The following is a 51,639-nucleotide window of genomic DNA, read 5'->3' as shown; positions in this document are numbered from 1 at the left end:
CGAGTCCTCGGCCACCGTCGCCGCTCGCGTGGCCCGCGCGCGTGAACGTCAACGGTCACGGTGGGCCGAGGCACCGTGGTCGACGAACGCCGGCGCCCCCGGCGACGTCCTCCGGAAGCTCTTCGGTTTCTCCGGGACGGAGACCGCGCCGCTCGACGGTGCACTCGACCGCGGGATTCTCACGATGCGCGGGTACGACCGGGTCCTCCGCGTGGCGACGACGATGGCGGATCTCGCCGGTCGGGACCGTCCGGACCGGTCGGACCTCCTCGGCGCGCTTCTCCTGCGCTCACGGGAGGGCGCATGAGCGGGGCCGCCGACGACGAGGTACAGCAGGGCGTGCACCGGGCCGATGCCCGACGCGGCACTCGGCAGGACGCGGAACGCCTCGCAGCCGCCGACCTCCTCCGCGCGGCCGAGCCCGGGGACCGACTGCTCGCCGCCTGCGTGCACGCGCACGGATTCGAGAGGACCCGTGCGCTGCTCGGCACCTCGGGTGCGGACACGGTGCGTACCGTGGCCACCGCGGCCGAAACGGCCGGAATGCGCGTGGAGACGGCAACCGTCGAGAAGGCGCTCGGGCGGTGGGGTCTGCGAGTCGGCGAACTCGACGCCTCACGGGACCTCCGGGTGATGGCACGCGTCGGTGCGCGCATTCTCGTCCCGGGTGACGAGGACTGGCCGCCGGGGGTGAACGACCTCGGGCTCGACGCCCCGCACGCGCTGTGGGTGAGGGGCCCGGGTTCGCTCGCCGCGCTCACCCGCGGGGCGGTCGCCGTCGTCGGTGCTCGTGCCGCCGGAGCGTACGGCCTCCACGTGACGAAGACCCTTGCGTACGACCTCGCCCGTGCCGGACGTACGGTCGTCTCCGGCGGTGCCTACGGGATCGATGCCGCCGCGCACGAGGCCGCGATCGCCGCCGCCGGGGGAGCGGTTCCCGCCGACGGGGTCGCCTGCGGTGGGACCGTGGCGTTCCTCGCGGGCGGGGTCGATCGCTTCTACCCGCGGGAGAACGCGGAGCTGCTGCGCACCGTTGCCCGGTCGTGGGCCGTCGCCTCGGAAGCTGCACCGGGCATGACGGCGATGCGACATCGTTTCCTCATGCGCAACAGGCTCATCGCCGCGGCCGCGGATGCGACGGTCGTCGTGCAGGCCGGGTGGCGGTCGGGCGCACTCAACACCGCGAACCGTGCGGCCGAACTCCTGCGTCCCGTCGCCGCGTTCCCCGGCCCCGTCACGAACGGGGAGAACGCCGGGTGTCACCGGCTCGTACGGGAGGGGGCGGCCACACTCGTGACGAGCACCGCGGAGGTCCTCGAACTCGTCGAACCCCTGCTCACCGAAGGTTCCGGTGGTCCGGTGCAGGGCGAACTCCGGATCACCGACGACATGGAACCGGAGGAGGTCAAGGTGTTCGGAGCGCTGCCCGTCCGCAGGGGTTCGGACGTGCATTCGGTCGCGGTCCGCGCCGGCCTCGACATCGGCACGACGATGTCCGCGCTCGCGGCACTCGAACTCTCCGGGCGGGCACAGCTCGTCCGTGGTGGCTGGGTGAAGAGGACGCCCCCGGAGGGCTGAGCGAGCGTACTCGCCGCGTGCCCGCCTCCCGGAACCGCAGTGGAAGCGGTCCTAGAGTGGAGGCATGGCTGATCCTGCGGTCCACTCGCTGCCTCCGGCGCATGCCGAGGTCCTCGACGCGTTCGTCGAGGACCTCCGTGTGCATCGGAACGCGTCGGAGCACACCGTCCGGAGCTATTCCTCCGACATCCGCAGTCTTCTCGCATTCCTCCGTGCACCGGACGGGGAGGTTCTCGCGCTCGAATCGGTCGAGCTCGGGAATCTGCGCGAATGGCTCGTCGCGGGTGCACGGGCCGGGCTCAGCACCCGGACACGCGCCCGGCGGATCGCCGCCGTGCGGGCCTTCTTCCGCTTCTGTGTACGTCACGGTCATCTGCAGGAGAACCCGGCCCTCCGGCTCACCGCTCCGCGCCATGCCTCCCGGCTCCCCGCCGTCCTTCAACAGCAACAGGCGCGGACGATGCTCGGCGATCACGATGCGGGTGCACGCACCGTCGACGACCACAGCGCCGGTGACAACGCCGCCGACCGTGACGCCGGCACCACCGCCCCGGAGCCGCCCGGTCCCCGCGCGCTCGCGCTCGCCCGTCGGGACCGCGCGATGATCGAGCTCCTCTACGCGACCGGGATCCGGGTGTCCGAGCTCGTCGGTCTCGACCTCGGGGACGTCGACCGGGAGAAGCGGCTCGTCACGGTGCTGGGCAAGGGCAACAAACAGCGTCGGGTGCCCTACGGCGCTCCGGCGGCCGAGGCCCTCGAACTCTGGGAGAGCGCGGGCCGCCGTGTGCTCGTGCAGGACCCGGGCCGTGCCGGAGCGGCGTTGTTCCTCGGGGCACGCGGTGGCCGGATCGACGCGCGGCGGGTGAGGGAGGTCGTGCAGACCGCGACCTCCGGCATCTCCGGTGCTCCGCAACTCTCCCCGCACGGGCTGCGGCACTCGGCGGCCACCCACATGGTGGAGAACGGTGCCGATCTGCGGCAGGTACAGGAACTCCTCGGCCACGCGACCCTGAGTTCGACGCAGATCTACACACACGTCTCCCTCGGCCGGCTCAGGGACAGCTACCGGCAGGCACACCCCCGCGCCTGAACGTCGAACCGTCCGGGGCGACGCCTCTTCCCCCTCACCCGGCGAACTCCCAGTGCCAGGGTTCGGGGAGGGACCCTCCGGCGCCGGCCCAGGACGGGTGGACCCAGCCGAAGGCGGGCCCGTTGGCCCGCATCCACTCGTGTTCGGCGGAACCGAAGGTGTTGATCCCGCCGCCGAGGTCCATCGCCAGGCCCCACCCGTGGTTCGACGTCCCGGGTGTCGCGGCGAAGCGTCCCTTGCGCTGTTTGAGGATCACCTGGGTGTCGTAGTCCCGGTAGGAGTCGGTGACGGAGATGGGGCGCCCGAAGTCGGCCTCGAACGCGGCCGCGAGTGCATCGAAGGCGCGCGCGGCATCGCACCGCAGGCTGTGGCCGGCTGCGCTCGTCACGGCGCACAGCGCGACCTGGGGGATCCGACCGTTCCGGTGCCCGCCCCATGCCCCCGCAGCCCCACCCGCCGAGGCGCCGGACGCCGGGAGCACGGGGGCGGCCGCGGGTGCCCGGTCCTCCGGCAGGAGGATGCTCGGGTCCATCGCGAAGAGCGGTGCCGGATCCTCGTACTGGCGGCCGGTCGACAGCGCCGATCGCACGCCGACGTGGAGGCAACCGGACGCACAGTGCGGCGGTACTCCGACGAGTCCGATCGGCATTCCGGGGAAGACCGGAGTTCCCGCCTCGAGCTTCGTGACGACCGGTTCGTAGGACACGATCCGGCTGCCCACCCGTAGGCTCACGACCGGCCGGCCCGCGACCATCCCCGCGAAGTGGACGGTTCCGAAGGCAGGTGCGCGCACGGGCTCGGCCGGAAGGGAGGCGACGTCGATGCCGCGGTGGCCGGATCCGTAGGCGTGCTCCGGCGGATCGTAGGCGCGGACGATCTCCATCCCGGGCACCGGAGTGATCCACGACCCCTGCGTCGTCGCCGCATGCGCGGGCGCGGACGAGGTGGGCCCGGGCAGTGCCCCGGAGGCGAGAACGCCGGTCATGAGCAGGACGAGGACAGCGGTGAGTGCGGTGGCACGGGCACGGAGGAGACGCGGGCCCGGCACGCGCGGGAATCGGATCAGCATGGATCCGAGCGTGGCCCGGCCGCTGACCGGGCGACAGCCCTGCGAGGAACCTGTGGATACCCGCACACGCGTCCACAGGAACGAGCACCGAGGTCGCCGCGTGCGTGACCCCTGCCACGGTCGACCGTTCCACGGGCGGCATCCCCGGTGCGGAGTTGGGCGAACTCGCGGGGTGGCCGTAGAATCATCACAGCGGAAGTGTGTCCACTTCCGACTACGCGTATCCGACTTCCCACGGTTCTCACCGGTGCGGATCCCACGCCTCGAGCACGCTCGCCCCTGTCCACAGGCGCAGGAGCGCGCAAGTCCGGGGCCCTCGGGGTTCGTGGAGGACCTGGCGGGTACCAGGAATCAACCGAACCGCTGCTTCCCGGGAACGGGAACGGCACGACCGCGCCTCTTCGCAGGCGCACCGGAAGGAGGGCGTCGGCATGGCCGTCGTCACCATTCGCCAGCTGCTCGACAACGGTGTCCACTTCGGTCACCAGACCCGTCGGTGGAACCCGAAGATGAAGCGCTTCATCTTCACCGAGCGCAACGGCATCTACATCATCGACCTGCAGAAGACCCTTGGCTACATCGACTCGGCCTACGAGTTCGTCAAGGAGACCGTCGCCCACGGCGGCAGCATCCTCTTCGTCGGCACGAAGAAGCAGGCCCAGGAAGCCATCCAGGAGCAGTCGACCCGCGTCGGCCAGCCGTTCGTCAACCAGCGTTGGCTCGGCGGTATGCTCACGAACTTCCAGACCATGTCCGGTCGTCTCCGTCGCCTCAAGGAGCTCGAGGAGATCGACTTCGACGACGTGGCCGGCTCCGGTCGCACGAAGAAGGAACTCCTCATCCTCCGTCGTGAGAAGGACAAGCTCGAGCGCACCCTCGGTGGTATCCGCGACATGGCTCGCACCCCCTCCGCCGTGTGGATCGTCGACACCAAGAAGGAGCACCTCGCGGTCGACGAGGCGAAGAAGCTGGGTATCCCGGTCATCGCCATCCTCGACACCAACTGCGATCCCGACGAGGTCGACTTCCCGATCCCGGGCAACGACGACTCGATCCGCTCCGTGAACCTCCTCACCCGGGTCATCGCCGACGCCGTCGCCGAGGGCCTCATCAAGCGCCACTCCGGTGACGAGGGTGAGAAGAACGTCTCCGCCGTCGAGCCCCTCGCCGAGTGGGAGCGCGAGCTCCTCGAGGGCAAGGACGAGGCTTCCGCCGCAGAGGCTGCAGCCACCGAGGCTCCTGCCGCCGAGGCAGCGGAGGCTCCGGCAGCCGACGAGGCTCCTGCCACCGAAGCCTGATCGATTCGTCGATCGAACGACAATCCACGTCTCAGAAGGAGATCGCATGGCAAACTTCACCACCGCTGACATCAAGGAGCTGCGCGAGCAGACCGGTGCGGGAATGATGGACGTCAAGAAGGCGCTCGACGAGGCCGAGGGCGACAAGGCCAAGGCCATTGAGTTCCTCCGCATCAAGGGGCTCAAGGGCGCCACGAAGCGTGAGGGCCGTTCGACCGAGGACGGCCTCGTGGCCGCCCACGTCGAGAACGGTGTCGGAACGCTCATCGAGTTCAACTCGGAGACCGACTTCGTGGCGAAGTCGGACAAGTTCGTGCAGCTCGCGAACGAGGTCCTCGACCTCGCGGTGAAGAACGGTGCCGCCGACGCCGAGACCCTGCTCAATGCAGAGGTCGACGGCAAGTCGGTCGCCCAGTTCATCACCGAGGGCGGTGCCGCACTCGGCGAGAAGGTGGCCCTGCGCCGCATCGGTCGCATCGAGGGCGCGAACATCGAGTCCTACATGCACCGCACGAACAAGGACCTACCCCCGCAGGTCGGCGTTCTCCTCGCGTACGAGGGTGACGACCAGGCCGTCGCGCACGATGTCGCCGTGCACATCGCCGCGATGTCGCCGAAGTACTTCACCCGCGAGGAGGTGCCCGCGGAACTGGTGGAGAAGGAGCGCGAGATCGCTCTCGAGACCGCCAAGAACGAGGGCAAGCCGGAGCGTGCGATCCCGAACATCGTCGAGGGCCGCGTGAACTCCTTCTTCAAGGACAATGTCCTCCTCGAGCAGGGCTTCGCGAAGGAACCGAAGACCCCTGTGTCGAAGGTCCTCGAGGCCGCCGGCCTCAAGGCGACCGGTTTCCTCCGCTTCCGCGTGGGCAACTGATCCCTTCCTGATCACCACTCCGGCGTGAGCCGGTGTCGGAGCGATCCACCCAGCGGGCATCGTGTCGAAAGGCACGGTGCCCGCTGTGTCGTTTCCCTCGTCGTGTTCTCCCTCGTCGCGTCCGTGGCGCCGGATAGACTGGGCGGCGGTCCGCGGCCGGGTCGCGCCCGGACCGAGTCGCACGGAAGCGAGGAAGAAGAGCGATGTCCGAAACCCCAGTCCATTCGTCGAGTCGGTCCAACCACCCCCTGCGAGGTGAGCGACGCAGGGTCCTCCTCAAGCTCTCGGGGGAGGTTTTCGGCGGCGGCAATGTCGGCGTCGACCCCGACGTCGTGTCGAATGTGGCGAAGGAGATCGCACCGGCCGTCGAGGACGTGGAGATCAGCATCGTCGTCGGTGGAGGCAACTTCTTCCGTGGTGCAGAACTCTCCTCGCGCGGAATGGACCGTACCCGTGCGGACTACATGGGCATGCTGGGCACCGTGATGAACTGCCTCGCGCTCCAGGACTTCCTCGAACAGCAGGGCGTCGACACCCGTGTGCAGAGCGCCATTCCGATGACCCAGGTCGCGGAGACCTACATTCCCCGCCGCGCCATGCGGCACATGGAGAAGAACCGCGTCGTCATCTTCGGCGCCGGCGCGGGCCTGCCCTTCTTCTCGACCGACACCGTGGCGGCCCAGCGCGCCCTCGAGATCCACGCGGACGAGGTCCTCATCGCGAAGAACGGCGTCGACGGTGTGTACTCGGCGGATCCGAAGAAGGACCCGACCGCGACGAAGTTCGACCACCTCACGTACAACGAGGCGCTCCAGAAGGGGCTCAAGGTCGTCGACGCGACCGCGTTCTCGCTGTGCATGGACAATGCGCTGCCCATGCGCGTGTTCGGGATGGAGGGCGCCGGCAACCTCCGTCAGGCGATCCTCGGCGCGGAGATCGGCACCCGCGTCACCGGCTGAAACACCCCGACCGGGCGGCAGTGCCACCGCCAATCGGCCTAGAATGAATCCGACCATCCCTGTAGGAACGGAAGCCACTGTGATCAAGGAAACCCTCGCCGAAGCCACCGAGAAGATGGACAAGGCAATCGAGTCCACGAAGGACCACTTCGCGAACGTCCGGACCGGCCGCGCGAACCCGTCCCTCTTCGCCAACATCATGGTCGACTACTACGGTTCGCCGACGCCGCTGCAGCAGCTCGCCTCGTTCCAGGTCCCGGAGGCCCGCACCCTGCTCGTGACGCCGTACGACCGCAGTGCCCTCAGCGCGATCGAAAGTGCCCTGCGCAACTCGGATCTCGGTGCGAACCCCGCGAACGACGGCAACATCATCCGCATCGTCCTCCCCGAACTCACGGAGGAACGCCGCAAGGAATACGTGAAGGTCGTCAAGAGCGACGCGGAGGACGGCAAGGTCTCCGTGCGCAACATCCGCCGCAAGGCGAAGGAGACCCTCGAGAAGATCCAGAAGGACGGCGAGGCCGGCGAGGACGAGGTCCGGGCCGCACTCACCGAGCTCGAGGGCGTCACGAAGAAGAAGGTCGAGGAGATCGACGCACTTCTCGCCGCCAAGGAGAAGGAACTCCTCGAGGTCTGAGCGCAGTGGACACGAAGGACGCCGAGGCAGCTCTTCCGCGCCGCCGGGACCTCCGGCGGCTCGAGGAGGAGGCGACCCGGACCGGGGACACCACGGAACTCGCGAAGGTGTCACCGCGCCGGGCCGCCCGCCTCGCGCGTGAGAGGGCGGCGGAGGCCGAGCGCATCTCGATGCCCCTGCCGATCGTCACCGAGGAGATGCTCGCGGCGTCCGGCCCGGAGCCGGTCCGGCGGGACAACGCGCCGTCCGCCCCCGCCGCACCACCCACGGAGGCAACCTTCTCCGCCACCGAGGTGCCCCGCGGTGGGAGCCCGGGCAGCGCCTCGGTGGACCGGAAGGGCGCGCAGGCCCCGCACCGTGCCTCCGCGGATGTTCCGACCTCGGAGTCGAGCCCCGCGAAGTCGCAGTCGACGGAGCCGTCCTCCGGCGGTGGGTCGAAGCGCCCGACGTCCCCTGCGAAGGACGTCGCCGGTGCCGTCGCGACGAAGGAACTCCTCGCGACCGGGCCGGCCATGGCCCTCGGCCACGGACTCGTGACCCCACTCCCGCTGCCCGCCGGGAAGGACTACGGCCGCGCAGGGCGCAACCTCCCGGCGGCGATCGGCGTCGGTGTGGTGCTCGGTGGTCTCGTCCTCGCGTCCCTCGTGTTCTATCCGCCGCTGTTCCTCCTCGTCGTGTTCGCCGGAGTGCTCGCCGCGATGTGGGAACTCGCGAACGCCCTGTCGCGTTCGGGTTCGCTCGTCGCCCGTATCCCGACGATGACGGCGGCCGGGTGCATGATCCTCGCGACGTACTTCGGTGGCCGTGAGGCCCTGTGGGTGGCGTTCACGATCGGGGCCGGAGCCGTGCTCGTCTTCACGCTGTTGGAGCAACGGGCGAATGCCGTCAAGGACGTGTGTCTGAGCCTCTTCGCGCTCACCTACGTCGGCCTCATGGCCTCGTTCCTCGTGTACCTGCTCACGCTCCCGCGGGGCAATCTCCTCATCATCCTCTTCATCGCCCTGTGCGTGGGCTCGGACATCGGCGGGTACTTCGCCGGCGTCCTCTGGGGCAAGCACCCGATCGCCCCGCGTATCTCTCCGAAGAAGTCCTGGGAGGGCTTCGCCGGATCCGCGTTCCTCTGCATCGCCGTCGGTCTCGGCTTCGCACTCCTCGCGTTCGACGCCCCGTGGTGGACGGGTGTCGTGCTCGGCCTCGTCATGCCGGCGTTCGCCACCCTCGGTGACTTCTCCGAGTCGATGATCAAGCGCGACCTCGGGCTCAAGGACATGGGCACGTTGTTGCCCGGTCACGGGGGAGTGATGGACCGCCTCGACTCGATCCTCCCGACCGCGCCTGTCGCACTCGTCCTCTTCTCGTTCCTCCCCGGGTACATGTCGCTCTGAATACGTCCGCACCGTGGTCGGACCACTCGATACGGTTCCGCGCTCGGTTCGCCCGAGTGGTAGAACAGAACGGTGACTCCACTCGAATCCCTTGCGTCCGTCGTACCGGCGGACATCATCATCTCCGACCGTGACGTCATGGAGCGGTACCTCCACGACGACGCCGAATGGGCTCCCTTCGAGGAAGCCCTCGCGGTGATCCGCCCCCGGGAGACCGCGCACGTCGTGGCCGCGGTCAACTGGTGCATCGAGAACCACGTCGCCGTCGTGCCGCGCGGTGCGGGTACCGGCCTCTCCGGCGGTGCGAACGCCCTGTCCGGGTGCCTCGTCATCAGCATGGATGCGATGAACCGGGTCCTCGAGGTCGATGTCGCCGAACGCACCGCGCGGGTGCAGCCCGGCGTCGTCAACAACGACCTCCGGGCTCACGTCGCCGAGGACGGTCTGTGGTACCCGCCCGACCCGGCCTCCGCGCCCTGGTCGACGATCGGCGGGAACGTCTCCACGAACGCCGGCGGCCTCTGCTGCGTCAAGTACGGCGTCACCGGGGAGTACGTCCTCAGCATCGAGATGGTCAACGGTGCGGGCAAGCTCGTCCGCGTCGGCAAGCGCACCGCGAAGGACGTCGCCGGTTACGACCTCCGCGGCCTCGTCGTCGGCTCCGAGGGCACACTCGGCGTCATCACCGAGGTCACCGTGAGGCTCCTGCCCCTGCCCCCGAAGCCCCGCGCGGTCGTCGGCTACTTCGACTCCCTCGTCGAGGCGGGACAGGGCGTCGCGAACGTCACCGCCGCCGGGATCATCCCTTCGGCCCTCGAACTCGTCGACTCGTACTGCCTCAGGGCCGTCGACGACTGGAAGAACATGGGGCTCTCGGCCGACGCCGAGGTGCTGCTCCTCGCGTCCTCCGACGTCCCCGGTGCCGCCGGGGAGGAGGAGTGTGCCGGCATCGTCAAGGCCTTCGAGGACGCCGGGGCGACCTTCGCAGCCGTGAGCGAGAGCGACGAGGAGGCCGAGGCCTTCTTCGCCGCCCGGCGCCTCGCCTACCCGGCCCTCGAGCGCCTCGGCCCGGTCCTCACCGAGGACGTGTGCGTGGCCCGGACGAAGGTCCCCGAGGTCCTCGGGAGGATCCAGGCGATCGCCGCGAAGCACGACACGATCATCGCGCAGATCGCCCACGCCGGGGACGGCAACCTCCATCCGCTCATCGTCACGCCCGTCGGCGACGAGGACGCGAAGGCCCGGGCCCAACTCGCGTTCGCGGAGATCATCGAGGCGGCCCTCGCCGCCGGTGGCACCGTGAGCGGTGAGCACGGCATCGGCCTGCTCAAGAAGCACGGTCTCCACGAGGAGCTCAGCGCGGATGTCATCGACATGCACACCGCGGTGAAGCGGGCGCTCGACCCGCATGGGATCATGAACCCCGGCAAGGTGTTCGATCCCTCGCACTGAGGGATCGGAGGGCACCGGGGCCCGAGGCGCCGCACCCGCGGCGACCTCGGGTTCAGTCCGGCAGTGCAGGTGCGGGCCGGTCGACATCACAGACCGGCCCGCAGCCGCTGTGAGAGAATGAAGCGCCATGGCTGAGCAGAATTCCCGCGCGCAGATGCCGCGCAGACAAGTCCGACCCGTCGTCGAACACGAGGACGGGACGACCTCGCGCACTCTCACCCGGGACGGCCGGCCCCTGCTGAACTTCAAGTCCCCGCGGGTGAAGCAGCCCCAGCAACACCTCGCCGACATGTCGATGGACGAACGCATCGAGGCGGTGAAGGAGATGGGCCTGCCGGCGTTCCGCGCCAAGCAACTCTCCACGCACTACTTCGTCCACAACGTCACCGACACCGCGCTCATGACGGACCTGCCGAAGGACCTGCGCCCGCAGATCCAGGAGAGGTTCTTCCCGACCCTCCTCACGGAGGTCCGTCGGATCAGCACCGAGAACGGCGACACCATCAAGTTCCTGTGGCGCCTCTTCGACGGTGCACTCGTCGAATCGGTCCTCATGCGGTACCACAACCGCATCACGCTCTGTATCTCCAGCCAGTGCGGCTGTGGCATGAACTGCCCCTTCTGCGCGACCGGCCAGCAGGGCCTCACCCGTAACATGTCGACGGCGGAGATCGTCGAACAGGTGGTACGGGCCAACCAGGTCATCGCCTCGGGCGATCTCGCCGTCGACTCCGGTGACGACGTCGACTTCCTCGGAGGCCGCGCCGCCGAGGTCGGCTCCGAGGCCGACGAGGAACAGGGCGACCCCGCTCCGGGCACCGCACCGAACGCCGCCCCGGCGGACAAGGTCCTCACCGGACGCCAGGAACGCGTGACGAACATCGTGTTCATGGGCATGGGGGAGCCACTCGCGAACTACAAGCGGGTCATGAACGCGGTCCGTCGTTTCACCGAACCGGCACCGCAGGGCATCGGGATGAGCCCGCGGCGCATCACCGTCTCCACCGTCGGCCTCGTCCCGGCGATCCGGAAGCTCGCCGCCGAGGACATTCCGGTGACCTTCGCGCTCAGCCTCCACGCCCCCGACGACGGCCTGCGCGACGAGATGATCCCGGTGAACACGCGCTGGAAGGCCGACGAGGCGATCGACGCCGCGTACGAGTACTACCTCACGACCGGCCGCCGGGTCTCCATCGAGTACGCCCTCATCAAGGACATGAACGACCACGCGTGGCGGGCGGACCTCCTCGCGAAGAAGCTCAACGCCCGCGGGCGCGGCTGGGTCCACGTCAACCCGATTCCCCTCAACCCCACCCCCGGTTCCGTGTGGACCGCCTCGGAACCCGAGGTGGCCGCGGAATTCGTCCGTCGACTCGTGGACGCAGGAGTACCCACGACCATCCGTGACACCCGCGGCAAGGAGATCGACGGTGCATGCGGCCAGTTGGCTGCGGCAGAATGAGGGATGCACCACACGGCACACGTATCCGGAACCAAGGAGTAGCACTGGTGGAGACGAACTTCCCCACGATGTCGGGCTGGAAGAACGGCTACGACCCGGCACAGGTCGACAGCTTCTTCAAGCGGGCCCGTGAGTCCTTCGAACGGGAGACCCCGCAGCCGGGTGACCTCGATGCCCGCGCGGTCCGCACCGTCGGTTTCGATCTCGTGCGCAAGGGCTACCACGTGGGAGTCGTCGACGCGGCGCTCGACCGTCTCGAGGACGCGTTCGCCAAGCGGGCCCGGGATCGCCTCGTGGCCGCATCCGGGCAGGAAGCCTGGGTGCAGGAACTCACCCGCGCCGCCGGTTCCCTCCGCGGCCGACTCGTCCGTGAGCCCGGCACCCGCTTCAACCACCCGGACGCCGGCATCATCGGGTACGACATCGCCGAGGTCGACGACCTCTGCGACCGGATCAATGCCTACTTCACCCAGGGTCACGCGATGAGCGTCGACGAGGTGCGTCGTGTCCTCTTCAGGACGAAGAAGGGCACGAAGGCGTACGACGAGGACCAGGTCGACGCGTTCCTCGACCGCGTCGTCGAGGTCATGGCCTCCGTCGACTGAGTGCCCGGGCGGACCTGCACACCATGAAGAGCACCATGAACCCGGTTTTCGATCTTCTCGACCTGCCCATCGTCCGTGGCCGGGCGGAGGACGAATTCCTCGCCGGCTCGACGGCGGTCTCCGCCGAACCCGTCTCGCTCTCCTACGAGGACACGCTCGACCGGGCGGCGAAGATCGCCGGCGTGTTGAAACTCCTCGGCATCGGACCCGGCACGCAGGTGTTGCTCTCGGACTCCGTTCCCGCAGCGTCCGGCCAGATCGTGCGCCTCGGTACCTTCCGGATCGGCGCGACCCTCGTCGAGGCACCCGAGACCTGCCGGATCCCCCTGCCCGCCGACGGCGCCCGGATCACGCTCTCGGGGGAGGCCGACCCCGAACGGGACGTCCACCGTGCGTTCTCGAAACCGGTCCGGCGTCTGCCCTCCCACCTCGAACAGCTCGTGCTCGAGTACATCGACGTCGACGGCAATCTCTCGTCGGCCCTCCTCGAACCCCTCGTCCGTGATGCGCGGATCGAACCCGGTGCCGCGGTCGACCTCGACCCGGATTCGGTCCTGTGGGACCGCGGGGACGGATGCCGCCTCACCGCCGCCGAGGTGCCTCGGGCCTTCCTGCGCTGAACGCCCCCGGGTGCGGGGTGCCGGGTGCCCGATGCGCCTCGGCGTTCTTTTCCACACGACGACGGACCCCCGTCGGCAGCGGTTGCTGCCGACGGGGGTCCGTCGGTGCGAGGTCACCGGGCGGAACCCGCTGACCTCGGTTCCCTCAGTTCGCGAAGGCGTTGATACCGGTCATCGCGCGGCCCAGGGTGAGCTGGTGGACCTCGTGGGTGCCCTCGTAGGTGAGGACGGTCTCGAGGTTGACCGCGTGACGCAGCGGCGAGTACTCGCTCGTGATACCGGAGCCGCCGAAGAGGGCGCGCAGGTCACGGCAGATGTTCATCGCGGTGTCGACGGTGACCATCTTGCCGAGCGAGATCTGCTCGGGCATGACGCCCTTCTCGTCCTTGATCTTCCCGATGTGCGCGGCGAGCAGGGTGATCGACGCGTACTGGCCGAAGGCCTTCGCGAGCTTCTGCTGCGAGATCTGGAAGGACGACAGCGGACGGTCGAACTGGATGCGGGTGCCCGTGTAGTCGAGGGCGGCCTCGAGGGCGTCGCGGGCGGCGCCGGTGACACCGAAGACGATGCCGAAGCGCGCCTCGGAGAGGCACGAGAGCGGCCCGCGCAGGCCCTTGGCCTTCGGGAGCATCGCGGAAGCGGGGAGGCGGACGTTGTCGAGGACGATCTCACCGGTGATGGAGGCGCGGAGGGAGATCTTGCGCTTGATGACGGGGGTCTCCACGCCCGGGGTGTTCGTCGGGACGACGAAGCCGCGGACGACGTTCTTGCCCTTGGCGTCGACCTCGTCGGTCTTGGCCCACACGACGGCGACGTCGGCCACGGGGGAGTTCGTGATCCACATCTTCGCGCCGTTGAGGATCCAGTCGTCCCCGTCCTTCTTCGCGTAGGTGCGCATGCCGGCGGGGTCGGATCCGACGTCGGGTTCGGTGAGACCGAAGCAGCCGATGGCCTTGCCCTGCGCCATGCGGGGGAGCCACTCCTCCTTCTGCTCCTCCGAACCCCAGTGGTGGATCGCGAACATCGCGAGGGAGCCCTGGACGGAGACGAGGGAGCGGAGGCCGGAGTCGATGGCCTCGAGCTCACGGCAGGCGAGGCCGTACTGGGTGGCGGTCGCGCCGCCGCAGCCGTAGCCCTCGAGGTGCATACCGAGCACGCCGAGTTCGCCGAGTCCCTCGGCGAGTTCGCGGGCGGGAATGGTGCCGTCGATGTACCAGTCACCGATCTTCTCGCGCACGTTCTCGTCGAGCCACTTGCGGACGATGCCGGCCCATTCGAGGTCTTCCTTCGCGAAGACGGAGTCGACACCGAGGATCTGATCGGGAGTGAGGACGGAGCTCATCTCTTCTGCTGCTTTCTGTGGACATCAGGGTGGGCGTGCACGGAACGACCAGGCAACGGTGGCAAGATCGTGGTCCGTGAACGATCGCTTGCTCATTGTAATGGGGGCCACAGGCTCCGTCGGCACCCAGACCCTCGACCTCGTGTACGACAACCCGGAGCGCTTCCGTGTGGTCGGCCTCACCGCAGGATCGAACGTCGCCCTCGTGACCGAACAGGCGATCCTTACGGGGGCACGGGTCCTCGGGATCCACACCCCGCCCGCCGGGGGAGAGGCCGAGGTGCGGGACGCTCTCGCGGAGCACGCGCGGCGCCTCGGGATGCCGGACACGGTCGAGGACATCCACCTCGGGCCCGGAGCGGGCGACACCGTGGCCGCGTACCCGGCGGACATCGTCCTCAACGCCGTGACCGGAGCGGTCGGCCTCACCGGCACGCTCGCCGCGCTCGAGGCGGGGACCGATGTCGCTCTCGCGAACAAGGAATCGCTCATTGTCGGCGGTCCGGTCGTCCTCGACGCCGCTGCCCGGAACGGCGCCCGCCTCATCCCCGTCGACAGTGAGCACTCGGCGATCGCGCAGGCCCTGCGCTCGGGCCGTGAGGCGGAGGTCCGCCGCCTCGTCGTCACCGCCTCGGGCGGGCCCTTCCTGGGCATGAGCCGTGCCGAACTCGCCGAGGTGACGCCGGCGCAGGCACTCGTCCACCCCACGTGGAACATGGGCACTGTCATCACGACGAACTCCGCGTCCCTCGTGAACAAGGGGCTCGAGGTCATCGAGGCGCACTACCTGTTCGGCACCGACTACGACGACATCCAGGTGGTCGTCCACCCGCAGAGCCAGATCCACTCGATGGTCGAGTTCGTCGACGGTTCGACGATCGCCCAGGTCTCGCCCCCGGACATGCGCCTGCCGATCGCGTACGCCCTCGGGCTCGGCGATCGGATTCCCGGCGCGACGACCCCGAACGACTGGACGCAGGCCGCGACGTGGACCTTCGAACCCGTCGACGACGAGGCGTTCCCGGCCCTGTCGCTCGCCTACCGCGCGGGCCGGGCCGGAGGGACGTATCCTGCGGTCTACAACGCCGCGAACGAGGTCCTCGTCGAGGCCTTCCACGCCGGCCGCGTCCGCTTCACCGAGATCGCCGACGGGATCGCCGCCGCGCTCGACGCCCACGAGGAGCTCGGCGAGGTCACCCTCGAGTCCGTCCTCGCCGCGGACGCCGCAGCCCGTGCACACACCGCCACCCGGATCGCGAACCGGAGCGACGCACCGGCATGACCGTCCTGCTCTACACCCTCGGCATCGTCCTCTTCCTCGTGGGGATCGGGCTGTCCATCGCGCTCCACGAACTCGGCCACCTCGTCCCCGCGAAGGCGTTCGGGGTCAAGGTGACGAAGTACATGGTGGGCTTCGGGCCCACCGTGTTCTCCCTCCGCCGCGGCGACACCGAGTACGGGATCAAGCTCCTGCCGCTCGGCGGGTTCATCGCGATGCCGGGGATGTACCCGCCCGAGGAGGCGACCCGGACCCGGATCGAGGACGGGGCGGCCGATGCCGGTACCGAGGACGCCGCCGCAACCGAGGACGCTGCCGCCACCGGGGAGGCGCTCTCCACCGCCGAGGCGCCCGTCACCTCGGCCCCGGCCCGCCGCCGGCGCCGGGCCCGCCTCTTCGAACGCTCGATGCAGGACGCCCGCGACGTCTCGAACGAGGAGATCGCACCGGGGGAGGAACACCGCACCTTCTACGCGCTCCCCGTCCCCAAGCGGCTCGTCGTCATGTTCGGCGGACCCGTCGTCAACCTCGTGCTCGGCATCGTCGTCATGGGGATCGTGCTCCTCGGGATCGGGAACCCGGCCCTGTCGACGACGGTCGACACCGTCGTCGAATGTGCGGTGCCGGCCTCCGTGACGGCCGAGCGGCAGCAGGCCGCGCGCGAGGCAGGCGCCTCGGAGGAGGAAGCGGCGCAGGCGGCGTCCGAGTGCCGGGACGGCGATGCGCTCACTCCCGCGTGGAAGATCGGGATGCAACCGGGCGACACTGTCCTCTCGATCGACGGGACGCCGGTGGGCACCTGGGAGGAACTCTCGGAGGCCGTACGCGCCTCGGCCGGGCGGACGGTGCCGGTGATGATCGAACGCGACGGTGAGGAACTCACCCTGCAGGCCCCCATCATCGTGACCGAACGGGTGAAGACGGACGCCTCGGGTGTGCCGGTCCTCGATGCGAACGGGGATCAGCAACTCGAGCCGACCGGGTTCCTCGGGATCGGACCGCGCCAGGAGTACCGGCCGATCCCGGTCTCGGAGTTCCCCGCACAGATGGCCGACATGCTCGGGCAGACGTTCCACGCACTGTTCACCCTGCCGCAGAAGCTCGTCGGCGTCGGGGAGGTCGCGTTCACGGACACGGAGCGGGACCCGAACGGGCCGATCGGCATGGTGGGTGTCGGGCGGATCGCGGGGGAGGTCGTGAGCACGGACCTCGTCGACCTCACCGGCAAGCTCAACCTCGGGCTCGGCCTGCTCGGTTCGCTCAACCTCTTCCTCTTCGCGTTCAACATGGTGCCGCTGCTGCCGCTCGACGGCGGGCACATCGCGGTCGCCCTCTACGAGGGTGCGCGGCGGCGGATCAACCTGTTGCGCGGACGGGGTGCGATCGGTCCGTTCGACACGGCGCGGTTGCTGCCGCTCACGTACACCGTCGTCGGGCTCATGCTGTGCATGACGGTGCTGCTCGTGTGGGTCGACCTGTTCGAACCGATCCGCGTCTTCGAATAGCGGGCACCTGTGGTCGAGTCGCCGGCACCCGCGCTCGAGCCGCCGGGCAACATCGGTCCTGTCACGATCGCATAACGAATCGGTGACGAACGTGCACCGATCCGCGCGAAGTTTCCCTATCAAGCGCTTACGACTGTGAGTCCGCTCATGGAATCTGGGATGGTATCTGACAAGCATCAGCCTAGAGAAGGACATTCCACATGAAGCTCGGACGTTTCGGTCGCATCGCCGCGATCGCGAGTGCTGCCGCTCTTGCCCTGTCCGCCTGCTCCTCCGGCGGTGAGGGCTCCGGAGGGGCTGCGTTCACCGACGAACTCACCTTCGCCACCGGTGGCACCGGCGGTGTCTACTACCCGCTCGGCAACGAGTACGCGAACATCTTCAACGACAACATCGAGGGCCTCACCGTGAACGCGGTCGAGTCCGACGGCTCCGTCGACAACCTCGGTCGGATCGCGAAGGGTGAGGCGCAGCTCGGCTTCACCCAGAACAACACCGCGATCGAGGCCGTGTCCGGCACCGGTCAGTTCGAGGAACTCGGTGCCACGATGGAGAACATCGGGTGGATCGGCAAGCTCTACCCGGAGGCCGCGCAGGTCATCACGCTCGAGGCGAGCGGCTTCGAGAGCGTCGCGGACCTCAAGGGCAAGCGCATCGCGGTCGGCGCCCCGGGCTCCGGTACCCGTGCCGTCGCCGAGGCGATTCTCGGTGCCTACGACATCAACGAGGGTGACTACGAGGCGTACGAGGAAGGCTTCTCGGACGCCCGTACCCTCATGCAGGACGGCAACATCGACGCCTCGATCGAGATCCTCGGCGTGCCGGCCGCAGCCCTCTCCGAGCTCTCGGCGAACGCCGACGTCAAGGTGCTTCCGCTCGACCAGGCGGTGGCCGACGAGATCGCGGAAACCACCGACTTCGAGCCCTACACGATCGCCGGTGGCACCTACGAGTTCGCCGAGGAGGACATCCTCACGGTGAGCGTCTTCGCCTCCGTCGTCGCTTCCACCACCCAGGTGAGCCCGGAGCGCGGTTACGAGATCACGAAGGCGCTGTACGAGAACGCCGACCAGATCTCGCTCGCCCAGGGCAAGCTCATCACCGTCGACGAGGCTCTCCTCGGTCAGGGCGACGTGCCGCTGCACCCGGGTGCCGAGCAGTACTTCCAGGAGCAGGGCCTCCTCGAGTAACGAGGCCGGTGCCCCTTCCACCGACAGTGCCGATCGGCGCGGATTCCCACGGAATCGCGCCGGTCGGCATTGCCGCGTTCCACCGGTGCACGGGCCCGGGTGGGACACAGGCGCGTGACGTGCCGCCGCGCACCGCGGTGCCGCACGCGCGGACCTGTAGAAAGAGGAGATGATGAACACGAAGCACACGGACGCGGGATCCGTTCGCGATCCGCGCGAACCCGGCCACGAGGGCGAGGTCCTCGGCGTCGACGTCCTCGACACCTCGGAGGCGGAGGCCCGGGCCGAGGCGATCCTCCGCGAGCACGACACCGCGGCCCGGTACCGCCTCGATTCCGAACTCGGCCCCTGGCGCATCGCCGTCTTCGTCGTCGCACTCGCCCTCACGGGATTCCAGGTGTGGACGGCTCTCGCCGGATCACGCCCGACCCTCATCCAGGGTGCGGTGCACGTCGGTGGCGCGATGGGCCTCATCTTCATGCTCTACCCGCTCCACAAGAGCCTCAGCCTCAAGGAGACGACGACCCGGGGCCGCTACCTCATCGCACTCGTCGTCGACACCGTGCTCGCGCTCGCGGCGATGGGCTGCTCGGCGTACATCGTGTTCGGGTACGGCCACCTCAACAGCCTCGATGTCCAGCTGTTCGGATACACCGCGCTCGACACCACCGTCGCGCTCGTCGGTATCCTCCTCATCCTCGAGGGGACGCGGCGCTGCGTCGGTCTGCCGATCGTCGTCATCGCGATCATCGCCCTGCTCTACTGGTGGCTCGGCAAGTACTCGCCGTTCCTCTCGCACGCCGGGTCGACGTGGGAGAACGTCGTCCAACAGACCTTCTTCACGTCCCGCGCCGTGTTCGGTACGCCCATCCAGGTGTCGTCGACCTTCGTGTTCCTCTTCCTCGTCTTCGGCGTCGTCCTCGTGAAGACGGACATCGGCGGCTACTTCAACGAGCTCGCGTTCCGGCTCACCGGCCGGTACACGGGTGGTCCGGCGAAGGCCGCGGTCGTCGCCTCGGCCCTTCAGGGCACCGTCACGGGTTCCTCGGTCGCGAACACCGTCGCCTCCGGCTCCTTCACGATCCCGATGATGAAGAAGGTCGGGTTCAAGCCGACCTTCGCGGCCGCCACGGAGGCCACCGCCTCGACCGGTGGGCAGATCATGCCGCCGATCATGGGTGCCGCGGTCTTCATCATGGCCGAGTACACGGCCATGCCCTACAGCACGATCATCCTCGTCGCCATCATTCCGGCGTTCCTCTACTTCGCGGGTGTCATGGTGGCCGTGCACTTCGAGGCGAAGCGCCACGGGATCGCGGGTATCCCGGCGAACCAGCTGCCGACGTGGATGTTCCTCCTCAAGCGCCTCGACCTCCTCCTGCCGCTCGCGGTCATCATCACGCTGCTCATGTCCGGTCGGACACCGGCGAACTCCGCCATCTGGGGCATCGTCGTCGCACTCGTCATCAGCTTCTTCCGCAAGCACACGCGTCTGGATCTGCGCGGATTCATCGACGTGCTCGAATCCGGCGCACGTGTGGCGCTCCCGGTCATCGCCGCCTGTGCGACGGCCGGCATCGTCGCGGGTGTCGTCACGTCGACCGGCCTCGGTGGACGCCTCTCCGGCGGCATCGTCGACGGCGCAGGGGTCATCGTCAAGGCGATCGGTCTCATCGACGATGTGAACGACGTCGACCAGTTCGGAGTGAAGTTCGCTCTCGTGCTCGTCTTCACGATGCTCGCGTGCATCGTGCTCGGCATGGGCCTGCCGACCACCGCGAACTACGTCGTCACGGCCTCCGTCGCGGCACCGATCCTCATCATGGAGTTCGACGTCCCGGTCCTCGCCGCGCACCTCTTCGTGTTCTACTTCGGGCTCCTCGCGGACATCACCCCGCCGGTGTGCCTGGCGGCGTTCGCCGCGAGCGGCATCGCGAAATCGAACCCCCTGCGGTCCGGCGTCACAGCTCTGCGGGTCGCACTCGCGGGCTTCATCGTGCCCTTCGTGTTCGTCGTCGAACCCGCGCTCATCTTCCAGGGCAGTGCCTCGGTCGGGCAGTTCGCGGTCACGTTCGTCACGGTGGCGGTCGGTATGGTGGCGATCGCGGCCGGATCTGCGGGCTACTTCTTCGCATGCAACTCGCTCGTGGAGACGATCGTGCTCCTCGTCGCCGGGATCGCACTCGTGTTCCCGAACATCGTCGTGTCGATCGTCGGCATCGTGCTCGTCGTGGCACTCGCGGCGCTGCAGATCGCGCGACGCCGTACGGCCGATCCGGCCGCTCCGGCGGCCTGAGTCCCGTCCACTTCTCCCGAGGCGCCACGCGGCTCCCAGCCGCCCCGCGCCTCGGCGGTTCCTGGGCCCGCCCCGCGTGTCCGGGGGATTACATCCTCGGTCCGCCCCCGTCCCAGCAACTCGTGAGGGGCGGGGTCTAGGATGAATGCGTTCCGAACGACATATCGAAGGGAAACCCGTGACCTCGGTCAATCTTGGAATGCCTGCTGCTCCGCCGCCGGTTCTGGCCCCGCGCCGCAAGACGCGTCAGATCAAGGTCGGCAAGGTGGGGGTCGGTTCCGATTTCCCGGTGAGCATCCAGTCGATGACCACGACGCAGACGACGGACATCAACGCGACGCTCCAGCAGATCGCGGAACTCACCGCCGCCGGCTGCGACATCGTGCGGGTCGCCTGCCCGAGCGCGGACGACGCCGCCGCCCTCCCGGCGATCGCGCAGAAGAGCCAGATCCCGGTCATCGCGGACATCCACTTCCAGCCGAAGTACGTGTACGCCGCGATCGAGGCCGGTTGTGCGGGCGTGCGCGTGAACCCGGGCAACATCCGGAAGTTCGACGACCAGGTCGGGCAGATCGCGAAGGAGGCCGCAGCCGCCGGGGTCTCCATCCGCATCGGCGTGAACGCCGGTTCCCTCGACAAGCGCATCATGGAGAAGTACGGCAAGGCGACGCCCGAGGCGCTCGTCGAGTCCGCGGTGTGGGAGGCGAGCCTCTTCGAGGAACACGACTTCCACGACTTCAAGATCTCCGTGAAGCACAACGACCCCGTCGTCATGGTGCGCGCCTACGAGCTCCTCGCGGAGCGTGGTGACTGGCCGCTCCACCTCGGTGTGACGGAGGCGGGCCCGGCGTTCCAGGGCACGATCAAGTCCGCGACCGCCTTCGGCGCGCTCCTGTCCCAGGGCATCGGTGACACGATCCGCGTGTCCCTCTCCGCGCCCCCGGTCGAGGAGGTCAAGGTCGGCGGGCAGATCCTGCAGTCGCTCAACCTGCGCCCCCGCAAGCTCGAGATCGTGTCCTGCCCCTCCTGCGGTCGCGCCCAGGTGGACGTGTACTCGCTCGCGGACAGGGTGACCGCCGGGCTCGAGGGCATGGAGGTGCCGCTGCGCGTGGCGGTCATGGGCTGCGTCGTCAACGGTCCGGGTGAGGCCCGAGAGGCCGACCTCGGTGTCGCGAGCGGCAACGGCAAGGGTCAGATCTTCGTCAAGGGCGAGGTCATCAAGACGGTGCCCGAGAGTCAGATCGTCGAGACCCTCATCGAGGAAGCGATGCGGATCGCGGAGGAATCGGACGCTCCCTCGGGTCCGCCCGAGGTCGTCGTCGCCTGAGCCCGGTCCGCTGATTCCGAGGGCCCCGGGGAATGGAACTCCTACCGCTGCGAGCGGAGCACACCGCCTGGTTGCAGGAACGGATCGACGTCGACCCCGCGCGCCATGCGTTCCTCCAGAGTCTGCTCGCGATGACCGGCACCGCTGCGGTGTCCTCGGCCGTGGGCACCCTGTACGCCTGGTTCGAGGACGGGCAGCCGCGTTCGGCGTACTGGATCGGCACGAGCATCATGAGTGTGGATCCGACCCCGCGGTCGAACGCCGCGGTCGCCGAGGTGCTCAACCGGCGCGGCCGGTACTCGTGCTCGCTCATCGGTGAGGCCCGGTCCATGCTCGACCTGAACTCCCGGTTGAACTGGGGGTCGCCGCGTGGTGTGCGTCCGGCGCAACCGCTCATGGTCGCGGACCGGGAACCCCTCGTGGATCCGGACCCGCGGGTACGGCCGGGTGATCCGGGTGATCTCCCGGCGACCTTCGCGGCGTCCGTCCGGATGTTCACCGAGGAGGTCGGGTTCTCCCCGCTCGAGAACGGAGGGAATTACCAGCAGCGGGTGCGCAACCTGCTCGATTCGAACAACACGCTGCTCTTCACCACCGCGAAGGCGCCCGACGGCGGGACACTGCGTCGCTGGCCGGCTGCCTCGGTCGCCGAGCAGGTGGTCTTCAAGGCGGACCTCGGGATCCGGTCCGCGAAGGCCGTGCAGATCCAGGGCGTGTGGGTGCACCCCGACTTCCGCGGTCGCGGGATCGCCGCTCCGGCGATGGTCGCGGTGACCCGGTGGGTGCAGGAGAACGTGAGCCCGGTGGTCTCCCTCTACGTCAACGACTTCAACGACCGGGCCCGACGTGCCTACGAGAAAGCGGGGTACTCGCAGACGGGGACCTTCGCGACGGTGATGTACTGACCGGTGTCACTCCCGGCCACGCAGGCGGTCGAGCGCGCGGCGGTCCTTCTTCGTGGGGCGACCGGTGCCCTTGTCGCGGCGGGGGACCGGCGCCCGGAGCACGGGGTCCGGGGCCGGGGTGAGGTCCTCGTAGCACTGCACCGCGAGGGGTGCGCCGCCCCGGGTGGCGAGGAACCCGCGGACCTTCAGGATCTTCTCGAAGCCGGGCTTCCGGATGCGGACCTCCTGCCCGAGCGAGAGCTTCTGCGCGGCCTTCACGGGGTTCCCGTCGACCCGGATGTGCCCACCGCGCACGGCCGAGGTGGCCGCCGATCGCGTCTTGAACATCCGCACGGTCCACAGCCACACGTCGATGCGCTGGGTGTATCCCGGTTCCGTGATCACAGTCGCTGCCATGCCGGTGAAGTGTAGTCCGGCGGCCGATCCGAGCGGCTCGCAGAAGCCCGTCGAACGCGCTCCACTTCGGTCGACCGATCGTGTCGAGCCGTGTCCCGAACGGCAGGAGAACCGGAGGAAACGGCCAGGGGAACGGCAGCTGTCACCCCGCCCGCATCCGGGGTGTGTCCGAACACACGTCCATGCGCGTTCTGCCGCGGGATCATGCGGCAGAAACGGATTCGGTCGCGGTGATACAGTTCCTCGGTAATCCCACGTCCCGACAAGGAGAACCGCCCATGCCCATGCGGATGTCGTCACTCTTCGTGCGCACCCTCAAGGAAGACCCGGCGGACGCCGAGGTCGCGAGCCACAAGCTCCTCCACCGCGCCGGCTACATCCGTCGTTCCGCCCCGGGCATCTACACGTGGCTCCCGCTCGGTCTGGGCGTGCTCCGCCGGATCGAGGCGATCATCCGTGAGGAGATGGAGGCCGCCGGTTCCCAGGAGGTCCACTTCCCGGCACTGCTGCCGGCGGACCCGTACAAGGAGACCGGTCGCTGGACCGACTACGGCGACGACATGTTCCGCCTCGTCGACCGCAAGGACAACGACTACATCCTCGCGCCCACGCACGAGGAGGCGTTCACCCTCCTCGTGAAGGACCTGTACAACTCGTACAAGGACCTCCCGCTCAACATCTTCCAGATCCAGACGAAGTACCGCGACGAGGCACGTCCTCGCGCGGGTATCCTCCGCGGTCGCGAGTTCGTCATGAAGGACGCGTACTCCTTCGACATCGACGACGCCGGACTCGCGAAGTCCTACGAGGCGATGCGGAAGGCGTACATCCGGATCTTCGACCGACTCGGACTCGAGTACGTCACGGTGCGTGCGACCGCCGGCGCGATGGGCGGTTCGGAGACCGAGGAGTTCCTCCACCCGAACGAGGTCGGTGAGGACACCTTCGTGCGCTCGCCGGGCGGCTACACCGCGAACGTCGAGGCCGTCACCACTCCGGTGCCCGCGCCCGTCGACTACAGCGACGTCCCCGCCGCTCACGTCGAGGCGACCCCCGACACCCCGACGATCGACACCCTCGTCGAGGCGGCCAACGCCCTCCACCCGCGCGAGGACCGCCCGTGGACCGCGGCCGACACCCTCAAGAACGTCGTCGTCGCCGTCACCCACCCCGGTGGGGAACGCGAGCTCGTCGTCATCGGCCTGCCCGGCGACCGCGAGGTCGACCTGTCCCGCGCCGCCGGTTCGGGTGCCCTCGGTGCCGGTGAGATCGAGGTCGAACCCGCGACCGAGGCGGACCTCGCCGCGAACCCGCTCCTCGTCAAGGGCTACATCGGCCCCGGCCTCTCGCTCGACGAGCCGGTGCTCGGCCTCGAGAGCGCGACGGGGATCAAGTACCTCCTCGACCCGCGCGTGGGCGAGGGTTCCCGCTGGATCACCGGCGCGAACTCCTCCGGCCAGCACGTCTTCGACCTCGTCGCCGGTCGCGACTTCACGGCCGATGGCGCCGTCGAGGCCGCAGAGCTCCGCGCGGGCGACCCGGCACCGGACGGTTCGGGTCCGCTCGAACTCGCCCGTGGCGTGGAGATCGGGCAGATCTTCCAGCTCGGCCGCCGCTACGCAGAGGCGCTCGGCCTCAAGGTCCTCGACGAGAACGGCAAGCAGACCGTCGTCACCATGGGCTCCTACGGCATCGGCGTCACCCGCGTCATGGCGTGCATCGCCGAGGTGAACCACGACGACCGCGGTCTCGTCTGGCCCCAGCACCTCGCCCCGGCGGACGTCCACGTCGTCGCCACCGGCAAGGGACCGGAGATCCTCGAGAAGGCGGAGGAACTCACCTCAGCTCTCGAGTCCGCGGGCCTGCGGGTCCTCATCGACGACCGCCCGAAGGTGAGCCCCGGCATGAAGTTCGGTGATGCCGAACTCCTCGGTGTGCCGACCGTCCTCGTCGTCGGACGCGGCCTCGCCGACGGCAAGGTCGAACTCCGTGACCGCCGCACCGGCGAGAGCACCGAACTGCCCGTGGACGAGGCCGTCACCCGTGTCGTCACCTTCGTCGACGAGAAGTACGCGGAGCTCGGCGCCCACCGCTGACACGCGTCTCCCACTCGAACCGTTCCGGCCCCGTCGCTCGTGCGCCGGGGCCGGTGTCATTCACTCCCGGCCCGACCTCACCCCAACGGCTTGAGCCGGTGCGCGCTCACGCCGTACACGGACACCCCGCTGAGCGCCCGCGCCACCCACAGGGATCGTGCGGCGTCCCCGTGGAAGCGTGCGCGGCCGGCCTCGTCCCCGTTCCGCGCGGCGCCGGCGGCGGCCCGCACGTACCAGAGCAGGTTCTCGACCTCGCGCATCACCGAGGCGCCCATGCCGTACCCCCGATCGATGTCCGCGTGCCGGCAGAGGTCCGCGGCGAACGCGCGCAACCACGCCGCCTGCGCCTCGGGTTCGGTCGCCGGGATTTCCCCGAGGCGGTTCCACAGCAGCGGCGCCACCATGTACGCACTCGGCCCGGTCACCGGCTGCGGGTCGATCGCCTTCCACGTCGCGATGCCGTGGGGGTCCGGGTTGCCCGCCAGGATGTTGTAGTAGTGCAGATCCGCGTGCAGCAGCCAGGAGTCCTCGGAGATCGCGAGTTCGTGCGCCCATGCCGCGGCGATCTCGAGCACCCGGGAGTCCTCGTTCGGCCCGGGCCGGAACTCCGGGAGTTCGTGGAGGAGCGGAGTGTCCCGCTCGAGCTTGCCGGGGAACGCGGCCGCCACGTCCTGGACCCGTACGAACGAACGGTCACCGGGCACGAGGAGCGACCGGACGAGCTGCCCCCAGATCGCCGGAACGTTCTCGAGCGGCTCCGTCGACAGATCGACCCCGGTCCGCAACCGCTCCTGGAGCGTCACGCGGAACGAGGGGTCCTCGTGGATGACCCGGACGGCACCGTGCCCGTTCCACGCGTGGAGGGCCCGCATCACCTGTTCGTGCACGCGCGGATTGTCCCGGTTGGGGGAGGCGAAACGGAGGATCGCCCGATATCCCTCGGTCGTGAGGACCGGTACCACGAGTGACTCCATCCCGGCCCAGGGCGAACCCGGCAGGGGGTCCACCGTGAGATGCCAGCGATCGAGCACCTCGTCGAGCATGAAGTCGAGCGCCCGCTCCCACGCCTGTGCGCGGGCCTCTCCGTTCACCTCGGTGACGGAGTTCAGAAGGACCTGCGGAACCGTGAGGCGCATCAGGAATCAGCCCCCGAGGCGCCCGCCACCACGGCACTCCCGTCGCCTTCCGACGTCGCACCGGCACCGTCCGTCGGTGCCGGCGTGGCACCGGAGACCGTGAACCGAAGGACCTGCGGGCCGCCGGCGAACCCGGCCCGCGCCTCGGCGGATTCCCGGAGCGCCCGGAGGCCGACGGCTTGGGCCGGGGCCGCGCTGCCGAACACAGCGGGAAGTGCGGCGCACACGGTGTCCTCCGCGGTGACGGCCACCGCGAGCGCCGACTGCGCGTCCGTGGGGTCCGTCGGGAGGTACCGGACGGGAACGTCGGGCACCGGTGCGCCGCCGAGGTCGTCGACGAGAACGGTCTCTGCTGCGTGCGCGGACGCCGACAGCGAATCGAGCCGGGCGCGTGCGGCGGCACCGTGAGCGGATTCGGCGTCGAGGAACACCGCGAGGCGTTCGTACGCGAAATGCGCCGTCCGGAGTGCGTCGACGAGGGCCGTGACGTCGACGGCCGCGGACTCACCCGGTGCCGCTGCACGCGTGACCTCGAACCGGGGGAGGAGGGCTGCGGCAGAAGGTCCGTCGACCGCGCGGAGGGACAGGAACGCTCCGACCATGACGTCCGCGAGCACCGGGGTGAGGGAGGGATCGAGAACGGACCAGCCCTCGGACACGGTGGTGACGACCTCCGTGAGACCGGCGCGGTACTCGCGTGGCTGTTCGGTGGGCGAGGCGGTCGGTGCCCCCGAAGCCGAAGGAGATCGCGGGTCGACAGGAGGCGCCCACACCGGACCGACGGCCTCGCTCAACTGCGTGAGCGCGGTATCGGACCCGATGACCGCCTCGTTCGCGGAGGTGTGCGCGAGGACGGTGGCGACGGCGTTCCGGACCTCGTCGGAAGCGCTCGGGGTCGGGATGTCCGGGGGAGTGTCCCAGCGCAGCGGGGTGCCGGTGCACCCGGTGAGTGCGGCGAGGAGCAGTGGGACGCCGGTGGCCGCCGCCGCGAGGACCGTCCGTCGTCGCAGGTGGGGCGGGGTGTTCTCGGCGCGCATGTGATTCATCCTAAGCCCGGCACGCGCGTACGAGCCCGGTCGGAGGGGCCGTACCTGTTCTAGTCTTGTGACACGTCGGCAGCAGGCCGGAGAGCGGGCCGCTTCCACAGGTGGCGGACCCGAGCAGCGGGCGAACGGAGGACCACGTGGCACAGGACGCAGAACCGATCAGGGACCTCATCACGGGTCCGCTTGCGGAACTCGGGCTCCTCGTCGAGGAGGTGAAGCCCTTCGCCGCCGGCGCACGGCGTTCCCTCACGATCATCGTCGACCTCGCCGGCGAGACCACGGACCCCGTGTCCTCGGAGACCATCGTCGAGGCGACGCGGATCGTCTCCGAGGTCCTCGACCCCGCACCCCTCTTCAACGACCACCCGTACACCCTCGAGGTGAGTTCGCCCGGGGCCTTCCGTGCCCTCACCGAACCCCGCCACTACCGGCGGGTCCTCGGCCGGACCCTCGACATCACCGAGGCCGGCCGCAGCGGCAAGGACGCGCACCTCCACGCGGACCTCCTCGAGGTCGACGAGGACGGCATTCTCGTGAAGGACACGAAGTCGGAGACGACGCGGCGCCTCGGTTACGGTGAGATCGACCACGCGCAGGTGCTTCTGAAGTTCCGCTGAGGCCTGCGGGACGTAAGGTGGGACGACCGACATCGGGACGGAGAACTCGGACGGGGAACCCCGGTTCCGCGTGAGGACTCCGAGCTGACAACATCGGGTTGAATACAGACAACTCAATCGGCAGGACGGGGCTGCACCCATGGACATCGATCTCAGCGCACTCAGGATGATCGAACGGGAACGCGAGATTCCCTTCGACACGCTCGTGGAACTCATCGAGCAGGCACTGCTCATCGCCTACCACCGCACCGAGGGGGCCTGGCCCGATGCCCGTGCGGAGGTCGACAAGAAGACCGGTGAGGCGCACATCTGGGCCGTCGAGTTCGACAACGACGACGTGCCGATCGGCGAGTTCGACGACACCCCCTCGGGCTTCGGCCGGATCGCCGCGATGACCGCCCGCAACGTCATCCACCAGCGCCTGCGCGACGTCGCCGACGAAGCCGTCCTCGGGTCCTTCCGCGACCGTTCCGGTGAGATCGTCTCCGGCATCATCCAGCAGGGCCGCGACGAGCGCATGGTCCAGGTCGACCTCGGTGACGTCGAGGCGCTGCTGCCCCCGCACGAGCAGGTTCCCGGCGAGGACTACTCGCACGGCACCCGCCTGCGCGTGTACGTCGCGAACGTCGAGAAGGGCGACAAGGGCCCCTCGATCACCGTGTCCCGTTCGCACCCGAACCTCGTGCGCAAGCTGTTCGCGCACGAGGCCCCCGAGATCGCCGACGGCACCGTCGAGATCGTGTCCCTCGCGCGCGAGGCCGGCCATCGCACGAAGATGGCCGTCCGCGCCACCGTCCCCGGAGTCAACGCCAAAGGCGCGTGCATCGGTGAACTCGGCTCGCGCGTGCGTTCGGTGATGAACGAACTCGGCGCCGAGAAGATCGACATCATCGACTACCACGACGACCCGGCGCGGTTCATCGGCAATGCGCTGTCCCCGGCGAAGGTGACGAGGGTCGAGGTCCTCGACGAGAAGCTCCGCTCCGCGCGGGCCACCGTCCCGGCCGACCAGCTCTCCCTCGCGATCGGCAAGGAGGGTCAGAACGCCCGCCTCGCCGCCAAGCTCACCGGCTGGAAGATCGACATCGTCGCCGGCGAGTGACACCCGTCACGCGGGCCCCGACCGTCCAGTTCGGACCGGTCGGGGCCTGTGCTGTTGCTGTAGAATGGAGCGCGTGTCAATTGCGCCCGACGCCGTTCCGGTCACCGGTTCAGCAGCGAGTACCACCGCTGCTCCGGTCCGTACGTGCATCGGGTGCCGCACACGGGATGCGCAATCGGCCCTGCTGCGACTCGTCGCAGTCCGGGAGCCGGGAGCGCCCCGCGCCGAGGTCGTCGCCGACGGTGCACGCAGGCTCCCCGGACGGGGTGCCTGGGTCCACCCGAGCGAGAGATGTTGGAACCTGGCACTGAAGAAGAATGCCTTTTCGAGAGCATTGCGGTCACCGGGAGTCGGTGTGCCGGAAATGCCCTCGGTGATCCGTTCATCAGCGGAAAGCGGGTAGACCGAAATGGAAACCGACTAGTGAGCGTTCAGAAATGACGCCTCGGAAGCACGACCGTGAGCAGTGAGATGAGCACTGCGCACTCGTAGTGGGTTCCGCCCTGTCCGGGTGGAGCCCGGACAGGAGAAATGTGGCAAAGCCCCGTGTCCATGAGCTCGCGAAGGAGCTCGGCACAACCAGTAAGGACGTTCTGGCCCGACTGCAGGGAATGGGCGAGTTCGTCCGTTCCGCGTCGTCGACGCTGGAGGCGCCCGTCGTCCGCAAGCTGAAGGAGTCCTACGGCTCCGCAGGCGGCGACGATTCCTCGAAGACCTCCGCCAAGCCGGCCCCGAAGGCCGCGGCGAAGCAGGGTGCCCCGAAGCCGGGTGCCGTGAAGCCCGGTCCGGCAGCGCCGAAGGCGCCCGCCGCCAAGGCAGCGCCGAAGACCCCGGCCCCGAAGGCTCCCGCAGCCGAGGCCGCTCCGCAGGCACCTGCCCCCAAGGCCCCGACGCCTGCGGCCCCCGCCGCGCCGAACCCCGCACCCGAGGCGCCGGCGGCGAAGTCCGCACCCGCACCGGGTCCGCGACCGGCTCCGAAGGCTCCGGCACCCAAGCCGGGCGCTGCTGCTCCGAAGCCGGGCGCTGCTGCTCCGAAGCCCGGCGGTCCCAAGCCCGGTGGTCGCTCCAATGCGCGCCCGGGGAACAACCCGTTCGCTCCCTCGCAGGGAATGCCGAAGCCCGGTGGCCGTTCCGGCGGTCCCGGTAAGCCCGGTCCGCGTCCCGGCGGTGCCCCCGCGGGTGCCGACAGCGCGCGTCCCGGCGGTCCGAAGCCTCCGGCACCGCGTCCCGGTGGTCCGAAGCCCGCACCCCGCCCGGGTGTGCCGCGGCCGAACCCCGCGATGCTCAAGAACTCCGCGCTCAACAAGCCGGCGCCCGGCCGCGGCCGTGGTGGCCCCGGCGGTGGCGGCGGTGCCCCGGGCCGTCCCGGTGGCGGCGCTCCGGGTCGTCCCGGTGGTGGTGGCGGCGGTCGTGGCTCCGGTCGCGGTCGCGGTGGCACCCAGGGTGCATTCGGTCGCGGCGGCTCGAAGGCGCGCGGTCGGAAGTCGAAGAGGGCGAAGCGCCAGGAACTGGAGCAGATGTCCGCACCGTCCGTCGGCGGTGTGAGCGTCCCGCGCGGTGACGGCAACACGCCCCTGCGCCTGCGTCGCGGCGCCTCGCTCGCGGACTTCGCGGAGAAGATCAACACGGATCCGACGAACCTCGTGACGATCCTCTTCCACCTCGGCGAGATGGCGACGATCACGCAGTCGCTCGACGAGGACACGTTCCGGATCCTCGGTGAGGAGCTCGGTTACAAGATCGAGGTCGTCTCCCCGGAGGACGAGGACCGTGAGCTCCTCGAGACCTTCGACATCGATCTCGAGGGCGAGGAGAACGAGGAGGACGACGCACTCAAGCTGCCGCGTCCCCCGGTCGTCACCGTCATGGGTCACGTCGACCACGGTAAGACCAAGCTCCTCGACGCGGTGCGTTCCTCGAACGTCGTCGCCCGCGAGGCCGGTGGCATCACCCAGCACATCGGTGCGTACCAGGTGGCCGTCGAGCACGAGGGCGCCGAGCGGAAGATCACCTTCCTCGACACCCCGGGTCACGAGGCGTTCACCGCCATGCGTGCCCGTGGTGCGCAGGCGACCGACGTCGCGATCCTCGTGGTCGCCGCGGACGACGGTGTGATGCCGCAGACGATCGAGGCCCTCAACCACGCGGAGGCCGCAGGCGTTCCGGTCGTGGTGGCGGTGAACAAGATCGACAAGGAGGGTGCGAACCCCCAGAAGGTCATGCAGCAGCTCACCGAGTACAACCTCGTGGCCGAGGAGTACGGCGGCGACACGATGTTCGTGCCGATCTCCGCGCTCAAGGGCGAGGGCATCGACGACCTCCTCGAGGCCGTCCTGCTCACGACCGACGCCTCGCTCGACCTCCGGGCCAACCCGGACAAGGCCGCGCGCGGTATCGCGATCGAGGCCAAGCTCGACAAGGGCCGCGGCTCCGTCGCGACCGTCCTCGTCGAGGCCGGAACTCTCAAGCAGGGTGACGCGATCGTGTGCGGTACCGCATTCGGCCGTGTCCGTGCGATGTTCGACGAGTACGGCGAGACCCTCACGGAGGCGGGCCCGTCCCGTCCGGTGCAGGTGCTCGGTCTGTCCTCGGTGCCGCGCGCCGGTGACACGTTCCTCGTCACCGACGACGACCGCACCGCGCGTCAGATCGCCGAGAAGCGCGATGCTCTCGAGCGCAATGCCGCTCAGGCCCGCACCCGCAAGCGGATCAGCCTCGAGGACTTCACGAAGGCGCTCGAGGACGGCAAGGTCGACATGCTCAACCTCGTCCTCAAAGGCGACGTCTCCGGTGCCGTCGAGGCACTCGAGGACTCACTCCTCAAGATCGATGTGGGCGACGACGTCGACCTGCGGATCATCCACCGCGGCGTCGGTGCGATCACGCAGAACGACATCAACCTCGCGACGGTCGACAACGCCATCGTCATCGGCTTCAACGTCCGCCCGGAGGCGAACGCCCGCGACCTCGCCGAGCGCGAGGGCGTCGACGTCCGCTACTACTCGGTCATCTACGACGCGATCGACGACATCGAGAACGCCCTCAAGGGCATGCTCAAGCCGGAGTTCGAGGAGGTGCACACCGGGTCCGCGGAGATCCGCGAGGTGTTCCGTTCCTCCAAGTTCGGCAACATCGCCGGTTCGATCGTCCGCGACGGCCTCATCAAGCGGAACTCGAAGGCACGCGTCACGCGCGACGGTGTCGTGGTGGGCGACAACCTCACCATCGAATCGCTGCGCCGGTTCAAGGACGACGCCACCGAGGTCCGCGAGGGCTTCGAGTGCGGTATCGGCCTGGGCTCGTTCAACGACATCCGCGAGGGTGACCTGATCGAGACCTTCGAGATGCAGGAGAAGCCGCGCGACTGACGCGCGGGTGACCCCATCGACACACGCACGGGTCCGGGTGCGCCGCGGTACACCCGCCGCGCACCCGGACCCGTGGTGTCCACACAGAGAAGAAGGGAAAACGCCATGGCCGACTCCACACGTGCCCGCAAGATCGCGGACCGGATCAAGGTCATCGTCGCGAGCACGCTCGAGAAGCGGGTGAAGGACCCCCGTCTCGGTTTCATCACCGTGACCGAGGTCCGGGTCACCGGGGACCTGCAGAACGCCACGGTGTTCTACACGGTCTGGGGTGACGAGGAGCAGCACGCGGGCACCGCCGCCGCCCTCGAGTCCGCGAAGGGCATGATCCGCTCCGAGGTCGGCAAGGGCCTCCAGATCCGGCTCACTCCGACGCTCGAGTTCATCGCGGACTCGGTGCCGCAGGCCGCGGCGGACCTCGACGCGAAGCTCGCCGAGGCGGCCGCCCGGGACGCCGAGGTCGCCGCGCTCGCGAAGGACGCCTCCTTCGCCGGTGAGGCGGATCCGTACCGGAAGCCGCACGAGGACGACGAGACCGCCTGAGCGCTCCGGAACGTCCGATACCCGGTTGCGCCGGACGCGAGCATCCGGTGCGACCGGTTTCACGAAGCCCCGGTGGGGGAGCGGTGCATCCGCCCTCTCACCGGGGCTTTCGTCTGTGACCCGGGTCCTGTTCGCGGCTCCTGCGAGGTCCTGGAACGCACCGCGGGAATGACACACTCTTGTTACCGTTTTGTCATCTAAGCGCCGTCCGTTACGCTCGATGTGTCACGAAAAGGTCACGAAGACTCGCGGACGCACGAACGCGGCGGGAGATCGGGCCACCGACGACGATGGGAAACGGACTTCGTGGGAAAGCACTCGGATCAGAACACCTCGTGGGCGGGGAACGCACGCACACTGCTGCGCGATCTCGCGACCTCCAGGCGGGCGAAGTCCGTCGCGGACCGGACGCCGGAGGAGACGGCCGCGACCGCCGGTGGCACCTTCATGAGCCGTCGAGAACTCCGCCGAGCCGAGGCGCTCGCTGCGACGCAAGCGCCTATCGCGGAGGCGGCGGGCGCAGGGACGAAGGCCGGAACGGCTCCGACACCGCTCGGGCGGAACGACGACACGCCGACCGTGCCCGCGCGATCCGGAGCCCCCGTCGCCACCGCGACCGGTGTGCTGGGGACCGTCCGCAGCCGGCCGATGGTCGCCGCGATCGCACTTCCGGCAGCCGCTTCGATCGCGATCGTCGCCGGCGCCTTCACCTTCGCGCCGGAGGCCACCGGAACGGTCGTCGCCGAGGCGCCGACGCCCGAGCAGGCAGAGGCGCCGTCCGCCGGCGCGCACGAGGACCATGCGGCCCAGTCCGAGGTCTCCGTCCCGCGGGTGGAGGACGCCGCGGAATCCCCGGCGGCCGAACTCCCGGGCGCGGAGCCGGCCCCCGAACCGGAGCCGACCGTGTCCGAGGAGGATCGCGAGGCCGCGAAGGACGAGGCCGCCTCCCAGTACATCGAGGACGTGAAGTCCGAGCGTTCCGAGGACGCGTCCGCGGACACCTCGCGCTCGGCGAGCCGTGAGGATCCGGGTGTCTCCTCCGAGCCCTGCGACGTCTCCTCCTCGATCGAGTCGGGGATCTCCGCGAACGCGCAGGCCGTCTACCGAGCGGTGTGCGCCGAGTTCCCCGTGGTCGACTCCTACGGTGGCTACCGCAACGACTCCGACTCCGATCACGGTTCGGGCAACGCGGTCGACGTCATGATCACCGGGTCGACCGGCGACGCGATCGCGGACTACGTGCTCGAGCACGCCGACGAACTCGGTGTGAAGTACGTCATCTGGGAGCAGGCCATCAAGTACCCCGGTGGTTCCTGGAAGTCGATGGAGGACCGCGGCAGCGCGACCGCGAACCACTTCGACCACGTGCACGTGAGCGTGAACTGATCCCACCGTGCCGGCGCCGCCCGGGCTCCTGCGCACCCCCTGCCCCCGCACCGGCGGGCACCGACCGACATGCTCGGCCGGTGCCCGCCGGTGTAGCGTTCTCACGGTCGTACACCGCAGCCGACGAGGACGGACATGCCCGGTAAGAACTCGCACACCGCAGGATCGCCAGGACCGAACGGGGTCCTGCTCGTCGACAAACCCGCCGGGATGTCCTCGCACGGCGTCGTCTCCCGTGTCCGCAAGTGGTGCGGCACCCGCAAGGTCGGGCATGCCGGGACGCTCGACCCGATGGCGACCGGTGTGCTCGTCCTCGGGATCGGACGCGGCACGAAACTCCTCACGTACTTCGTCGGGCTCGACAAGACGTACACCGCGAGCATTCGCCTCGGCTCCTCGACGCCGACCGACGACGCCGACTCCGCCCCGGACACCTTCGCGGATCCGGCGCGCCTGACCGCCGTCACGGAGGAGGACATCGCCGCGGGGGTTCGCGCGCTCACCGGCGACATCCTCCAGCGACCGAGTGCGGTCTCGGCGATCAAGGTCGACGGCAGGCGCTCCTACGCCCGGGTGCGGGCGGGGGAGGACGTCGAGCTCGAGGAACGTCCCGTGACGGTCTCCGCCTTCGAGATCCACGAGATCCGCGGGATTCCCGCCGGTGCCGAAGGCCCGCCTGCCGGGGCACCCGGTGCGGAGGCGGCCCGCGGGACGGCCGATGCCGAGGCTGCGCTCGGGGCGATCGACGTCGACGTCACCGTCACCTGCTCCTCCGGCACCTACATCCGTGCCCTCGCCCGCGATCTCGGCGCCGGCCTCGGCGTCCACGGTCACCTCACGGCGCTGCGTCGCACGCGCGTCGGCCCCTTCGCGGAGGACGAGGTCCTCGCCCTCCCGGCGTGGCCGGATCCGGAGGCGGGGATCGCCGAGGCGCCGGCCCCGGCGCTGCTGCCCCTCGCCTCGGCCGCGGGGCGGGTCCTGCCCGTGGTACCGCTCGACGGCGCCGAGCGCCTCGCGATCTCCCAGGGGAAGATCCTTCCCCTGCCCGCGGAACTGCCGGAATCGCCGCGCGGGCTGTGGGCCGGGGTGCACGAGGGGTCGCTCGTCGCCGTGCTCGAACGTGCCCGGGGCGGTCTCAAGTCGGCCGCGGGCATCGAGGTGTGACCTGCTGCGCTAATCTGGGTCCGCCGTATCGCACACCCGCACGCACCCACACAGAGAGGACGACCGTGGACGTATTCCGGGAGGTCGGGCAGATCCCCGAGGACTTCGGACCGACTGCCGTGACGCTCGGGAACTTCGACGGAGTTCACCTCGGGCACCGGGAGGTCCTGCAGGCCCTCGTGGGAGCCGCCCGCGCCCGTCGACTGCGGTCGCTCGCGATGACCTTCGACCCGCACCCGCGCGCGGTGCACCGGCCGGACTGCGCACCCGCGGAGATCACGCCGACCGCGCTCAAACTCGAACGGATGGCGCAGACCGGTATCGACGCCGCTCTCGTCCAGACGTACACGCTCGACTTCGCCCGGCAGACTCCGGAGGAGTTCGTCGTCGGCTTCCTCATCGGGCGCCTCGGGGCACGTTTCATCACCGTCGGGCGGGACGTGCGGTTCGGGACCGACAACACGGGAGATCTGGAGACGCTCATGGAACTCGGCGCACAGCACGGCCTCGAGGTCGAGGTCACCGAGGAGGTCGGCAACGGAGCCCGGTACTCCTCGACCGCCGTCCGGGCCGCACTCGAATCGGGGGACGTGGCGACCGCCGCGCAGATGCTCGGTGTGCATCACGAGGTCCGCGGAGAGGTCGTCCACGGGGATGCCCGTGGACGCGAGATGGGATTCCCCACTGCGAACCTCGCGCAGGACGCGCTCGGCGCGGTCCCGGCCGACGGGATCTACGCCGGTCTCGCCCGTTTCGAGGGACTCGACGAGGTGTATCCCGCCGCGATCTCGATCGGCACCAATCCCACCTTCGACGGGCACGAACGCCGGGTCGAGGCGCACCTCATCGACGTCGAGTTCGACGGTTTCGACGTGTACGGCCGCACGATGACCCTCGCGTTCGTCGACCGGATCCGTGGGCAGGTCGAGTTCACCGGCATGGAGGCGCTCATCGAGCAGATGCGCGACGACGTCGAACGGATCCGGGACATCCTCGCGGAGTGAGGGTTCGCGCCCCGGGGCGGAGAGGGTTCCTGTCCGGAGACAGGGCGCCTCGGGAATTGCGGGGCCCGGTCACCGGGGGTCGCGTGGACCTGACGGGGTGGCACGCCGTGGTAGGCTTGTGGAGCCGTTTTTACGACCGGCCGCGGTTCCATAGTGCTTCAACAGAAGGTTGGGGCGCCGCGCAACGACCCCGGAGGTACATCCGATGGCACTTGATCCGAAGATCAAGCAGGAGATCATCAAGGAATACGCAGTCCACGAGGGCGACACCGGTTCCCCGGAGGTCCAGATCGCGGTCCTCACCCGTCGCATCAAGGATCTCACCGAGCACTTCAAGGAGCACAAGCACGACCACCACTCGCGTCGTGGCCTGCTCCTCCTCGTCGGCCAGCGCCGTCGTCTGCTCGGCTACCTGCAGAAGGTCGACATCGAGCGCTACCGTGCGCTCATCGCTCGCCTCGGTCTGCGCCGCTGATCGATCGCAGCCTCGGTTCACCCGAACGGGGTGAATCCGCTCACACGGGCCGTTCCGCTTTCCGCGGGACGGCCCGTCGTGTTTTCCGAGGTATCGACGCCGAGTTGCCACCAGCGTCTCGAGTTGCCCGCGTTGTCCACGGGACGCTGCCTGCAACCCGAGACGCTGCTTGCAATTCGGGCGCCGGTCGGTACTTCGAAGTCCGGTCGGGCCCCGGTTTTTCCCTTGCGGGGCGGGCGCACGTAGACTGAGAGGTGACCGACGACCCGTAGTGCTTGGTAATCGGTAGTGGCCTCCGCAGACCGATGTCGGCGTGGGCCTCGATCGATGACCAGGACTTTCATGGTCAACGTGACCACGGGTCACCGCAGCACGCACTCGGCGTGCAGATGAACGGAGATTCTCTTTGGGTCTGAACCCTGAATCCGCAGTAGCCCACATCGACAACGGTCGATTCGGCTCACACACCGTCCGCTTCGAGACCGGGCGACTCGCCCAGCAGGCCGCCGGTGCCGCCGTCGCCTACCTCGACGACGAGACCATGCTCATGTCCGCGACCGCGGTGAGCAAGAACCCGAAGGACCACTTCGACTTCTTCCCGCTTACCGTGGACGTCGAGGAGCGGATGTACGCCGCCGGCCGCATCCCCGGTTCCTTCTTCCGCCGTGAGGGTCGTCCCTCGACGGACGCCATCCTCGCGTGCCGCCTCATCGACCGCCCGCTGCGCCCGACCTTCGTCAAGGGCCTGCGCAACGAGGTGCAGATCGTCGTCACCGTGATGTCGATCCACCCGGACCACCTCTACGACACCCTCGCGATCAACGCCGCGTCGATGTCGACCCAGCTGTCCGGTCTGCCCTTCTCCGGTCCCATCGGCGGTGTGCGCGTCGCCCTCATCGAGGACCAGTGGGTCGCGTTCCCGAACGCCTCGCAGCTCGAGAACGCCGTGTTCAACATGGCGGTTGCCGGCCGTGTCGCCGGTGACGACGTCGCCATCATGATGGTCGAGGCCGAGGCCTCCGATCACTCCTTCGACCTCATCGCCGATGGCGCCACCGCTCCGACCGAGGAGATCGTCGCCGAGGGCCTCGAGGCCGCGAAGCCGTTCATCCGTGAACTGTGCCGTGCCCAGCAGGAGCTCGCGGACAAGGCCGCCAAGCCGGTCCAGGAGTTCCCGCTCTTCCGCGACTACCAGGACGACGTCTACGCCGCGGTCGAGGAACTCGCCTTCGAGCAGCAGACGAAGAACTTCCAGATCGCCGACAAGCAGGAGCGCGAGGCCGCCGGTGAGGCGCTCCTCGAGTCCCTCTTCGAGCAGCTCGGTGAGCGTTTCGAAGGTCGCGAGAAGGAGATCGCCGGCGCGCTCAACGCCCTCACGAAGAAGGTCGTGCGCCAGCGCATCCTCAAGGAGCAGGTCCGCATCGACGGACGTGGCCTCAAGGACATCCGCCCGCTCACGGCGGAGGTCGGTGTCGTTCCGCGCGTCCACGGTTCGGCGATCTTCGAGCGCGGTGAGACCCAGATCATGGGTATCACCACGCTCAACATGCTCAAGATGGAACAGCAGATCGACTCGCTGTCCCCGGTGAAGAGCAAGCGCTACATCCACCACTACAACTTCCCGCCGTACTCCACCGGTGAGACCGGCCGCGTGGGTTCGCCCAAGCGCCGCGAGATCGGTCACGGCGCCCTCGCCGAGCGCGCGCTCGTGCCGGTGCTGCCGTCCCGCGAGGACTTCCCGTACGCGATCCGTGAGGTCTCCGAGGCCTTCGGTTCGAACGGTTCGACCTCGATGGGTTCGGTCTGCGCCTCCACCCTCGCGATGCTCAACGCCGGTGTGCCGCTGCGCGCCCCGGTCGCCGGTATCGCGATGGGCCTCGTGTCCGACGTCGTCGAGACCGCCGACGGTCCGCAGACCGCCTACGCGGCCCTCACCGACATCCTCGGTGCCGAGGACGCGTTCGGCGACATGGACTTCAAGGTCGCCGGTACCTCGGAGTTCGTCACCGCGATCCAGCTCGACACCAAGCTCGACGGCATCCCCGCCTCCGTGCTCGCCGCCGCGCTCAAGCAGGCCCGTGAGGCCCGCCTCGCGATCCTCGACGTCATCAACGGTGCGATCGACGCCCCGGCGGAGATGGCCCCGACCGCACCGCGGATCCTCTCCGTGAAGATCCCGGTCGACAAGATCGGTGAGGTCATCGGCCCCAAGGGCAAGATGATCAACCAGATCCAGGACGACACCGGCGCGGACATCTCGATCGAGGACGACGGCACCGTGCTCATCGGTGCGACCGACGGCCCGGCCGCGGAAGCCGCCCGTGCGGCGGTCAACGCGATCGCGAACCCGCAGGTCCCCGAGGTCGGCGAGCGGTACCTCGGTACCGTCGTCAAGTGCATGCCCTTCGGTGCGTTCGTCTCGCTCACCCCGGGCAAGGACGGCCTCATCCGCGTCGCGTCGCTGCGCAAGCTCAACGACGGCAAGCGTGTCGAGGACGTCGAGGACGTCGTCTCCGTCGGTCAGAAGATCCAGGTGGAGATCACCGAGGTCGACAACCGTGGCAAGCTCACCCTCGAGCCCGTCGTGGCCGAGGACGCCGGCGAGGAGTAAGACCACTTCTTGCACACGGTAGAACTCCAGGGGGAGGGCAGTGGCGTCAAGCGCACTGTCCTCCCCAGTGGTATACGCGTCATCACCGAGACGATGCCGACCCTGGCATCCGAGACCGTCGGGATCTGGGTCGACTCCGGATCCCGCGACGAGACCGACCGCACCGCCGGGTCCACGCACTTCCTCGAGCACATGCTGTTCAAGGGAACGCGGACCCGCACGGCGCGGCAGATCGCGGAGACCTTCGACCGCACCGGCGGGGAGTCGAACGCCGCGACGGCGAAGGAGTACACCTGCTACTACTCGCGGTGCCTCGTCGACGACCTTCCCGTCGTCACGCAGTTGCTGTGGGACATGGTCCTCGATTCGCTCATCGACCCCGCCGAGTTCGAACGCGAACGCGGGGTCATCATCGAGGAACTCGCGATGGACGCCGACGATCCGACGGACGTGCTCTACGAGAGCTTCGACTCCTTCGTCTTCGGTGATCATCCGCTCGGTCGCCCGATCGGGGCGACGAAGGAACAGATCGCGGCACTCCCGCACGAGGTGCTCCTCGAGCACCACGCGGCGAACTACATCGGGCCCCGGCTCGTGTTCGCCGCCGCCGGCGGGCAGTCCCACGAGGCGGTCGTCGAGCAGGTCCTCGCCGCCACCGCGCACCTGCCGGTGCCGCAGGCTCCGGGGCACACCACGGAGCAGCCCACCGCCGAGGCGCCCGCCGGCTCCCGGCCCCTCGCCGGCTCCCGGCCGGGTCGCCCCGAGCGCACCGCCCCGGGGTTCCGCTCGGGCACGCTCCTCGTCGACAAGGAGACCGAGCAGCAGGGGATCATCCTCGGCGTGCCCGGTCTACCGGAGGCGCACCCGGACCGGTTCACATTCTCCGTCATGTACTCGCTGCTCGGCGGGGGCATGTCCTCACGGTTGTTCCAGTCCGTGCGGGAGGAGCACGGGCTCGCGTACTCCGTGCACTGCTTCGCGAGCCGCTACCAGGACGCCGGTCAGTTCGGGATCTACGCGGGATGTTCGCCCGCGCAGGCCCAGGCGGTCGTCGACCTGTGCGCGGCGGAGTTCGCGCGCCTCGCGACGCAGACTCCCGCGGAGGACGAGGTGGCTGCGGTCATCGCACAGGCCTCGGGGTCGACGATGCTCGGCCTCGAGAGTTCGGCGGCACGGATGAATCGCCTGGCCCGGCTCGAGATGTCCGGCCAGCCCTTCGAGTCACCGATGGACGCGCTCGCGCGGGTCCGCGCCGTGACCCCGGAGATGGTCCGCGACCTCGCGGCGCGCCTGCATGCGCAGGATGCCGCACTCGTCACCGTCGGTCCCGCGAAGTCCCTGCACCTGCCGGACTGAACCGCCCGCACCGCACTGCGCAGTACCGCTGCCGGGCGGATCCGACCGCGTCGACGCCCGAGGCGCCCCTCCTCATCGCAGGAGGGGCGCCTCGGGCGTTTCGCGCTTTCCGGGGCTCAGCCCTGCAGGGTCTCGATCGCCTGCTGGGCTCCGGGGTGAAGGGTGATCGGCTCCGGGGGAGTCGCGTTCTCGACGACGATGTCCTCGGCCGCGGCGTGCACCGTCACGAGATCGTCGTGGTGCTCGAACAACATGGTCGTGAGGGCGCACGCGGTGCCGTTGTCCATGTCGTTCCGGACCATGAGGACGTTCGGCGTCGCGATCGTGTTGACCGCCGCCTGCCCCGTGTACGTGTCCGCGGGGATCTCGGAGACCTCGTACACAGGATTGATCTCCTTCATCGCCGGTTCGAGATCGGAGATGTCGAGGATCTCCACCTGGTCCCCGGCATTCGTGAAGAGGTCCGTGATGCCTGCGGTGGGCAGACCGCCGGACCACACCATCGCGTCGATCGACCCGTCCTTCATCGCGTCCGTGCTCGACGAGAGGTCGATCCGCTGGGCGTTGACGTCGCTCTGGTCGAGGCCCGCCGCTTCGATGAGCCGCTGCGCGATGACCTCGGTACCGGATTTCGGGGATCCCGTGGACACGGTCTTCCCGGCGAAGTCCGCGACGGACTCGATCCCGGCGTCCTTGCGCACGACGACGTGCGTGTAGTTGTCGTAGATCCGGGCGAGCGCCGAGAGGTCCTGCGGACCGTCGAACTCGCCGTCGCCGTTCACCGCGTCCGCCGCGGTGTCGGCGAGGGAGAAGGCGAGCCCGTAGTCCCCGGCGGCGAGCTGCTGGAGGTTCTGGACCGACGCACCGGTCTCCGCAGCCGTTGCGGCGAGGTCCGAGTTCTCGGAGATCACGCTCGCGAGTCCACCACCGAGGACGTAGTAGACGCCCGTCGAATTGCCGGTGGCGATCGAGAGTGAACCGGGCATCGCGGTGCACGTGTCACCGTCGGCAGCAGCCTCTCCGCCGGCCGGGGTGCGTTCGCGCTGGCCGCCACAACCGGCGAGGACGAGGGACACGGCGGCGAGGGCCGCTCCCACGGAGGTGAGCGTGCGTCGGGTGCGGCGGTCGCCGAGGTCGGTGGCGCCTCTGCGGTGGAGGAGGGGGTTCTTCATGAGAGTGACCTTTCGGTGCGGGCCCGGTCCGCCCCGGCGGGGCTGCCGACGGGATCGGGGGCGAGGAATCGTTCCGTACGACGGCGGACGGAGACGAGGTGGACGACAACTGCGAGGACGAGGGCGGCGAGCCCGACGAGGATCGACATCGGCTGCAGGTACAGGAGTGCGCCCGCCGCGAGGAAACACAGGGTGCGCTCGGGCCAGCGCGCGCGGCGGAGGATCCAGCCGCCGGCCCCGGCCGCGAGGGCGGCGACCGCGAGCGCGGAGACGAGGCCCGTCCAGAGTGCGCCGAGGAACCCGCTCTGCGCGACGAGGCCCGCGCCCTCGGGGGTGAAGGTGAAGGCGAGCGGGACGAGGAACGCGGGGATCGAGTACTTGCACGCCTGCCAGATCGTCGGCACGACCTTCCCTCCCGTGATCGCGGCGGAGGCGACGGCCGCGAGCGCGGTCGGCGGGGACACCTCGGAGAGGACCGCGTAGTAGAAGATGAACATCGCGGCGGCGGCCTCCGGGATGCCGAGCCCGATGAGCGCCGGACCGATGATGACCCAGCTGATGATGAACGACGCCGTGACGGGCACCGCGAGACCGAGGATCGTCACCGCGACCGCGGAGAACACGCACGAGAGGATCACGATGAGGGTCGGGTTCGAGGTGATGCCCTCCGCGATGGCGACGAGCATCGTCGAGAGAACCTGTCCGAGCCCGGTCTTCGTGATCGTCGAGACGATGATGCCGGCGGCCGCACACACGCTCGCCACCGGGAGGGCGGACCGGATGCCGCTCGAGAGCGCCCCGTAGACCACCGCGGCGATCCCGCGCAGGGCCGGGACCGGGCGCCATCCGTGCGCATGGGCGATCTCGAGGAGACCGAAGAGGATGCCGACACCCGTCGCGTAGACGACCGCCTTGAACGGCGGGATGCCGAGCGCGAGGAACACGACGATGATGCCGAGCGAGATGAAGTGGTAGAAGCCGGACCGGAACACCGGCCACGTCCGGGGTTTGGGGCCGGGCACCTCGTCGACGTCGATCTTCCGGGAGTCGATCTCGATCGCGAGGAAGATCCCGAGGTAGTACAGGAGTGTGGGGACGACCGCCCAGAGGAGAACGGTGCCGTACCCGACGCCGAGGAGTTCGGCGATGATGAACGCCGCGGCTCCGAGGGTCGGCGGGGAGAGGATCGCTCCGATGCCGCTCGCGGCGAGCATGCCACCGGCGTTCTCCTTCGGGTACCCGGCCTTCTTGAGCACCGGCCACGTGACGGCCCCGAGCGAGACCGCGGTCGCGGTTCCCGAGCCGGAGACCGTGCCGAGCAGGAACCCCGAGAGGGCGACGGTGCGTCCGGGTGCGGCCTTCGATTTCGTGAAGAGGGAGAAGCTCAGGTCGATGAAGAACTTCGCCGCCCCGGTCCGGTCGAGCACAGCGCCGTAGATCGTGAAGAGGACGATGTACGTCGCCGCGACGTCGAGCGGCACCCCGTAGAAGCCGCTCGCCTCGTTGTAGAGGGCGTTGACGATCTGGTCGAAGTCGAGTCCCGCATGGGACCCCGGCCAGCCGAGCGGGATGTAACTGCCGTAGTACGCATAGACGAAGAAGACGACGCACACGATCGGGAGGATGAGCCCGGTGGTACGGCGCGTCGCCTCGAGGACGAGGAGAAGGAGGAGCCCGCCCATGACGGTGTCGAGCGGACTGAGCGTGCCCTGCCGGTCGAGGAACGCGTCGAACCCGCCGGAGAGGAACGGGAGGACCGGATAGAGACCGGTGCCGAGGGCGATGACGGCGAGGAGCCAGTCGACGACCGAGGGGTTGTCCGAGCGGCGTTCCGGCACCGAGGTGCGCTCGTCCGCGCTGTCGGCGGGCGCCTCGGCGGGTTTCCGGCGCGCGGCCGGACGGTAGAGGAGGAAGACGAGCGGGAGGACGAGCGCGAGGAACCAGATCAAGTAGAACTGCTTGCCCTGGGGGATCGGCCAGAACACCTGGACGAGGACGAAGAGCCCGATCGCGAAGCACACGAGGCCGATCGCCGCGTCGAGTCGTGGGGACACGGCGCGTTGGGGGAGTTCCTCGTCGTACTGGGCGATGAGGTCGCGGGCGGCATCGTCGGTGAGCGCGGTGTCGTCACCGGCGAGGGTGCCGGTGGTGCCCCCGGGCGTTCTGGCTGCCGAGGTGGGACCGGAGGGTGTCGAGGGGGAGCGGGAACTGCCGGACATCGGTGTCCTTCCGTGGGCATGTGCACGATGTGGACCGGGTGCACGTCGCTGTGCACGGCCCCGGCCCATCGGGGGTCACATCCTCGTGACCTCCGAAAGTGAGGTGCATCACGTCAATGTAGCCAGGTGGGGCAGGCCGTGCAAGAGGTCGGTGAGTGCGCGCCGGGTGCGAGCTCGGGATCTCCTCACCGCTTCTCATCGGGGCCGATACTCCGTTGTTCGTGTTCGAGTCCGAGGTATAGGGTCGTCCTATGCGGCGGTCCGCCCGTCGCCTGAACCCCACAGTCCCGATGTACATCCCTACGAGGAGGACTTTCATGGTCGAGAAGTACACGCTCCCCGAGCTCCCGTACGACTACGCCGCACTCGAGCCGCACATTTCGGCTCGCATCATGGAACTGCACCACGACAAGCACCACGCCACCTACGTGGCCGGCGCGAACACCGCTCTCGAGCAGATGGCGGAGGCCCGCGAGAAGGGTGACTTCGGCACCATCGGCAAGCTCTCGAAGGACCTCGCCTTCAACCTCGGTGGTCACGTCAACCACTCGGTCTTCTGGACCAACATGTCCCCGGACGGTGGCGACAAGCCCGAGGGCGAGCTCGCCGCTGCGATCGACGACCAGTTCGGTGGCTTCGACGCGTTCCGTGGTCACTTCTCCGGCGTCGCGACCTCCATCCAGGGATCCGGCTGGGCCATCCTCGGCTGGGACACCCTCGGCGGCCGCCTCACCATCGAGCAGCTCTACGATCAGCAGGGCAACGTGCAGGTCGGTTACGTGCCGCTCCTCCAGCTCGACATGTGGGAGCACGCCTTCTACCTCGACTATCAGAACGTGAAGCCGGACTACGTCAAGGCCTGGTGGAACGTCGTCAACTGGGCGAACGTCCAGGAGCGCTTCGACCGCGCCGTCAAGCAGACCGCGGGCCTCATCTGAGTCCGTTCGTCGCAGGCACCGGCTCGACGTCGTTCGGCGGCCCCCGACGGCCGTGCGTGACGCCGTGTGATCCTCGGCCCCTCGTCCTTCCCGGACGAGGGGCCGAGGTCGTCTCCTGGCCTAAGCTGGTGTGCGTTCACCACACGCTTCGAAAGGTTCTTCATGACCATCAGGGTCGCCGTCATCGGCGCAGCAGGACGCATGGGCTCGCACGCGGTGGAGGCGATCGAGGCCGCCGAGGGTCTCGAACTCGTCGCCACCGTCGGCCGGGAGGACTCCCTCGACACCGTTCTCGAGGCGGGGGCCGAGGTCGCCGTCGAACTCACCGTCCCGAAGTCCACCGAGGACAACGTCCGCTTCCTCGTCGAGCACGGCCTCAAGGCGGTCGTGGGAACGACCGGGTGGGATGCGGAGAAGCTCGCGCGGCTCGAGGAGCTCCTCACCGCACACCCGGAGTCCGCGGTCCTCATCGCCCCGAACTTCTCGATCGGTGCGGTCCTCGCGATGCACTTCGCCGAACTCGCCGCGCCCTACTTCGACTCCGCGGAGGTCGTCGAGATCCATCACACCCGCAAGCTCGACGCGCCTTCGGGCACCGCGGTCCACACCGCACAGAAGATCGCGGCCGCCCGCACGGCTGCGGGCCTCGGAGCCGTCCCGGACAACACCGAGAGCGATCCGCTCGGTGGTCGGGGTGCGGTGGTCGACGGCATCCACGTCCACTCGGTGCGTCAGGCGGGCATGAACGCTCACGAGGAGATCCACTTCGGGTCGATGGGCGAGGCGCTCACGATCCGCACCGACTCCTGGTCGACGAGCGCGTTCATGCCGGGCATCGTCACCGCGGTGAAGGAGATCCCGCACCGCACCGGGCTCGCCGTGGGTCTCGAGAACTACCTCTCCCTCCGCACCGCATGACGAAGGCGAAGATCGGCGCACTCGTCATCGCGGTGCTGCTGGCCCTGTACCTCGTGTTCGCCGCCCAGCGCGGCTGGATCATGCTCACCGATCCGAATCCCATCGCGAAGGTCATGGGCGTCGCCCTCTTCGCGCTGCCGGCGATCGGCGCGTGGGCGCTCGTCGTCGAACTCCTCTTCGGAGCCCGCATCGAACGCCTCGGCCGGACCCTCGGGGACGAGGGCGGACTGCCCGTCGACGACCTCCCGCGCACGCCCGGTGGGCGGATCGTGCGCGAGGCCGCCGACCGGGCGTTCGAGCAGTACCGGCGTGAGACCGAGGCCGCACCCGAGGACTGGCGCAGCTGGTTCCGCCTCGCCTGCGCCTACGATGCCGCCGGTGACCGGAAGCGCGCCCGGAGGGCGATGCGCACCGCGATCGCGAAGGAGCGCGCCGCCGCGAAGCAGAGCTGATCCCGCACCGGCCCGTCGGCGGCCTCCCGACCGCGCTCAGACCCCGGCGCCGGGGCGGAGGTCCAGGTACACGTCCTCGTAGAGCGCCTTCGCGATGGGCATCCCGTCGACCGCGGCCGCGGAGTCGCCGACGAGGTCCGCGTGGTCGTGGATCTCGGCGTAACCGGCGTCCCGGGCGATGCCCTCCCACTTCGTCACCGCGGCCTCCAGATCCGAGGCGAGCGCACTGCCGTCGAGGGACTGCAGGCCGTCGACGCGATCGGCGAGTTCCGCGTTCGCACCCTCGAGTGCGGCCTCGGCGTCCGCCTCGAGCCGGAGCACCTCACCGCCGCTCGCCGCGATGTCCTCCATCGAGTCGTCGTTGAACGCGACGGAGGCCTCGATGTGCTGGGCGTACCGGTGCATCGTGAGATCGAAGATCATCTGCCGGGCGGCGAGGGGGAGCTGCCGGAACCCGTGCCCGGCGATCATCGACGTGGGGCTGCGGACGAAGGACTTCTCCTGCGGGAACACCACGTACGGGGCCGCGTCGTAGAAGCCGTAGGTCTGCGCGATCTTGAGTCCCGCGAAGGTGCAGTCCATCGTGTTGCGCTGCAGGGCCTCGTACGTCTCCGGGTAGTGCATGGACACCGGAACGGCTCCCAGCGCCTTGACGATCGCGACGTCCGCCTTCGAACCGACCCGGATCATCGAGCCGGCGAAGTCCTCGGTGCTCGTGCGTGGTTCCGAGCACAGCAGGGCGTTCGAGAACTCGAACTCGACGGGGACGAGGACGTCGACGCCCTTCTCCTCGTAATCGGAGATGATCGCGCCGTGGTCCCACGCCACCTCCTGCATCGCGGTCGTCGTCACCATCTCGCTGAAGTACGGGTCGCCCTTCACGGAGGTGGAGAGGTCGACGAGCGCATTGATGTTCGGGTACTTCGTCGGGGTGTAGATCGGGATCTCGACCCCGATGTCGATCCGACCGTCCGCCACGCCCTCCGTCACCTCGTCGTACGGCGCGATGGCCTGACCGAAGACGGTCTCGACCCGGATCTTCCCGCCGGACCACTCCTCGATGTTCTCGGCGAAGGCGAGCTCACGCTTGCCGGTGTGGCTCTCGCCCGAGGCCGTGCCGGCCTGGAACGTGAGTGTCGTGGGTTCCATGTCCGCGAGCGCGGCGCGGTACTCCTCGGGGCCTGCACCCCACGGCACCGATTCGCCGGTGTCGACCGAGGCGGTGTTCTGCGCGACCGAGGCGGCGCACCCGGACGCGGCGACGAGGGTGATCCCGGCGGCGGCGAGCCCGAGGGCGGTGCGTGTGCGCCGGGTGAACGGGGTGCCTCGCCGGGCCGGGGATCCCGCGGGGACGGAGGGCGGGACGGTGGGTGAGGGAGCGGTGGAAACAGGCACGAACAGGCATTCCTCATCGAATGGGCGACGTGTACGCGCTCACGTTAATGAACATTCGTTCGGATCTGCAAAGTCTCGACCACGAAGTCTTTCGAGAAAGGACGGTTCTACCAGGGGGAGGCCACCCGGCGTGCGCGGGGCGCCCGGAACACGACGCGGCCCGCCGGACTCGGGGTCCGACGGGCCGCACGGGCGCGGGGCGATCCCCGCACGAGGAACGATCAGGACGGCCTGCGCTCGAGCATGACCTCCTCGAACACGGCGTTCGCGAACTCGTCGACCTCGAACGGCTCGGCCTCGTAGGCCTCGGCGAACTCGAAGTAGTCCTCGTAGTGCACGTACCCGAGGTCCTCGGCGATCCCGCGGTACTTCTCGAGCGCGTCCTCGACGTTCGCGATCATCGCCGCGCCGTCCACCGCGTCCGAGGACTCGACCTGCCCACGGAGGTCCTCGACCGCGGTGGCGAGTGCGGCCTCGGCATCGGGTTCGAGTCGGACGACGTCACCGCCCTTCTCCTCGATGATGCCCATCGCCTGACCGTTGAACTTGATGTTCGACTCGATCGTGTTCGCGAAGGCCTCGGCACGCAGATCCCACAGCAGCTGCTGCGCGGCGAGTGGGAGCGAGGTGACCTTCGGGCTCGCGACGAGCGCGGTCGGATTGCGGACGAAGGCGTGATCGGTGGGGATGACCGCATAGGGCGCCACGGTGAGGAACCCGTTGTCCGCCCCGATCTTGAGCCCGCCGAAGGTGCAGTCGATCGTGTTCCGCTGAAGCGCCTCGAACGCCTCGACGAACTGCATCGACACGGGGCTGCCGCCGAGGGTGCCGGCGAGTACGTGATCGGCCTCGGACCCCACGCGCATCTGCCGTCCCCCGAGCTCGGCGAGCGAGCCGCCGGGTTCGGTGCACATGAGGGCGTTCGAGAACTCGAACATCGTGGGCGTGTAGACCGTCGCCCCCTTCTCCTCGTAGGACTCGAGGATCTCCGGGGTGTTCCACGCGACGTCGAGGAGGGCTGCCGTCGTCACCATCTCCTCGAAGTACGGGCTCGCGGCTCCGGTGGGCGAGAGGTTGATGAGGTCGTTGATGGCCGGGTACTTGCTCGGGGAGTAGATGGGGATCTCGACGCCGAGGTCGATGCGTCCGTCCGCGGTCGCCTCCGTCACCTCGTCGAAGGGCGCGATCGCCTGACCCCACACGATCTCGAGGTCGATCTTCCCGCCGGACCACTCCTCGACGGAGGCCTCGAACGCGAGTTCGGCCTCGCCGGTGAATCCCGTGGGCCCCTGTCCGCCGGCCTGGTAGACGAGGGTCACCGGTTCCATATCGGCGAGGGCCGCCGCGTACTCCTCCGGTGCGGCGCCCCATGCGACGCCCTCGCCCCCACCTCCTCCGCCGGCGGCCGCGGCTCCACCGGCGGAACCGGCGCAGGCGGTGAGTCCGAGGCAGAGCGTCGCCCCGAGTACGGTGGTGAGAATCGTCGTGGTGCGTGCATGTGCATGTGCATGTGTCATCGTCACTCCTTTGTGCTGATGAGCGCAGTGCGGATGGAGGCAGCCCCGGTGGGACCGCCGAGGTGCGTGAGGCGTCTAGGAGACGACCACCTCGCGCAGGGTGGGCTTGTGGATCTTGCCGACACCCGTCCGCGGGAGTTCCGGGAGGATGTGGACGTGCTTCGGGTGTTTGTAGGACGCGAGACGGTCCTTCAGGTAAGCGCGCACCGAGGCGAGGTCGGGTGGAGCGGCGGGGTCCTGCGGGACGATGCACGCGACCGGCACCTCGCCCCAGGTGGGGTCCGGTCGGCCGACGACGGTGACCTCGGCGATGTCCGGATGCCAGGTGAGCGCGTTCTCGATCTCCGCGCAGTAGATGTTCTCGCCGCCGGAGATGATCATGTCCTTGAGGCGGTCGACGACGTGGATGAACCCCTCCTCGTCGCGGCGGACGAGGTCGCCGGAGTGGAACCACCCGCCGGCGAAGGCCTCCGCGGTCGCCTCGGGGTTGTTCCAGAAGCGGCTCATGACGCCGGGGCCGCGATAGACGATCTCGCCGATCTCCCCGGGCGCCACGTCGTTCATCTCCGGGTCGACGACGCGCACCTCCATGTCGTCGGCCGGTTTGCCCACCGAGCCGGGTTTGCGCAGGGAGTCCTCCCAGTCGATGCCGACGCCGTACCCGCTCGTCTCGGTCTGCCCGAAGGACGCCTTCACCTCGGTGTGCGGCATCGCCGCCCGCATGTGGTCGAGGACCTTCGCGCTCGCCGGCGCGCCGCCCCAGTTCGCATGACCCAGCTGCAGTCCGACCGCGTCCGCGCCTCCTGCCCGGTCGATCTCCTCGCACAGGAGCGACCACTGCTGGGGGACCATGAATGCCGCGGTCACCGCGTGTTCCTTCATCGTGCGGAGCGTCGCGGCGGCGTCGAAGCCGCTGCTCGCGACGACGAGCGCGGTGCCGCCCCCGGCGATCGCCCCCTGCGAGGCGAGGAACGTGCCGATGTGGAAGAGCGGCGGGGCGAGCATGACGACACCCTTCCCGCTGCTCACCTCCCATTTCTTCGCGACACCGGCCGAGCACACGAACACGTTGAGGTGCGAGAGCACAGCTCCCTTGGGATTGCCCGTCGTCCCCGAGGTGTGCATGATCGCGCAGTCGTCCGCCGCCGCGGGCACGACGACGTCGAGGACGTCGAGCGGGCCCGAGGCGAACGTCGCCGGATCGAGGTACGCGCGGCTGTCGAGGTCGAGGACCTCGGGCGCTGCCGTGGCGGCGTGCTCCCCGGCGCCGGTGGCGAGCTCCGCGGTGCGGTCCTCCACGAGGAGGACCGCCGGGGTCGTGTTGTCGAGGACGAACGCGACCTCGCGCGGAGTGAGCCGGAAGTTCACCGGGACCGTGATCGCGCCGAGCGCCCAGGTGGCGAGCACGGTGAGGAGGAACTCCGGCCGGTTCGTCGTGAGGAGGGCGACCCGGTCCCCGGTACGGACACCACGATCACGGAGGTCCCGCGCGAGCCGGAGGACGAGGTCGAGGGTCTGTGCCCAGGTGAGTGCGCCCCCGTCGTAGGTGATCGCGGGGGAGTCCGGGATCTCGTGGGCGTGGCGGAACACCCGGGCGAGCTGCCCGGGGGAGCGGCTGAGGTCGAGCAGGTGCATGTCGGACGGTGTGGTCATTCGCGCCTCCGAGGACCGGGAGAGGGTGTGCGGGGAGCCGAACGGCAGGTGGGGACCGGGTGGACCCGGACGGACGTGCCGGAGGACCCGCGGCCCGGGCGCTCTCCGTTGAGTGTCCGGCCACGCGCGTCCCGTGGACTTCCAAGTCGTCTGAACATCCGTTCGGCTGTTTTGAATCTAGGTGACTCCTCGGCGCGTGGCA

General features: G+C 69.1%; 43 protein-coding genes. 33 read left to right on the top strand and 10 right to left on the bottom strand.

What is annotated here, in order from left to right; translation table 11 throughout:
• The 3 genes from ABD172_RS06685 to ABD172_RS06675 form a co-directional block, all read left to right on the top strand.
• Positions 1 to 307, top strand: a 307-nt coding sequence (locus tag ABD172_RS06685) for a magnesium chelatase subunit ChlI family protein (RefSeq protein WP_486303312.1), incomplete at its 5' end; no start/stop codon positions are given.
• Positions 304 to 1,578 carry a DNA-processing protein DprA gene (locus tag ABD172_RS06680; protein ID WP_344308103.1) on the top strand — a complete coding sequence of 425 codons (1,275 nt, stop codon included), beginning with the start codon at positions 304 to 306 and terminating at the stop codon, positions 1,576 to 1,578. The genes ABD172_RS06685 and ABD172_RS06680, both read left to right, overlap by 4 nt.
• 64 nt (positions 1,579 to 1,642) lie before the next feature.
• Positions 1,643 to 2,668, top strand: a complete 1,026-nt coding sequence (locus ABD172_RS06675; protein WP_344308101.1) for a tyrosine-type recombinase/integrase — start codon at positions 1,643 to 1,645, stop codon at positions 2,666 to 2,668.
• A gap of 34 nt (positions 2,669 to 2,702) precedes the next feature.
• Here ABD172_RS06675 and ABD172_RS06670 read toward each other — a convergent pair whose 3' ends face one another.
• Complete coding sequence (locus ABD172_RS06670; RefSeq protein WP_344308099.1) at positions 2,703 to 3,737, bottom strand: D-alanyl-D-alanine carboxypeptidase family protein; 1,035 nt, start codon at positions 3,735 to 3,737, stop codon at positions 2,703 to 2,705.
• 431 nt (positions 3,738 to 4,168) lie between these two features.
• Here ABD172_RS06670 and rpsB point away from each other — a divergent pair, with 431 nt between their 5' ends.
• From rpsB to ABD172_RS06625, 9 genes are all read left to right on the top strand, one after another.
• Complete coding sequence (gene rpsB / locus ABD172_RS06665) at positions 4,169 to 5,035, top strand: 30S ribosomal protein S2 (protein ID WP_344308097.1); 867 nt, start codon at positions 4,169 to 4,171, stop codon at positions 5,033 to 5,035.
• Positions 5,036 to 5,081: 46 nt separating this feature from the next.
• On the top strand, positions 5,082 to 5,909 hold the full coding sequence (gene tsf, locus ABD172_RS06660) for a translation elongation factor Ts (RefSeq protein ID WP_344308095.1): 828 nt from the start codon (positions 5,082 to 5,084) through the stop codon (positions 5,907 to 5,909).
• A 203-nt stretch (positions 5,910 to 6,112) separates the two neighbouring features.
• Positions 6,113 to 6,868, top strand: coding sequence for a UMP kinase (gene pyrH, locus ABD172_RS06655; RefSeq protein WP_344308093.1), 756 nt, complete (start codon positions 6,113 to 6,115; stop codon positions 6,866 to 6,868).
• A 79-nt stretch (positions 6,869 to 6,947) separates the two neighbouring features.
• Positions 6,948 to 7,505 carry a ribosome recycling factor gene (gene frr, locus ABD172_RS06650; protein WP_344308092.1) on the top strand — a complete coding sequence of 186 codons (558 nt, stop codon included), beginning with the start codon at positions 6,948 to 6,950 and terminating at the stop codon, positions 7,503 to 7,505.
• Between the two features lie 5 nt (positions 7,506 to 7,510).
• Positions 7,511 to 8,890, top strand: coding sequence for a phosphatidate cytidylyltransferase (locus ABD172_RS06645; RefSeq protein WP_344308091.1), 1,380 nt, complete (start codon positions 7,511 to 7,513; stop codon positions 8,888 to 8,890).
• A gap of 72 nt (positions 8,891 to 8,962) precedes the next feature.
• Entirely contained in the window at positions 8,963 to 10,342 is a 1,380-nt protein-coding gene (locus ABD172_RS06640) for an FAD-binding oxidoreductase (protein ID WP_344308089.1), read from the top strand.
• Positions 10,343 to 10,469: 127 nt separating this feature from the next.
• Positions 10,470 to 11,804 (top strand): 23S rRNA (adenine(2503)-C(2))-methyltransferase RlmN, encoded by a 1,335-nt coding sequence (gene rlmN, locus ABD172_RS06635; protein ID WP_344308087.1) that lies wholly within the window; start codon positions 10,470 to 10,472, stop codon positions 11,802 to 11,804.
• Positions 11,805 to 11,851: 47 nt separating this feature from the next.
• Positions 11,852 to 12,409 (top strand): DivIVA domain-containing protein, encoded by a 558-nt coding sequence (locus tag ABD172_RS06630; RefSeq protein ID WP_344308085.1) that lies wholly within the window; start codon positions 11,852 to 11,854, stop codon positions 12,407 to 12,409.
• A gap of 23 nt (positions 12,410 to 12,432) precedes the next feature.
• A complete protein-coding gene (locus tag ABD172_RS06625; protein ID WP_344308083.1) occupies positions 12,433 to 13,029 on the top strand; it encodes a hypothetical protein in 597 nt (198 codons plus the stop codon).
• A gap of 145 nt (positions 13,030 to 13,174) precedes the next feature.
• Here ABD172_RS06625 and ABD172_RS06620 read toward each other — a convergent pair whose 3' ends face one another.
• Complete coding sequence (locus tag ABD172_RS06620; protein WP_344308081.1) at positions 13,175 to 14,371, bottom strand: acyl-CoA dehydrogenase family protein; 1,197 nt, start codon at positions 14,369 to 14,371, stop codon at positions 13,175 to 13,177.
• A gap of 76 nt (positions 14,372 to 14,447) precedes the next feature.
• On the opposite strand from ABD172_RS06620, the gene dxr reads away from it, so the two are divergent.
• The 6 genes from dxr (at position 14,448) to ABD172_RS06590 (ending at position 22,873) form a co-directional block, all read left to right on the top strand.
• Positions 14,448 to 15,653 (top strand): 1-deoxy-D-xylulose-5-phosphate reductoisomerase, encoded by a 1,206-nt coding sequence (gene dxr / locus ABD172_RS06615; protein WP_344308079.1) that lies wholly within the window; start codon positions 14,448 to 14,450, stop codon positions 15,651 to 15,653.
• Positions 15,650 to 17,155 (top strand): M50 family metallopeptidase, encoded by a 1,506-nt coding sequence (locus ABD172_RS06610; RefSeq protein ID WP_344308077.1) that lies wholly within the window; start codon positions 15,650 to 15,652, stop codon positions 17,153 to 17,155. The genes dxr and ABD172_RS06610 overlap by 4 nt, the downstream gene beginning before the upstream one ends.
• Before the next feature lie 200 nt (positions 17,156 to 17,355).
• Positions 17,356 to 18,345 (top strand): TAXI family TRAP transporter solute-binding subunit, encoded by a 990-nt coding sequence (locus ABD172_RS06605; protein ID WP_344308075.1) that lies wholly within the window; start codon positions 17,356 to 17,358, stop codon positions 18,343 to 18,345.
• A 169-nt stretch (positions 18,346 to 18,514) separates the two neighbouring features.
• The gene (locus tag ABD172_RS06600) at positions 18,515 to 20,641 is read left to right on the top strand and encodes a TRAP transporter permease (protein ID WP_344308073.1); all 2,127 of its coding nucleotides are present in this window, start codon (positions 18,515 to 18,517) and stop codon (positions 20,639 to 20,641) included.
• Positions 20,642 to 20,840: 199 nt separating this feature from the next.
• A complete protein-coding gene (gene ispG, locus ABD172_RS06595; RefSeq protein WP_344308071.1) occupies positions 20,841 to 21,968 on the top strand; it encodes a flavodoxin-dependent (E)-4-hydroxy-3-methylbut-2-enyl-diphosphate synthase in 1,128 nt (375 codons plus the stop codon).
• A 32-nt stretch (positions 21,969 to 22,000) separates the two neighbouring features.
• Entirely contained in the window at positions 22,001 to 22,873 is an 873-nt protein-coding gene (locus tag ABD172_RS06590) for a GNAT family N-acetyltransferase (RefSeq protein WP_344308069.1), read from the top strand.
• A 6-nt stretch (positions 22,874 to 22,879) separates the two neighbouring features.
• On the opposite strand, the gene ABD172_RS06585 is transcribed toward ABD172_RS06590, so the two are convergent.
• Complete coding sequence (locus tag ABD172_RS06585) at positions 22,880 to 23,269, bottom strand: RNA-binding S4 domain-containing protein (RefSeq protein WP_344308068.1); 390 nt, start codon at positions 23,267 to 23,269, stop codon at positions 22,880 to 22,882.
• A gap of 278 nt (positions 23,270 to 23,547) precedes the next feature.
• Between ABD172_RS06585 and ABD172_RS06580 the strand changes: the two genes are divergently transcribed.
• Positions 23,548 to 25,365: a proline--tRNA ligase gene (locus tag ABD172_RS06580; RefSeq protein WP_344308066.1), complete on the top strand. Its 1,818-nt coding sequence runs from the start codon at positions 23,548 to 23,550 to the stop codon at positions 25,363 to 25,365.
• Between the two features lie 77 nt (positions 25,366 to 25,442).
• On the opposite strand, the gene ABD172_RS06575 is transcribed toward ABD172_RS06580, so the two are convergent.
• Together ABD172_RS06575 and ABD172_RS06570 are read right to left on the bottom strand one after the other, a co-directional pair.
• A complete protein-coding gene (locus ABD172_RS06575) occupies positions 25,443 to 26,501 on the bottom strand; it encodes an aminoglycoside phosphotransferase family protein (RefSeq protein ID WP_344308064.1) in 1,059 nt (352 codons plus the stop codon).
• Positions 26,501 to 27,538 (bottom strand): ferritin family protein, encoded by a 1,038-nt coding sequence (locus ABD172_RS06570; protein WP_344308063.1) that lies wholly within the window; start codon positions 27,536 to 27,538, stop codon positions 26,501 to 26,503. Before ABD172_RS06570 ends, ABD172_RS06575 begins: the two co-directional genes overlap by 1 nt.
• 146 nt (positions 27,539 to 27,684) lie before the next feature.
• Between ABD172_RS06570 and ABD172_RS06565 the strand changes: the two genes are divergently transcribed.
• The 11 genes from ABD172_RS06565 to ABD172_RS06515 all read left to right on the top strand — a co-directional run bounded on the left by ABD172_RS06565 (position 27,685) and on the right by ABD172_RS06515 (position 41,173).
• Positions 27,685 to 28,164, top strand: coding sequence for a ribosome maturation factor RimP (locus ABD172_RS06565; protein ID WP_344308061.1), 480 nt, complete (start codon positions 27,685 to 27,687; stop codon positions 28,162 to 28,164).
• A gap of 139 nt (positions 28,165 to 28,303) precedes the next feature.
• Positions 28,304 to 29,266, top strand: coding sequence for a transcription termination factor NusA (gene nusA, locus ABD172_RS06560; RefSeq protein ID WP_344308059.1), 963 nt, complete (start codon positions 28,304 to 28,306; stop codon positions 29,264 to 29,266).
• A 64-nt stretch (positions 29,267 to 29,330) separates the two neighbouring features.
• A complete protein-coding gene (locus ABD172_RS06555) occupies positions 29,331 to 29,669 on the top strand; it encodes a YlxR family protein (protein WP_344308057.1) in 339 nt (112 codons plus the stop codon).
• Between the two features lie 130 nt (positions 29,670 to 29,799).
• The gene (gene infB / locus ABD172_RS06550) at positions 29,800 to 32,634 is read left to right on the top strand and encodes a translation initiation factor IF-2 (protein ID WP_344308055.1); all 2,835 of its coding nucleotides are present in this window, start codon (positions 29,800 to 29,802) and stop codon (positions 32,632 to 32,634) included.
• A 105-nt stretch (positions 32,635 to 32,739) separates the two neighbouring features.
• Positions 32,740 to 33,177 carry a 30S ribosome-binding factor RbfA gene (gene rbfA / locus ABD172_RS06545; protein WP_344308053.1) on the top strand — a complete coding sequence of 146 codons (438 nt, stop codon included), beginning with the start codon at positions 32,740 to 32,742 and terminating at the stop codon, positions 33,175 to 33,177.
• Between the two features lie 306 nt (positions 33,178 to 33,483).
• Positions 33,484 to 34,563 carry a VldE C-terminal domain-containing protein gene (locus ABD172_RS06540; RefSeq protein WP_344308051.1) on the top strand — a complete coding sequence of 360 codons (1,080 nt, stop codon included), beginning with the start codon at positions 33,484 to 33,486 and terminating at the stop codon, positions 34,561 to 34,563.
• A 135-nt stretch (positions 34,564 to 34,698) separates the two neighbouring features.
• Positions 34,699 to 35,727 carry a tRNA pseudouridine(55) synthase TruB gene (gene truB / locus ABD172_RS06535; protein WP_344308049.1) on the top strand — a complete coding sequence of 343 codons (1,029 nt, stop codon included), beginning with the start codon at positions 34,699 to 34,701 and terminating at the stop codon, positions 35,725 to 35,727.
• Between the two features lie 65 nt (positions 35,728 to 35,792).
• Positions 35,793 to 36,731: a bifunctional riboflavin kinase/FAD synthetase gene (locus ABD172_RS06530; protein ID WP_344308047.1), complete on the top strand. Its 939-nt coding sequence runs from the start codon at positions 35,793 to 35,795 to the stop codon at positions 36,729 to 36,731.
• A 205-nt stretch (positions 36,732 to 36,936) separates the two neighbouring features.
• On the top strand, positions 36,937 to 37,206 hold the full coding sequence (gene rpsO / locus ABD172_RS06525; protein ID WP_344308045.1) for a 30S ribosomal protein S15: 270 nt from the start codon (positions 36,937 to 36,939) through the stop codon (positions 37,204 to 37,206).
• Between the two features lie 406 nt (positions 37,207 to 37,612).
• Complete coding sequence (locus ABD172_RS06520) at positions 37,613 to 39,817, top strand: polyribonucleotide nucleotidyltransferase (protein WP_344308044.1); 2,205 nt, start codon at positions 37,613 to 37,615, stop codon at positions 39,815 to 39,817.
• Between the two features lie 9 nt (positions 39,818 to 39,826).
• Positions 39,827 to 41,173 (top strand): M16 family metallopeptidase, encoded by a 1,347-nt coding sequence (locus ABD172_RS06515; RefSeq protein ID WP_344308042.1) that lies wholly within the window; start codon positions 39,827 to 39,829, stop codon positions 41,171 to 41,173.
• Positions 41,174 to 41,289: 116 nt separating this feature from the next.
• Here ABD172_RS06515 and ABD172_RS06510 read toward each other — a convergent pair whose 3' ends face one another.
• Together ABD172_RS06510 and ABD172_RS06505 are read right to left on the bottom strand one after the other, a co-directional pair.
• Positions 41,290 to 42,345 (bottom strand): TAXI family TRAP transporter solute-binding subunit, encoded by a 1,056-nt coding sequence (locus ABD172_RS06510; protein WP_344308040.1) that lies wholly within the window; start codon positions 42,343 to 42,345, stop codon positions 41,290 to 41,292.
• Complete coding sequence (locus tag ABD172_RS06505) at positions 42,342 to 44,564, bottom strand: TRAP transporter permease (protein WP_344308038.1); 2,223 nt, start codon at positions 44,562 to 44,564, stop codon at positions 42,342 to 42,344. The genes ABD172_RS06510 and ABD172_RS06505 overlap by 4 nt, the downstream gene beginning before the upstream one ends.
• 317 nt (positions 44,565 to 44,881) lie before the next feature.
• On the opposite strand from ABD172_RS06505, the gene ABD172_RS06500 reads away from it, so the two are divergent.
• The 3 genes from ABD172_RS06500 to ABD172_RS06490 all read left to right on the top strand — a co-directional run bounded on the left by ABD172_RS06500 (position 44,882) and on the right by ABD172_RS06490 (position 46,872).
• Positions 44,882 to 45,502: a superoxide dismutase gene (locus ABD172_RS06500; protein ID WP_344308036.1), complete on the top strand. Its 621-nt coding sequence runs from the start codon at positions 44,882 to 44,884 to the stop codon at positions 45,500 to 45,502.
• Between the two features lie 162 nt (positions 45,503 to 45,664).
• Complete coding sequence (gene dapB / locus ABD172_RS06495; protein WP_344308034.1) at positions 45,665 to 46,420, top strand: 4-hydroxy-tetrahydrodipicolinate reductase; 756 nt, start codon at positions 45,665 to 45,667, stop codon at positions 46,418 to 46,420.
• A complete protein-coding gene (locus ABD172_RS06490; protein WP_344308032.1) occupies positions 46,417 to 46,872 on the top strand; it encodes a hypothetical protein in 456 nt (151 codons plus the stop codon). Before dapB ends, ABD172_RS06490 begins: the two co-directional genes overlap by 4 nt.
• A 36-nt stretch (positions 46,873 to 46,908) precedes the next feature.
• Here the strand turns inward: ABD172_RS06490 and ABD172_RS06485 are convergent, their stop codons facing one another.
• From ABD172_RS06485 to ABD172_RS06475, 3 genes are all read right to left on the bottom strand, one after another.
• Positions 46,909 to 48,267 (bottom strand): type 2 periplasmic-binding domain-containing protein, encoded by a 1,359-nt coding sequence (locus tag ABD172_RS06485; RefSeq protein ID WP_344308030.1) that lies wholly within the window; start codon positions 48,265 to 48,267, stop codon positions 46,909 to 46,911.
• A gap of 221 nt (positions 48,268 to 48,488) precedes the next feature.
• Entirely contained in the window at positions 48,489 to 49,784 is a 1,296-nt protein-coding gene (locus tag ABD172_RS06480) for a type 2 periplasmic-binding domain-containing protein (protein WP_344308028.1), read from the bottom strand.
• A gap of 75 nt (positions 49,785 to 49,859) precedes the next feature.
• Positions 49,860 to 51,437 (bottom strand): AMP-binding protein, encoded by a 1,578-nt coding sequence (locus ABD172_RS06475; RefSeq protein ID WP_344308026.1) that lies wholly within the window; start codon positions 51,435 to 51,437, stop codon positions 49,860 to 49,862.
• Positions 51,438 to 51,639 lie beyond the last annotated feature (202 nt).

Source organism: Brevibacterium samyangense (assembly GCF_039529845.1).
Classification (GTDB): Bacteria; Actinomycetota; Actinomycetes; order Actinomycetales; family Brevibacteriaceae; genus Brevibacterium; species Brevibacterium samyangense.
Note: the sequence above shows the minus strand (reverse complement) of the source record. Positions and strands in the feature narration are given on the sequence as shown.

Bases quoted from the DNA above. Each gene is read 5' to 3' on its own strand.
- ABD172_RS06575 (WP_344308064.1), bottom strand. From the start codon at position 26,501: ATGCGCCTCACGGTTCCGCAGGTCCTTCTGAACTCCGTCACCGAGGTG.
- ABD172_RS06500 (WP_344308036.1), top strand. From the start codon at position 44,882: ATGGTCGAGAAGTACACGCTCCCCGAGCTCCCGTACGACTACGCCGCA.
- ABD172_RS06490 (WP_344308032.1), top strand. From the start codon at position 46,417: ATGACGAAGGCGAAGATCGGCGCACTCGTCATCGCGGTGCTGCTGGCC.
- ABD172_RS06680 (WP_344308103.1), top strand. From the start codon at position 304: ATGAGCGGGGCCGCCGACGACGAGGTACAGCAGGGCGTGCACCGGGCC.
- ABD172_RS06510 (WP_344308040.1), bottom strand. From the start codon at position 42,345: ATGAAGAACCCCCTCCTCCACCGCAGAGGCGCCACCGACCTCGGCGAC.
- tsf (WP_344308095.1), top strand. From the start codon at position 5,082: ATGGCAAACTTCACCACCGCTGACATCAAGGAGCTGCGCGAGCAGACC.
- ABD172_RS06475 (WP_344308026.1), bottom strand. From the start codon at position 51,437: ATGACCACACCGTCCGACATGCACCTGCTCGACCTCAGCCGCTCCCCC.
- ABD172_RS06590 (WP_344308069.1), top strand. From the start codon at position 22,001: ATGGAACTCCTACCGCTGCGAGCGGAGCACACCGCCTGGTTGCAGGAA.
- ABD172_RS06570 (WP_344308063.1), bottom strand. From the start codon at position 27,538: ATGCGCGCCGAGAACACCCCGCCCCACCTGCGACGACGGACGGTCCTC.
- ABD172_RS06670 (WP_344308099.1), bottom strand. From the start codon at position 3,737: ATGCTGATCCGATTCCCGCGCGTGCCGGGCCCGCGTCTCCTCCGTGCC.
- rpsB (WP_344308097.1), top strand. From the start codon at position 4,169: ATGGCCGTCGTCACCATTCGCCAGCTGCTCGACAACGGTGTCCACTTC.
- ABD172_RS06675 (WP_344308101.1), top strand. From the start codon at position 1,643: ATGGCTGATCCTGCGGTCCACTCGCTGCCTCCGGCGCATGCCGAGGTC.
- ABD172_RS06605 (WP_344308075.1), top strand. From the start codon at position 17,356: ATGAAGCTCGGACGTTTCGGTCGCATCGCCGCGATCGCGAGTGCTGCC.
- ABD172_RS06580 (WP_344308066.1), top strand. From the start codon at position 23,548: ATGCCCATGCGGATGTCGTCACTCTTCGTGCGCACCCTCAAGGAAGAC.
- nusA (WP_344308059.1), top strand. From the start codon at position 28,304: ATGGACATCGATCTCAGCGCACTCAGGATGATCGAACGGGAACGCGAG.
- ABD172_RS06480 (WP_344308028.1), bottom strand. From the start codon at position 49,784: ATGACACATGCACATGCACATGCACGCACCACGACGATTCTCACCACC.
- ispG (WP_344308071.1), top strand. From the start codon at position 20,841: ATGCCTGCTGCTCCGCCGCCGGTTCTGGCCCCGCGCCGCAAGACGCGT.
- ABD172_RS06610 (WP_344308077.1), top strand. From the start codon at position 15,650: ATGACCGTCCTGCTCTACACCCTCGGCATCGTCCTCTTCCTCGTGGGG.
- dapB (WP_344308034.1), top strand. From the start codon at position 45,665: ATGACCATCAGGGTCGCCGTCATCGGCGCAGCAGGACGCATGGGCTCG.
- ABD172_RS06505 (WP_344308038.1), bottom strand. From the start codon at position 44,564: ATGTCCGGCAGTTCCCGCTCCCCCTCGACACCCTCCGGTCCCACCTCG.
- ABD172_RS06600 (WP_344308073.1), top strand. From the start codon at position 18,515: ATGATGAACACGAAGCACACGGACGCGGGATCCGTTCGCGATCCGCGC.
- rpsO (WP_344308045.1), top strand. From the start codon at position 36,937: ATGGCACTTGATCCGAAGATCAAGCAGGAGATCATCAAGGAATACGCA.
- ABD172_RS06625 (WP_344308083.1), top strand. From the start codon at position 12,433: ATGAAGAGCACCATGAACCCGGTTTTCGATCTTCTCGACCTGCCCATC.
- ABD172_RS06620 (WP_344308081.1), bottom strand. From the start codon at position 14,371: ATGAGCTCCGTCCTCACTCCCGATCAGATCCTCGGTGTCGACTCCGTC.
- pyrH (WP_344308093.1), top strand. From the start codon at position 6,113: ATGTCCGAAACCCCAGTCCATTCGTCGAGTCGGTCCAACCACCCCCTG.
- rlmN (WP_344308087.1), top strand. From the start codon at position 10,470: ATGGCTGAGCAGAATTCCCGCGCGCAGATGCCGCGCAGACAAGTCCGA.
- ABD172_RS06585 (WP_344308068.1), bottom strand. From the start codon at position 23,269: ATGGCAGCGACTGTGATCACGGAACCGGGATACACCCAGCGCATCGAC.
- truB (WP_344308049.1), top strand. From the start codon at position 34,699: ATGCCCGGTAAGAACTCGCACACCGCAGGATCGCCAGGACCGAACGGG.
- rbfA (WP_344308053.1), top strand. From the start codon at position 32,740: ATGGCCGACTCCACACGTGCCCGCAAGATCGCGGACCGGATCAAGGTC.
- ABD172_RS06555 (WP_344308057.1), top strand. From the start codon at position 29,331: ATGGAGCGCGTGTCAATTGCGCCCGACGCCGTTCCGGTCACCGGTTCA.